Consider the following 57,671-nt stretch of genomic DNA (forward strand, 5'->3'; position numbering starts at 1 on the left):
AAAAATAAATAAGACAAGCCTTAGCAAGCTTGCTGAGAGGAGAAGAAAGTTGAAGCTGCAGGCGAAGGAAATGGATGTGTATTTACAATCCAAAAGTTATGTTGATACCGTATTGGTTCCACTCATTCCCATTGATTTCGGAGAAGATTTAAAGCTTACTGCATCTATGAGTGAATATACGACTGCTCTTACTGAAGAGTTAGAGAGACAATTTAAAGGAAGAGTGATTTTAACACCTAGTTTTACATACTTAAAAAAAGATGGAGTAGCTGCTGTTTATGAAACATTACTTCGCTGGAATGAGCATATAAATGACAATGAAGTCAATCATCTTTTTGTGCTTACTAGCGACCGAGATTGGCTGCAGTATGAAAAAGAAATAGGGGCTCACTGCATTTGGATACCTGCTTTACCGCTTGAGCATATAGACGACTCGCATAAGTATACGCTCATACATGAACAAGTCCAACAGCTCCTGCCGATTTTTGTAGAGAAATGGAGTGTTTAAAAAGGCTGTAGAATAAGCAATGGAAGCGCAAACAAAATAATGACGAAAAATTTAGAAAAATAAAGATTATTTCCATGTTTTAGGTTTTTATTGTATTGACCTTCCAGAAATATTAATATATCATGATTATGTCCTAGTTTAATAGAATGGTCCATCATGTGTCCAAAATTCTCTGGACTGAACTTTTTTAAAGGGGGGAAAAGCATGGGTGATCGGGTATCAAGACGACAGTTTTTAAACTATACGCTCACTGGTGTAGGGGGATTTATGGCTGCTGGAATGTTAATGCCAATGGTGCGCTTTGCAGTAGATCCAATTTTGGAAAAAGAAGCGGGTCAGGATTTAGTAGCTGTAGCGCAGGTTAAAGACATTACAAAAGAGCCGAAACGTGTCGATTTTAAAATCAAGCAAGTGGATGCGTGGCATAAATCAGAAGAACCAAGATCGGCTTGGGTGTACAAAACTGATAAAGGTGAAATCGTCGCGCTGTCACCAATTTGTAAGCATTTAGGCTGTACGGTTAACTGGGCTGGTGACAAAAACTATCCACATCGTTTCTACTGCCCTTGTCATGGGGGAATGTATGAAAAAAGCGGTAAAAATGTACCGGGGACACCACCGATGGGACCGTTAGATGTATACGTTCAAAAGGTAAAAGGCGGTACGTTATATCTAGGAAAAGCCAAACCACAAGGAGGGGCATAGAAAATGTTGAATAAAATCTATGACTGGGTGGATGAACGGCTAGATATTACTCCTTTATGGCGAGATGTGGCCGATCATGAAGTGCCAGAACACGTAAATCCTGCACATCACTTTTCAGCATTTGTGTATTGTTTTGGTGGATTGACGTTTTTTGTTACCGTTATTCAAATTTTATCAGGCATGTTTTTGACCATGTATTATGTACCAGATATAAAAAATGCATGGGAATCCGTTTATTATCTGCAAAATGAAGTCGCTTTCGGACAAATTGTTCGAGGTATGCATCACTGGGGAGCAAGTTTGGTTATCGTCATGATGTTTTTACATACACTTCGTGTTTTCTTCCAAGGAGCATACAAAAAACCCCGCGAGTTAAACTGGATTGTGGGTGTGTTAATTTTCTTTGTTATGTTAGGTTTAGGTTTTACAGGTTATTTGTTGCCGTGGGATATGAAAGCGCTATTTGCAACGAAAGTAGGTTTGCAAATTGCTGAATCCACACCAATTATAGGCCAGCAAGTGAAGACATTACTCTCAGGACATCCAGACATCGTTGGTGCTCAAACGCTAACTCGCTTTTTCGCCATTCACGTATTCTTTTTACCCGGAGCCCTGCTTGGCTTAATGGGTGCCCACTTCTTAATGATTCGTAAACAAGGAATTTCAGGACCACTATAAAAGTTTATACGCTTTATTCAATTAGTCAATCACACTAGTCATCATATGCATCAAGCACATACTCCGTTGTTAGTACTTTCACTAGAACAGTGAGAAAAAGGAGGGAGAACATGCATCGTGGTAAAGGGATGAAGTTTGTTGGAGATTCACGTGTTCCTGCAGAACGAAAACCCAATATTCCAAAAGATTACTCTGAATTTCCAGGGAAAACAGAAGCATTCTGGCCAAACTTTTTACTAAAAGAATGGATGGTAGGAGCAGTTTTTTTAATTGGTTATTTATGTTTAACCATCGCTCATCCATCTCCGCTTGAACGTATTGCCGATCCGACTGATACGGGGTACTTGCCTCTTCCCGACTGGTATTTTTTGTTCCTATATCAATTGCTTAAATATTCATTTGCTTCTGGTCCATATAATATTATAGGTGCATTTATTATTCCTGGGATTGCATTTGGCGCATTAATGCTTGCTCCTTTCATTGATCGCGGACCGGAAAGAAGACCGGCTAAGAGGCCGTTTGCGACAGGATTCATGCTTCTGGCTATAGCAGCAGTCTTTTTCCTAACGTGGCAGTCAGCGACACAGGTAGATTGGAAAGCACGTGAAGAGCAAGGGAAAATTAGAGAAGAAGTAGCGATTGACAAAAATTCAGAAGGCTACAAAATTATGCAAAAGCAAACGTGCTTGACCTGTCATGGTGATAATTTACAGGGAGGCCCTGCGGCTCCGGCTTTAACAGGAATTGATTTATCTCCTGAAGAAATCGCCAATATCGCAAAAAATGGTAAAGGCAATATGCCAAAAGGTGTTTTCAAAGGTTCAGATAAAGAATTGAAAACGCTCTCGGAATTTGTCGGAAACTTAGGAAAAGAATAATGAAAACCAGCCAAAAGGCTGGTTTTTTTTGAATTTATTTAATGTTGTGGTTTATATCAATGAGATAGGTGCTTGCTATTGTCCAAAAACTGTACATAATAAAGAAGAGATTAAATGTAAAGGAGACTTTCTGAATGGCTTGGTTATGGTATACCTTAAAAGATAAGCGTTTTTTAACGCTTTTGCTGATTGTAAATATACTAGGAACAATCTACGGATATATTTGGTATGGGAGTCAATTAGCGGAAACACCTAAGAAGTTTTTATTATTTGTACCTGATAGTCCAACGGCAAGCTTGTTTTTTGTTATCGTACTTATCGGTCTTTTACTTGGAAAACATTTTTCACTATTTGAAGCTTTAGCCATGGTCACGCTGTTTAAATACGGGATTTGGGCCGTTATAATGAATGTATTGGTCTATGTGTTAACAGGATACATTGATTGGATGATGCTTATGTTAATGGCTTCTCATGCAGCAATGGCTTTTCAAGGGCTTTTATATGTACCGTTTTACCGGATTAAGTTATGGCATGTAGCGGTTGCCGCTGTATGGGCCGTACATAATGATATCATTGATTACGTTTTTTCTATGATGCCAAGATACAGCATGCTCAATGCGTATATGTCTGAAATTGGTTATTTTACATTTTGGCTAAGCATTTTATCTATTTTCATTACATACTGGTTCACAGTTCGTGCTTCTTCAAAAAAACAGCTATAAAAAATTTTTGAAATAGGCGCACGAAACGAGCTCTCTTTTTCTAAGATATAGTAGGCTATATTTAAGTATGAGGTGAGTGACTGTGAAGGAAACCAAACGAGAGCTTCATCCGTCCGTTGTGGAATTTAAACAATTTGTAAAATCACATCCCAAATTAGTAGAACAGGTTCGAAAGCAGCAAAAAACGTGGAAAGAGCTTTATGAAGATTGGTATTTATTCGGTGCAGAAGACCCAATGTGGGAGGCATATCGTTCAGAAGAAAGTGAAAAGGCTGAACCAGCTGCTGCCACAGAGGAGAAAAAAGATATTATGGGTACAATCGTATCCTCGCTGAAAAACATGGACTTGAATCAAATGCAAAATCATATCACAAATGTAAATTCCGCTATTTCGAATATTCAACAAGTACTGCAGCAATTTCAGCCATCTAAGCCATCCGGTGGAGGAGCAGCTTCCGGGCCAGGGAATCCATTTGGCTTTAGGAAAGATTAAACGCAATGAGAAAAGATATATACGAGTATATGCAGTCTCGTCCTAAACTCAACGACTTCGTTCGTGAACAGCCAATGTGGTACCGGCGTTTATCTAGGAATCCTGAAGAACTGGAGAAATTTGAATTAGAATCCAAACACTACTACAAGCAAACCATTCCTCATAAAGTTGAAAAGTTTTCGAATTCGATTCAAATGGCAAACATGATGTTTCATATGTTTCAATCCATGAAAAATCAATGATCTCTGCATACATAGCGATGCAGAGATTTTTGCACGTCATGAGTAAAAATAAAGAGTTTGTAAACACTATGGAGAAACGAATGATAAAGGAATGGTATTATGCGCTTACTATTAACGACGGCCTTATGTGTAGTTTCTCTGCTAGGATGCAACCATGATAAACCAAAACCTGAGACTAAAATTTCCTCTCAACCGCGGGCAGCTGAAACGTTTGGTGCAATGAATACAAAACCTTCACTGATGGTACACCAGCATGTGAAAGGACAGAACGTATACGTCGAATGTATTCTAAGCGGGTTTTCATTTTCAACAGAGAGTGGATTCCTTCAAATCACAGTAGATGGAAAACCATTTAAAGAAATGAAACAAGCAGCCTTTGTTTTAAGTGATCTTCCAAAAGGATCTCATACTGTTACGATTGAACTGATGAAATCTAAAGAAGAAAGTTATCAAGTGAGGAATACCTTTACGGTTGAAATTATATAGTTAAAAAGTAGAACTTGTAGTAAATCAGTGTAAGCTGTTTTAGCAAGTTCTTTTTCTTTAGATCCAAAACGTGATAAGATAAAAACGGAGGTGCACAGCCATGCTGACAACAATGAGAACTGTTGAATTACTCGACGAGTCTGATCACGTAGCGAACATGGTGTTACAATCAGACGTAGCCGAGAACTATCGTCAATGTTTATATAGATTAAATAAAGATTCACATGCACAGGCATTAATTGCTCAATTTGTGAAAATAAAGGAACAGTATGAGGATGTTCAGCGATTTGGAAAATATCATCCTGACTATAAAACCATTACGAGACAAGTACGTGATGTAAAGCGTCAAGTTGATTTACATGCGACAATCGCTGCGTTCAAAAAAGCAGAAAATGAATTGCAAAAACTGCTTGATGAAATTAGCGTTATCCTTGGTCAAGCTGTTTCAGAGCATGTTAAAGTACCGACGGGAAACCCGTTTTTTGATACGGGAAGCAGCTGCGGCGGTGGCTGCGGATCTGGTGGAAGCTGCGGGTGCAGCGCATAAGCCGTTCACTGTATAAATCGAACGCAATCAGCACAGGAATTTCCGCAGCAGGCCATTTTACGCTGTGGAACGTAAAACCTGTGCTGATAGACATAAGTAAGATGCTGACTTCTGACAAAACTTGAGCGCCACGTAGCATTTGTATTGGATGTAGCAAAAATAGATGAAGCTTCTAGAAGCTCATCTATTTTTCTACGCTCAATTGATGTGTTTATATACAAAAAGGGTATATTTGTGATTTTTTTGAAAATGACTTGTTCAATAGCTCTGTGCTCGTTAAAATGAGTAAGAAAGAGCATCCAGATATCATCTAAATTCATACATAAAGCACCTACTTCATATAAAAGAATTTATGATAAAGAAAACCAATATAACGTATGCAAAAGGGGAACTAAATATGTTTGTTGAACGTCAAGGAATTGTGGCGTATGTGCATTCTGTTAAGCAAGCAAAAGCATTGCGAAAGTACGGAAATGTACATTACGTATCTAAAGAATTAAAGTATGTTGTCTTATATTGCAACCAAGATGGCATTGAAAAAACAATCCATAAACTTCAGTCTCTACCTTTTGTGAAGAAAGTAGATCCTTCTTATCGGCCGTTTTTAAAAACAGAATTCGAAAATTCAAAGCCGGATAAAGCGAAGGAATATGACTATAAGATAGGAATTTAAACAAAAAAGGAATGTAATGTACATTCCTTTTTTTATTTTACTTGGCCTTAGCAAACGAATAGGCAGGGATGAGGTTATTGCATTGGCGGAATAAAGCGGTTCATTCGCAAAATGCCAATAAGGTGCTGATAGTATAGTGCTGTTTCTGGAAAGGTAGTAGATGGTTTGACATCGAGTACCACAATTTCTTTTCCCGCTTCCTCAGCTGCTCGTTTAAATAACTCAACGCGCTTGCTGTCGTTTTGTTTTAAAACAATTCCTTCTCGGCAAACGTAAAGCGGTTGGAAATTCCCTTCAGCTGTTGGATGCAAGACAGCGACAAAAGAAGCTACTTGTCGATCTTCTTTTACTGTTCGCAGCATAATAAGATGGGCAAGACGATGTTTGTTGCTTTTGACAATCTCTAACAGCTCATAAATATCTGAATACCCTTCTCCGAGCTCAATAAAACGCTGAATCATATGTATTTCCCCCTCTATGTATTAAAAAAGCAAACTCACGTAGTTTAATGTATCACTGAATATTTTAGGAGTAAATAAAAAAATCCCTACAACTACTCATTGTAGGGCCCTTCAATAAAGGGGTGTAATCACCTCTGCGATTACAAGCACCTTGATGAAGGCAAAGGGAGAGGAGAAACCGGAGGAAGAACTTATGGGGAAACGTAAGTCTTCTCCGCGGTTGGCAACAACATCGGTTAGATGATGTTGTTACTAGTCAGTATGTCCGTTTTAAACGTTCATATACCTGTCTCGTGAAATTCACTTTTTAAAATATAAAAGACTGATAACATGACAGAGAAAAGGGTAAATTTACGTTTATGATGACATATTAAAGTAAAGGAAATCTTTTATGAACGAAATGCCGAATGATCTGCATAGGTGTATCTAAGGAGACGGTCGTAAAAGTCCAGCATAAAAGCAAGCTGCTGGGTTATTGCACAGAATGCATACAGCATTGAATAAATTGAGGATTTTTGCTAGTCTTTGTAATTCAAAATATGTTAGGATAATGAAGAATAAGGAAGTAAAAGTAAGGTAGTGATAAGGATGAGAGTAGTAGCAGGTTTATATAAAGGCCATGCGTTAAAGGCGGTTCCAGGATACTCAACCCGCCCTACAACAGATAAGGTGAAAGAAGCTATTTTTAATATGATTGGACCGTTTTTTGAAGGTGGAACAGCTCTTGATTTGTTCGGTGGAAGCGGTGGCTTGGGAATTGAAGCTCTAAGTCGAGGAATAGATAAAGTCATTTTTGTGGATCGGGATGGCAAAGCGATTCAGACGATTAAAGCAAACTTAGCATCCTGTCGGTTAGAAGACCGCGCTGAAGTGTATCGAAATGATGCAGAGCGTGCACTGAAAGCGATAAAGAAAAGGGAGCTGACTGTCGATTTACTTTTGCTTGATCCACCGTATAAAGCACAAAAGTTGAAAGCGCTTATCGAAACGGTAAGTGAAGAAAATCTTCTGGCAAAAACAGGAATTATTGTAGCGGAGCATTCTCATGATGTACATTTAGATAATGAGATTGGTTTATTTGAAAAAATAAAAAGCGAAACGTACGGTATCATTGGTGTTTCTATTTATACATACAAGAAAGAAGAATCAGTTGAATAAATCAATGAGCTGTTAGATGTAGAAAGGGGATACGTATGGGCAGTATAGCTGTTTGTCCAGGAAGCTTTGATCCAGTTACGAATGGACATTTTGATATTATTAAACGAGGCGCAAATGTATTTGATACGATTTATGTGGTTGTTTTAAATAACTCCTCAAAAAGTCCTCTATTTACAGGGGAAGAGCGAGTAGCTTTGCTGAAAGAAGTAACAAAATCACTTCCTAATGTGGTAGTAGAGTCGTACAGCGGATTATTAATGGAGTATGCAAAAGAAAAGCAGGCAAAGACTATTTTAAGAGGTTTGCGTGCAGTATCAGATTTTGAGTACGAAATGCAAATCACATCTGTAAATCGCGTATTAGATAAAGAAATCGAAACGTTATTTATGATGACAAATAATCAATACTCGTTTTTAAGTTCTAGTATTGTAAAAGAGGTAGCTAAATATGGCGGGAATATTTCTGAATTAGTTCCTCCCCCTGTTAGAGAAGCGCTTGCAGAAAAATTTGAACAGCTGTCTCAAAAATAAGATAAAAAAGAACGTGACGTTTTCTTTGCCGATAAGAAAACGTCACGTTCTTTTTTTACTAGGAACGATGAAGAAACGCTCGTTTTGAATATAGATAAATATAGCAGCACAGCGTAAAAATCGTTAGGAGCGGGCCGTACACGTTTAGCCACTGCGATAGAATCGTAACGGACTCCAAGTGAGAAAAAACCGGCAGTGCTCCTTCAGATGCTTGAAAAGTAGTAATGGATTCCCGAAGAGGACCCCATAGAAAGATAGTGAATACTACCGCAAAACAGCCGTGAAAAATTCGGGCAATAAAAAATGGGAAAAATCGAATATCTGTTTCGGCGAGTATGCTAGCTACTTGTGCTTGAACAGAGAAACCGCTAAAGCCTAATACAAAGCTAACGATGATAATTTGATGAAACAGCAGCGTGTCCGGTGCTTCGCTTGCTAGGCGGCTTCCTAATGTAATTTCAAAAAGCCCCGAAATAAAGGGAAGGCTCAGCTCAGTCCCTATATGACAAAGGGAAAATAAATAAGCTAGACCGCTACTTAAAACGGCCGTGATATGAGTCACATATAAAAGTTTGTTTAATACAGAAAATAAAATGATAAAACCGCCAATCATTAAGAGAGATTGAACTGCAGAAGTAACCGCATCTCCTAAAAGCTTCCCGATAGGACGCTTATCTTTTAATCGCGTTTTATGCATTTCGTGAAAAGCTAACGATAAAGAAGGTTTTTGAATTACTTGTCCTTTAGGTTTTGCTGATCCATAAAACCGCATCACCAGTCCTACACAAATATTCCCTATGTAATGAGAGAGAGCTAATATGATACCGACAGCTGGATTGTGAAAAAAGCCAACTGCCACAGCTCCAAAAATAAAAATAGGGTTAGATGAGTTAGTAAATGATACGAGCCTTTCAGCTTCAATAGCTGTTAGCTGTTTTTCTTGGCGCAGCCGGGAAGTGATTTTTGCACCTGAAGGAAACCCAGAAGCCATGCCCATTGCTAAAGCAAAACCCCCTACTCCAGGTACTCGGAATAAAGGCCTCATAAACGGCTCTAATAAGATCCCAATGAACTTCACTACGCCAAACCCAATAAGCATTTCTGAAACAATAAAAAAGGGCAGCAGAGAAGGAAAGACGACCTTCCACCATGTGTTGAGACCTCTTACTGAACCTTCTAGCGCTTCTTTTGGATATACAATAAGCGCAATAGCGAGAAGTGTTACGCTCGTCCCGAGCAGAAGTGTTTTCACCATCGATTTATTCAACGAACGATTCATCTCCTTTTCTAAGCTCACGTCATTTTGATAGGAATGAAATGAGGAGTTTTAGGCAAATGTACAAGTTCTTCTATATATCAATATACGAAGCTATGCATCGACTTTATGCCTATGTGTAAGGAGAAAATAAATTCATACTGAATAAAAAGGCGTCTTGTCACATTTGGAAATACAATTCATATACATAAATCAATGCACTTCTAGAATAGTCAAGGAGTAAAAAAACGTATACGCAGCAAGAGAAGAGTAAGAATTTCTTAAAACAACCTTCAGTATAGTATAATGCTTAATAACCACCGTTGATTGAGCAAAACATATCTTTAGCTTCATACAAAATGAACAAATAGAAAATGAAGAATAGTCCTATTGAAGACAGGGCAACAATGATAGAGAAGCTCATCAAAAGTTTTTACATTTTTACATTTTTACATTTTTAGAAGTCTATAAGGTAAAACGAGGGGGCAGGTAAAGTGGAAAGCCCAAAAATAGGAGTTGCGTTAGGCTCAGGTGGAGCTAGAGGTTTTGCACATTTAGGAGTAATCAAAGCGCTAACAGAAAATAACATTCCTATTGATTTTCTAGCTGGCAGCAGCATGGGAGCTTTAGTTGGTGCACTATATGCGTCAGGTATTGAACTGGCAACTCTTTATAAAATGGCGCTAACGTTCAAACGAAAGTATTATTTGGATTTTACCGTGCCAAAAATGGGATTTATTACGGGCAACAGAGTAAAGTCGTTGGTTCGCACTTTTACGCAAAATAGAAACATTGAACAGTTATCTATACCGTTTGCCATTGTAGCGACAGATTTGAAAACAGGAGAGAAAGTGGTGTTTAAAAAAGGACCTATCGCTGAAGCGGTGAGAGCAAGTATTTCAATTCCAGGAATCTTTGCTCCCGAAGTAATTGATGGGCGATTGCTTGTAGACGGCGGGGTAGTGGACCGTATTCCTGTATCGGTTGTAAAAGAGATGGGATCTGATATTGTCATTGGAGTCGATGTATCAAAAGCGAAAGTGAATGCAGAAATCAGCTCCATTTTTGATGTCATTATGCAAAGTTTAGATATTTTGCAAGATGAGCTAGTAGCTCACCGAACTATTGCTTCAGACGTTATGATTCGTCCTAATCTCGATACTTTTAGTTCCAGAGCATTTACAAACATTCAAGAAATGATGTCAATTGGTGAACAAGCAGCACATGAGCAGTTGCCTTCTATTCTACAAGCAATTGATCATTGGAAGGAGAACAAAAAAAGTGAAATCTAGAATTAGAATTTTGGTATATTTGGCTGTTATTGCAGTGGTGGCAATGCTTTGTTTTTATCCATTGCCGTACTACATTACAAAGCCTGGAATGGCAGAAGAACTTGCGCCTATTATTAAGGTAGAAGATGGATACCATGAAAAAGGGACGTTTATGCTTACAACTGTAAGAATGGGCAGAGCAACTCCTCTTTCATATGGTCTTGCGAAAATACAGGACTTTCATGAAATTTTCCCTACAAAGCAAATTTTGCAGCAGGGTGAAAGCGATGAAGATTACTCGACAAGGCAATTACATATGATGGATACGTCAAAAAATGCCGCTATTTCAGTAGCATATGAAGCAGCTGGAAAGAGCGTTTCCTACCACAATAAAGGCGTATATGTTACATATGTTGTAGAAAATATGCCTGCACATGGAAAACTTCATGTTGGAGATGTCGTGACAAAAGTAGATGAGAAAAAAATTCAAACTGCTGAGGACTTAATCAACTACGTATCGACTAAAAAAGCAGGAGATTCAGTATCAATTTATGTAAAAAGAGATGGCAAAGAAAGCAAACATACTCTAAAAGTTAAAGCATTTCCTGACGAGCCGAAACGAGTAGGCCTAGGAATTGCCTTAGAAACGAACCAAGAATTAAAAGTCAAGCCCGATATACATATTGATACTGAAAAAATAGGAGGGCCTTCAGCGGGACTGATGTTCTCACTTGAAATCTATAATCAGCTTGTTAAAGAGGACATGACAAAAGGCCACCGCGTTGCAGGTACAGGGACTATCAATGATAAAGGAGAGGTAGGACCAATCGGAGGTATTTCACAAAAGATTGTAGCCGCAGATAAAGAAGGAGCAGAGATTTTCTTTGCACCAAATGAAAAAGGGGCTGCTGGCTCTAACTACCGAGAAGCAGTGAAGACAGCCAAAAAAATAAACAGTGATATGAAAATTGTACCCGTAGATTCATTTTCGGATGCCGTAACCTATTTAGAAAAGCTGAAACCATAAAAAAATCGTCTCTTGCAGACGATTTTTTTATGGCCAAATGATAGGAGGCTGCGTATATTCTTGTTTCATAAACTGAGAGCGCAGAGGCTCCTGAAACGGCGTACTATAAACATGTGTCGCTTTAATATCGGTATCAATTTCTTTTAGTTTACATTGCGATACAGTGGATACAATAGGAAGGGACAGCTTTTTCTTAATTGTTTTTAAATAGGCTTGTCCGGTCTTTGACATTCCCAATAAGCGAATATAAGGATCAGCTTGTTGCATCTCACTTTTTGTTGTATTGGTTAAAAGGTGAACGCACATGCGCTGTAAACGGGTTCTCGTATATCGCTTCGTTTTAACATTTGTTAAAAAATCTTCAAATGAAGTAGATGAAGAAATATAAGATAGCAGTCGATGTTCAATACCTTCTTCTATTTCATAAATACGCTGTAAGTCATAAAGTGGAGTAGTTAATAATTTGTATTTCAAAAATGGGAAATAGTGCTCCCAATGATGAAACTGTCCGTGTGCTTGTTTGTAAGCTGCTAATTCATTTGCTGTACTAACTGGCATATGCCTGCCCAGGTCCCCATGGCTGCTGCTGTCAAAAATAGCTTTACGTATGCTTGTAGCGCTTGAAATAAAAGAGGAAGACAGGGAATCATCGTGATAATGTGATTGAATTCGAGTGATTGTATATGGTTTAATAGATGCATGCTGTTTTTTTATGGCAGCTACATAGCTCATTCCAAGCACATTATTTGGCTGAGATAGATCAATAGGAGCCTCCGTGAAAAGCTGTAAGAAAGCATTGGAAGCTGATTTTGGATAACTGTTTCCTTTTTTCATCTCTTGTTGAATTAAGGCAGATAGTTCTGATTCATGAGCTTCGAGCAAATCAGCGGTGCGGGTAAATGAGTCAATATTGCCATTTTCGCTGCCAAAGCATACAAAGTCAGCGTGAAGGGATTCCAAAATAGAAATAGCGCCGCTTGCGAATGTTTCAGCTTTTTGAGTAGAAAAAGCATAGGGTAATTCAACGACTAAGTCTGCACCAGCGGCTAAAGCCATTCTTGTGCGGGACCATTTCGATACAAGAGCAGGCTCTCCGCGCTGCAAGAAGTGCCCGCTCATCACAGCAATCACACAATCTGCTCCGGTTTGTTGTTTGGCTTGCTGCAAATGATAAGCGTGTCCGTTATGAAAAGGATTATATTCGACAATTATTCCAACTGCTTGCATAATGTCTCCTTTTAATTTATTATTTTTAGTCTAGCTCTTTGTTTTAAAAACGTTTTTTTATGAAAGTAAGAAATTTTTACAAAAAAGCATATTTAAGTATATTATAGTGTAAAGAAAAAATATTGACAAATAATCTTGTGAAAGCTATAATAACCTTTGTTGCCTTGAGGTGATTAACAATGAAATGGACAATACATCAATTGTATCAGTTGCAAAATAAAGGTCTAACATTTGACGAAGTGATTGACGGCAAAGAGTTTATGAATGCTGATCCTCAAATTCGTAGAATGTCAGATGTAAACGTGAAAGGAAGAGCCGACATTAGCTCTTCGAAAGTAACGTTTCACCTTAAAATTTCAGGAGAAATGACGTTGCCTTGTGCTCGTACATTAGTTGACGTTCCGTATCCGTTTGAAATTAACGCAACTGAAACGTTTTTATTGAATGTGAATGCTGATTATGAAGAAGATGCTGAAGTACGCATTGTAGAGGGAGAAACGGTTGATTTACAACCTTTGATTCAAGAGTTAATTATTGTTGAAATTCCTCTGCAGGTATTTAGTGAAAATCAGCAAGCGGCAGGAGCAGCTCCACAGTCAGGAAAAGACTGGGAAGTTGTTACCGAAGAAGAACAGCAGGAAAAAGTAGATCCCCGCTTAGCCGTACTCGAAAATTTCTTTAAAGACAAAAAGAAATAAAAATGCGAAGATCCGGCTTTCGGGCCTTCATATGATTTTAAAATTCTTTTAAGGAGGTGGGAATAATGGCTGTACCTTTTAGAAGAACATCTAAAATGAAGAAAAGAACGCGTCGTACGCACTTTAAATTACAAGTTCCTGGTATGGTAGAGTGCCCAAATTGTGGTGAAATGAAACTATCACACCGCGTATGTAAAGCTTGTGGTACTTACAAAGGAAATGACGTAGTAAGCAAATAATTGCTTATTTAAATAAAAGACCCTCTTAAAGGGTCTTTTATTTTTTTTGCCTTTTTTCCTCCTCTGCCCTTTGGAAGAGAAGGATTTTTCTTATAGAACAAGAACTCTTTTTAAATAAACAATTACTGTTGTAAAAGGATTCATACCTTGTTCATAAGGAGGAAAAAGCATGAAAAAAAGCGAGCTGTTTACTACAAGCCAAGGCATTGCTACATTTGTGATTAATCGCCCTGAAAAGCGTAATGCCATTGATTATGATGTGATGAATGAACTGCAGCAAGCTGTAGATTATGTGAAACATAATCAGTTAGTAAAAGCTTTTGTAATTACAGGTGCTGGTTCAGACGCATTTTGCAGTGGAGGAGATTTAAGCGTATTTCATGAGCTAAAGACTTCGAAAGAGGCGTCTCAAATGTTAACGAAAATGGGGAGAATTCTTTATGAAATTTTAACGCTCCCAAAACCAACAGTTGCCCTTTTGAATGGAACATCGGTTGGGGGGGGGTGTGAGCTTGCGATTGCATGTGACTTCCGTATAAGTGCAACACATAGCGAAATGGGCTTTATTCAAGGGAATTTAGGAATTACAACAGGCTGGGGAGGAGGAACCATTCTTCTTGAAAAGCTGCGGTATCAAGAAGCGATGGAAATGATCTACAGTGCTCAGCTGTATGGAGTAGAACGAGCAAAGCAAATTGGATTTCTTTCCTATGTTACGTCGTTTAAAGAGCTAACTATGAGGTGTGAGGAGTGGTTAGCTCCTATTACTCATAAATCGACCCAAGTATTGCAAGCTTACAAAGAAATCGCTATTGAGAAATGGGAGCAAAGCCGGGTTTGGAATCGAATGGAACAAGAAATTCATCGCTGTTCGATATTGTGGGAATCGCCTGAGCATGAAGAAGCGGTTCAAAAGGTCATCGTTAAAAAAACATAGTTATGAACTGCATTTCCATAGCAATATAGTTAATAAGCAAAAGATGAAAGAATCACGGGTTTCCCATTTTGCTTCAAAGTATATGAAAGATTTTCTTGATTGAGAAGAGGAACAATAGTCTATCTTATCTAGTAGGTGCATATTCATTTAATAAGTACGGATAAGGAGGGATAGAAAAATGACTTCTTCTCGTCAAGATGCATGGACTCATGATGAAGATTTATTACTCGCAGAAATTGTACTGCGTCATATACGTGAAGGTGGCACTCAGCTAGCTGCATTTGAAGAAGTGGGGAAGAAACTTACACGAACATCAGCAGCTTGTGGCTTCCGCTGGAATTCTTTTGTGCGCAAACAATACAAGACTGGTATTGACCTTGCGAAAAAACAGAGAAAAGAATTAAAAGCAAGAACTGTTTCAAAAGACGACGAGCAGCCTGCACGCTTATCATATATGGAAGCAGAGAAACATATTTCGCTTAATGAGGTAATTAAGTATTTAGAAAATGTAGATCAAGGGCAAAAACACTCGTCGGAGCTTCTCGAAGCTAATGAAGAACTTCAGCAAAAGATTGAACGTTTACAAGAGAAAGTAACGATTTTGGAAAAAGAAAAAAAAGCTTTGCAAAACAATTTGTTAATTGTGGAAGATGACTATAAAGCTCTTATTGAAATTATGGAGAGGGCTCGTAAAATGGTTGTATTAAAAGAGGATGAAAAAAGTAGAAAAGTGAAATTTCAAGTGGATAAAAATTTAAATTTAGAAAAAGTTCAAAAGTAAAGCGAAAGCTTGAATGCTCCCTACCTCATGTTAATCATATATACCACATAGATATAAAATAAACAGCTGGAAATCAGCTGTTTATTTTTGTTCGCTTACACCGTTTGGTAGCCAAATAAGAGGGTTTTCTCCCAAATCACGATCGATATCATACGTTACAGGTACGAACCCCATTTTTGACCAAAAATCACTCGATTTTACTCGCGGGCTTGTTTTGATAGGTAATTGAAAGGATTTGGCATATTCAACGAGCGTTTGACCTAATCCTTTGCGCTGAAAATCGCTGAGCACTTCAAGTTTCCACACTTCAATATACGTTTGAGGCGGCTCGAAATATTGATCGTACTGTTTGTTTCGTTTATAGAGACTCATGCGAGCCACTAAGCTATTTCCAAAATAAATGCCGTAAAACGGAGAATTTATTTCATTATCGGAAATCTTGGCATGTAATTCTTCTAGCATTGAAAGTTCTTGAATGCCATATTCTTTGAATTTCTTGAACTCTTCTAGCGTTTTAAAATTAATTTTTAAATGCTTCACTTCGTAATTCATCCCATATCCCCCTTGTTATGTCTCCTTGCTAGATGAACGAACTGGATTGGTTCGTTCATCTAATATTATATAACAAAAATACAAAATATTCTGTTTTCGTGATTGGTGAACGAATATTCAATGCGCACAAAGAAAAATGAATTCTTTCGGTTAAATACGAAGAATACATTACTATAAACATCACTTTTTAGAAAGGAGGCAAAAGGGAAACAGAATTCAAATAGAAAGCGTTTTCAAAAATTGTAGAGGAGTTTTAAAATTATTGTAGAATTATATGGGGGAAAGTAGAAATTTGAGGAAAGGGGAGAGAAAGGTGAAAAAAATACTGATTGCAAATCGAGGAGAAATTGCTCTTCGTATTATTCATACATGCAAACAAATGGGCATTGAAACGGTGGCTGTCTATTCCGATGCAGATGCAGAACTTCCTTATGTTCAAGCGGCTACAAAAGCACGTCGAATTGGAGAGCCTCCTGTGCAAAAGTCATATTTGAATGTGGAAGAGCTGCTTAGAATTAGTCATGAAGAAAAAGTAGACGCCATTCATCCTGGATATGGATTTTTATCGGAAAATAGTGCATTTGCTAAAAGAGCGATTGATGAAGGTTTTTGTTTTATCGGTCCTTCTCCCGAAATCATTTCGATGATGGGCGACAAAATCGCTGCCCGCGCTGCGATGAAAGAAGCGGGTGTACCCGTTGTCCCCGGCAGCGAGGGCGATGTGACGTCAGTTGAAGAGGCTTGTAAAGTAGCGGGGGTAATTGGATATCCCGTTATGTTAAAAGCAAGCGGAGGCGGCGGAGGAATTGGGATGGTGCGCTGCGATAACGAAGAAGCAGTAAAACAAGTATATGCCTCAACAAAAGCAAGAGCAAAAGCATATTTTGGTCATGAAGGAATGTTTATTGAAAAGCTTATCACAAACGCAAAACATATCGAGGTACAGGTGTTTGGAGATCAGCATGGTAATGTCGTTCATCTTTTTGAACGCGATTGTTCCGTACAAAGAAGAAATCAAAAAGTGATTGAAGAAGCCCCTGCGCTTGCTTTAAAAGAAAGTACGCGACAAGCCATGCAAAACCAAGCCGTTCAAGCGGCTAAAGCAATCGGCTATTATAATGCGGGTACGGTGGAGTTTATCGTGGATGAAGACGAAAATTTTTATTTTCTTGAAATGAACACGCGGCTGCAAGTTGAGCATCCGATCACCGAGCAAATTGCAGGGGTCGATTTAGTTAAGTGGCAGATTTTAGCTGCGCGCGGTGAAAAGCTTCCTCGTATGCAAGAGGAAATAGCAGCAAATAACTACGCCATTGAATTTCGAATTTATGCAGAAGATCCGTTTACTTTTTTACCGGCTCCGGGGAAAATTACGGGTTATCACTTGCCGGAGCGAACCTACGCGCGCGTGGATAGCGGCTACAGTGATATGAATGCGGTTACAGCTTTTTATGATCCAATGATTGCAAAGGTTATCATTACTGGTCGTACGCGTTCAAATGCAATTGAACTAGCTAAATCATATTTTACAGAAGCTGTTGTAGAGGGAATCAAAACAAATATTCCTCTATTTAAGCAGTTGTTAAATGAAGAGTTATATGAAAAAGGCGCCTACAACACATCGTTATTATCAACAGTATTAAATAAAGGAGGAGCACCACAATGAGTGAAATCAAAGCGACAATGGCAGGCATGGTATTTAATGTGTTTGTTCAGCAAGGAGCAAGTGTAACTAAAGGAGAAGTTGTTGTTGTATTAGAATCTATGAAAATGGAAATTCCTATTGAAAGCGATCAAGCCGGTATTGCAGAGACGGTCCATATAGCGGTGGGGGATTTTGTTAACGAAGGCGACGTTTTGGTGACTATTTCATAACTCATAAAGGGGAGATATCATGATACATACAGGTGAATCTCAGAAAAAATATGATGAAAACCGTCAAAAAGTAGAGCGGGGCAACGCTGAAAAGTACAAAGAGAAACTTGCAAAACAACAGAAGCTTTTTGTAAGAGATCGTTTAGCCCTTTTATTCGATGACGGGAAATATGAAGAAGACGGTATGTTTGCAAATAATAAAGCCCAAGGGTTGCCGGCAGACGGTGTTGTAACCGCAATTGGAAAAGTAAACGGTGAAACGGTTTGTGTAATGGCTAATGACTCTACTGTAAAAGCAGGGTCTTGGGGGGCCAGAACAGTAGAGAAAATTATTCGGATTCAAGAAGTAGCGGAAAAACTGCATGTGCCTTTGCTGTACCTAGTGGATTCTGCTGGAGCGCGTATTACGGATCAATTAGATATGTTTCCAAACCGCAGAGGAGCTGGACGGATCTTTCACAATCAAGTAAAACTTTCCGGCGTCATTCCTCAAATTTGTTTGCTTTTCGGTCCGTCAGCAGCTGGAGGGGCTTATATCCCTGCATTTTGTGATATTGTTGTGATGGTAGATGGAAACGCTTCTATGTACTTAGGTTCGCCGCGTATGGCCGAAGCCGTTATTGGAGAAAAGGTTACGCTAGAGGAAATGGGAGGAGCACATATGCACTGCAGCGTTAGCGGATGTGGAGATGTACTGGCTTATTCTGAAGAAGAAGCTATTTCGTATGCCAAATCTTATTTAACCTATTTTCCACAAAACTATCAAGAAAAGCCTAAAGTACAAAAAGCTAAAGAGCCTAAGCAGACAAAGGATTTAGTAGAACTAATTCCGGAGAATCAAAATGTTCCATTTGATATCTATGAAGCAATTGATACCCTTATTGACGAGGGGAGCTTTTTTGAAATAAAAAAACTGTTTGCCGCCGAATTGGTAACAGGGCTTGCACGAATAGATGGAAAAGTAGTAGGGATTGTTGCTAATCAGCCAAAAGTTAAAGGGGGAGTGCTGTTTGTAGATTCAGCAGATAAAGGCGCAAAATTTATTCAACTGTGCGATGCATTCCATATTCCTTTGCTGTTTTTAGCTGACGTGCCTGGATTTATGATTGGAACCAAAGTAGAAAGAGCTGGCATCATTAGACATGGAGCCAAATTAATTGCAGCGATGAGTTCAGCTACAGTTCCTAAAATTTCCGTAGTCATGCGTAAAGCTTATGGCGCAGGGCTTTACGCTATGGCTGGTCCGGCTTTTGAACCAGATTGCTGCATTGCATTGCCTACTGCTCAAATTGCCGTAATGGGTCCTGAAGCTGCAGTAAATGCCGTCTATTCTAATAAAATTAATGAAATTGAAGATCCGAAAGAGCGGTTCATGTTTGTTAAACAGAAACAGCAAGAGTATAAAGAACACATCGATATCTATACGCTGGCATCTGAACTTATTATTGACGATATCGTTCCTGCTAACGAACTGCGTCGAACGTTAATTGACCGCTTTCGCTTATATGAAACAAAGAATGTGACCTTTAGCCGTCGTAAACATCCGGTGTATCCCGTATAATAGAAAAAAACGGGATCACTCTAAATAATTTACAATAAGCCCGGTGATTTTTAATCACACGGGCTATATGAATAGGTAAAATTTAAAGAATGCATTTAATTCAAAGCATTTTTTTGCTAAAATGAAACTCAATAATAGAAAGAGGAACAAAAAATACGATGAAAACTATAGGTATTATTGGAGGCGGATCATTAGGTCTGTTGTTTAGCGCGTATTTATCAGATTGTTATGATGTAACCTTGTACACGAAAACACCAACTCAAGCAAAGTGTATTAACGAAAATGGAATTACCTTACATAGACAAGGGGAACATCACACGAAAAAAGTCAGTGCTATCTCTCTGGAAAAAAACATAAAAGAAGCAGATTTAATCATTATTACTGTAAAACAGTATCATTTAAAAGAGATTATTCCTTTTATTAAAACCCTTACTATACATACTCCCCTTTTGTTTATCCAAAACGGTATGAGCCATGTTGAAATTCTCAAAAACCTCCCGCAGCGCACTCTCTATTTGGGTACAGTTGAACATGGGGCAATGCGTACAAATATGGATAGCGTCCATCATACAGGAATAGGAACAACCCGTATTGCTTTGTACAGAGGAGAAATGGAGTCTATCTTACCGATTGTGAATTTTCCTTGGGTAATTGAAAAAGATTGGTATGCGATGCTGGTGAAGAAATTAGTTGTAAATGCGCTCATTAATCCTCTTACGGCGCTGTATCGCGTGAAAAATGGGCAGCTGATTCACAACAGCTACTTTTATAAAACGATGCGTCTATTGTATGAAGAGATTGCAGATGTGTTAAAACTGGATTCAGCTTTTAATTATTGGGAAAATGCGATGGGGGTTTGTTCGCGCACGAGTACAAATCAATCTTCTATGCTAAAAGATATACAGGAGGGGCGGCAAACCGAGATTGATGCTATCTTAGGTTATATCCAAACACAAGCTGCTGAAAAAAGAACGTCGACGCCTATTGTTGACTTTTTATATAGGTCAATAAAAGGAATCGAAGAAGAAAAGGGTGAGTAACATGGGAAGTTTTATTGCTGGCGTTTTTGCGACGTTTGTCACTCTGCCGCTCGTCGGTTTTTTTATTCTATACATGCTTTTACGCAAACTGACGAAAAATAAAAGGAAATCTGTCCACATAGCAACGTACATTACTACGGTTTTTCTTATTTTGTCCGTGCATTATGCAGCTGTGGAAATTTTTGGGCACTCTTTTTTGTGGTTGATTGCGTTAGTCCTTTTAGTTGTGGCAATGATTATGATGTTTGTACATTGGAAAGTCAAACATGACTTAGAAATGAAGCTTATTGCGAAAGGGTTCTTTCGGATGAATTTCGTTTTGTTTCTTATTGCACATATTGTGTTAAATATAGGTGGAATCGCTTTTCGTATTTCCTCTCTGTAAAGCATGTTACTAGACGTGAGCAGTTACATTATGGATAATGAAGCTATATGTAGAGAATATAAGTATTAGGAAAAGAAAGGAAGTTCTTTCATGGAGATTACAGACGTCTCTTTAAAGGCGGGAAACAAACTAACGAACGATTACATAAAAGGTGAAAAGCAAGCACTTTCCTTTTTTCATTATAATATACACGAAAAAGACGTATATGAAAAACGTTTAGCGGACGTTCAAAAGCAGTCTTATCCAAGAGAACAGCTTGCTGAGTATCTGCTTGATTTTAATAAGCGCTACGGAGCATCTTCTGAGACGATTGAAAATATTGAAAAGCTAAAAGATCCTAACAGCGTAGTGGTCGTTGGAGGTCAGCAAGCGGGGCTGCTTACGGGTCCTTTGTACACCATTCATAAAGTGATTTCAATTGTGCTGCTAGCTAAACAACAAGAGGCAGCTCTAAACGTGCCCGTGCTTCCGGTATTTTGGATTGCTGGAGAAGATCATGATTTTGCTGAGATCAACCATGTATACACAGAGCATAAAAACCAGCTTTTAAAGAAAACGTTAAAGCATTCTTTAAAGAAAAAGCAAATGGTTTCTCAAATCGAATTAGATCATGAAGCCTGTAGAAGCTGGGTTCGTGATGTTTTTCAAACGTTTAACGAAACGGCGCATACAAATCAGGTGTTACACTTTGTTTTAGAGGCGTTAGATAAATCACGTACCTATGTCGATTTCTTTGCTCATTTGGTTACCACATTGTTTGCAGAGTCAGGTCTTATTTTAATGGATGCAGCTTCTAAAGAAGTGCGCAGCATTGAATCTTCTTTCTTTGTGACGTTAATTGAACAAAATGACAAATTATCGTCAGCCGTTATGGAACAGCAAACAGAGATTCAAAAACAATACGGACGAATGATTGAAGTGGGAGAAGAAACGGCCCATCTCTTTTATTCACACAACGAAAACAGAGTACTTTTAGAAAGAGACGCAGAGCAAGAGCAGTTTGTTGGAAAGCAAAATGAACTCGCGCTGTCTAAAGAAGAGCTGGTTCAAATTGCTAAACAAACGCCAGAGCTTCTTAGTAATAATGTTGTGACTAGACCCCTTATGCAGGAGTACTTACTTCCTACCCTTGCGTTTATTGCAGGTCCAGGGGAAGTAGCGTATTGGGCAGAGCTTGAAAAAGCATTTTCTTTATTTAGCTTTAAAATGCCTCCCGTGGTTCCGAGGTTATCCTATGCAATCGTAGAAAGACATATCGAGAAGTATATGGATGAACTTCAGTTAGACCTTTCGAATGTCATTAACAAAGGCGTGGATGCAGAGAGGGAGCACTGGCTTAAGACAGAAGTTCACAACCCGTACGAAATGTATTTTGAAAAAGCGAAAGAAGATTTTGAAAAAATTCATAAAACTCTTCGTGAAAATATTCAAAAAGAAGACAAAACATTTGATGAAGTCATGCTTAAAAATCGAGCGATTATTCAAAAGCAGTTTGAAACCATTCAAAAGATTGTCGAATCCAAACAGCTCATTAAGCACGATGTGAAGCATTCAAAATATGCTCAAATTGAACTTGCTCTTCGTCCCTACAATGCTCCACAAGAACGCATGTGGAATATTATGTATTATTTAAACGGCTATGGTATGCAATTTGTGTCAGATTTACTAAGTGCTGAAGTCGAATTAAATCACCAGTTAAAAGTCTGCTATGTCTAATAAAATCCTGCTGAAAAGCAGGATTTTTATTTTGGAAAAGAGAACAAGTTTACAAGGTGAATGTCAGCCAATTGAATCCTTATAAGGTATTTATTTCTAATTACACAAAAAAACCTTATATTCCTTACATTTTATTCTACGAATATGTCCTACTTTTAACAAAATGACACTATTTGTGACAAAAAGACAAAATTCTACTTAATTCTTATATAAATAGCTGAAATAATGTTGAACTTTGATATATAATATAAACGTGTATATATATCAAAGAAAAACACCGTTTTTTGCTTTTTGTATACATAACTAAGTAGTTTAGAAAGAAGTAGGTGTCATAATGTTTAATCACACAACTGTTTTGCTTAAAGAAGCAGCGGAAGGCTTAAATATTAAGCCGGATGGAGTATATGTCGACTGCACGCTTGGCGGAGCAGGTCATAGTGAATATATCGTAAAACAGCTATCAGAAAAAGGGAAATTAATTGCGTTTGATCAAGACGATGTTGCTCTTGAAAATGCAAAAGAAAAATTAGCCCCGTATCTAGACAGAGTTATTCTAATCAAAAGTAATTTTCGCTATTTAAAAGAGCAGCTAATGAAACATGGAATTGAAGAAGTAGATGGAGTATTGTTTGACCTAGGCGTCTCGTCTCCTCAGTTGGATACACCAGAGCGAGGGTTCAGCTTTCATCATGAGGCCCCGCTTGATATGCGCATGGATCAAAACTCAAAGTTTTCTGCGTACAACGTAGTAAATGAATGGCCTTATGAAAAACTTGTAAAAATCTTTTTCCAATACGGAGAAGAAAAGTTTTCGAAACAAATTGCCCGCAAAATTGAGGCATATCGAGAGTCTAAACCAATTGAAACAACGCTAGAGCTGGTTGATCTTATTAAAGATGGTATTCCAGCGCCAGCTAGACGAACGGGTGGACATCCGGCAAAACGGATTTTCCAGGCTATTCGCATTGCTGTAAATGATGAGCTTCAAGTATTTGAAGATGCAATTGAACAGGCCATGGATGTAATCAAAAAAGGTGGACGTGTAAGTGTTATTACCTTCCATTCACTTGAAGACCGAATTTGTAAAGTAGCGTTTAAAAATGCAAGCACGGTTCCGCAGCTTCCTCATGGACTGCCGGTTATTCCAGAAGAATTTAAACCTAAAATGAAAGTCATTACAAGAAAACCTATTTTACCTTCAGAAGAAGAGGTAGAAGAAAATAAGCGCGCGCGTTCGGCAAAGCTTCGAATTGTTGAGAAATTAGTCCAATAAAAGGGTTTAATCAAAGAGGAGGGGACGAGAATGAACAATGCAGCATACAAAGTAAGAGAGCAAGACCAGCAGCAGAAGCAGCAAAAGACGGTACGTCAAGTTGTTCGAAAGACAAAAAGAAAAATCACGGTTGGTGAAAAAATTGTGTATTCTGGGTTTGTCGCACTCATGCTGTTTGGGTCTGTGCAAATCATTTCAAATCAATCTTCGCTTTATAGCATCAGTGAAGAAGTGCAATCACTCGATGGAAAGATTGACAAGCAAGAAGCAAAAAACAATGAGTTAAAATTACAGGTAACAGAGTTAAGTGCATACGATCGTATTTGGACAAAAGCAAAAGAACTTGGACTAAAATTGAATGAAAATAACGTAAAAGTCGTTAACGATTAATTGCGATGACTACGCCAAGAAAAAATAGCAATATTAGTACAGGAGCAGCAATATTAATTTTAATATTTGCATTGCTCTTTTTTGTATTAGCCATCAGGTTCTTTTACATCCAAGCGACGGGCAAAGCAGACGGAGAAGCTTTAGCCGAAATTGCACAAAAACAGCATACGCGAACGTCTAAAATTGAAGGACAGCGCGGTACGATTTACGATCGAAATGGAGAAGCAATCGCCCAAGACACGGGTGCTTATACGGTTGTGGCGATTTTAGATAAAAAACAAACAAAAGATAAAGATCACCCGCAACATGTGGTAGACCCAGAAAAAACGGCTCAAAAATTAGCCCCATTGTTGAAGATGGACGAATCGAAAATTGAAAGCATGTTAACGAGAGGAATTAAACGTGGTACCTTCCAAGTAGAACTTGGCCCAGGCGGACGTGATATTGATAACGTGCTAAAGCAAAAAATTGAGAAGCTAAATCTCCCGGGCATCACGTTTTTACGCGATTCGAAGCGCTTCTATCCAAACGGTGTATTTGCCTCAAGTATTTTAGGATATGCACAAAAAGATGATACGGGTAAAATCGTAGGGAAAATGGGAATTGAAAAAGTATTTGATAAGCAGCTTTCTGAAGAAGATGGATATGTAAAATACGAAGCTGCTAAAAATGGAATTAAGCTTCCGGATCCAAAAGAGTCAATTGTAGCTCCTAAAAACGGAGACAGCGTTACGCTTACGATTGATGAAAAAATTCAAACGTTTTTAGAGGATGCGATGACAGCTGCTGCTAAAGAATATAAACCAGAAGAGCTAATGGCAACGGTAGTGAATCCGAAAACCGGTGAAATTTTGGCGATGTCAAACCGACCTTCATTTGATCCAAATATTCGTGATATCACTTCTTATCGCAATCCGTTTGTTGAAAACAGCTATGAGCTTGGTTCAACGATGAAAATCTTTACGCTAGCAGCCGCGATTGATGCAGGCGTTTATAACGGCGAAGACCGCTATCAGTCGGGATCTTATAAAGTAACGAAAAACAGCGTTCCGATTAACGATCACAACGGCGGAGTCGGCTGGGGAGCTATTACATTTAATGAAGGAATTCAAAGGTCTTCAAATGTAGCGGTTGCCATTTTAGCCAACGAAAAATTAGGTACCGACCGTTTGTATAAATACTTGGACAAGTTTGGCTTTATGGATAAGACGGGAATTGACTTGCCAAATGAAGCTTCTAGCAAGTTAGTGACGAAGTACCCGAGAGACCGCGTAACCACTGCGTTTGGACAGGCGTCTGCTTTTACGCCTATTCAAGAAATTCAAGCGGCTACTGCGATTGCGAATGACGGGAAAATGATGAAGCCTTACGTGATTAAACAAGTAGTCGATGAAACAAATAAGAAAACAATTAAGAAAACAAAACCTACCGTAGTAGGCCAGCCTATTTCTAAAAAAGCAGCGAACGAAACGCTAGGTATTTTAGAAACCGTTGTTTCTTCTGATGATGGAACAGGCAAACCTTACGCGATTGAAGGATACGATGTCGCTGGAAAGACGGGAACAGCTCAAATTCCTGGGCCTACCGGAGGCTACTTGCATGGACACGGAAAAAATTTCATTTCCTTTATGGGCTTTGCACCTGCTAAAGATCCAAAGCTGCTTGTCTATGTAGCTGTTAAAAATCCAACTCTCACGCCTCAAGAGACGGGTACTGCGCCGCTTACAGCCGTATTTAATCCGGTGATGAAAAATAGTCTGCAGTATTTAGGAGTGGAGCCTCAAAAAACGGATGAAGACGGAAAAGAAACGAAAGAAAAGAAAGTGGATTCAGAAATCAAGCTTAAATCTTACGTTAATGAATCAGTTGATAGTACCGTGAAAGACTTAAAACAAAAAGGACTTGTTCCTGTTGTAATAGGTAAAGGAGATACGGTAGAAAGCCAATCACCTACTTCTGATACTATTGTCACTGGTCAACGCGTGTTCATTAAGACAAATGGAAAAGCCACAATGCCTGATTTAACAGGTTTTTCACATCGTGATGTTATTCGCTTTAGTGAATTTGTCAACGTTCGACCTAGCGCACTTGAAAATGGTTATGTTGTAAGTCAAAGTATTAAAGCAGGCGATCCGCTAAAAGCAGGCACGTACCTGAAAGTGGAACTTGAAACGCCTAAAGAATTTTCAAGCACGTTAAATAAGTTAAAAGAAACGGAAAAAAGTGAATCTGATAGTAAAAAAGACGATAAGCAACTTGACTAGAAAATAAGTTCTAGTGAATCCTGTACAAGCATATATTGGAACGAGCCGATTCAGAGGAGGTTCTAATATATGCGGGTATCAGGAGTCACAGTTCGTAAAAGGCTAGCCATTGTTTTGTTTGTCGGTTTTATTGTGTTTTTGATTATTGATACAAGGCTTGGATATGTACAGTTGCTGACTGGGGATACGCTAACTGAAAAAGCCAAAGACTTATGGAGTCGGAATATTCCTTTTGAACCTGAAAGAGGAAAGATACTAGATCGCAATGATGTGGCACTTGCTACAAATAAAAGTGCACCGACCGTTTTAGTTATGCCAAGACAAGTTGAAAATCCAGCTGTTACGGCTGAAAAGTTAGCAAAAGTGCTGGGAGCATCAAAAGAAAAAGTATATGAACAAATAACAAAAGCTTCTTCTAGCGTATATTTGCGTCCTGAAGGAAGAAAAATTTCACATGCGAAAGCAAATGAAGTGCGAAATTTAAATTTAAAAGGCGTATATATAGCTGAGGATTCGAAGCGGTACTATCCGTTTGGAAGTTATTTGTCGCATGTATTAGGCTTTGCGGGAGTAGATAATCAAGGATTAACGGGCCTTGAATTATATTATGATAAAGAGCTAAAAGGACAAAAAGGTTCAGTTAAATTGTATTCTGATGCTAAAGGTAAAAAGATGCCCAATATAGCCGATGACTACACAGCGCCTGTGGACGGGCTCGATTTGAGATTGACCATTGATTCACGTGTGCAAACAATCATGGAGCGTGAGTTGGATAATGCTCAGACAGCTTATAATCCAGATGGTATGATAGCCATTGCCATGAATCCTAAAAACGGTGAAATTTTAGGTATGTCAAGTCGTCCGGGCTTTGATCCGACGGATTTTAAAAATGTGAAGCCTGAGGTGTATAATCGCAATCTTCCAATCTGGAGCGTATATGAGCCCGGATCAACGTTTAAGATTATTACACTGGCAGCTGCTCTTGAAGAAAAGAAAGTGGATTTACTAAAAGATCAATTCTACGATGATGGAGCCGCGGAAGTTGGAGGAGCGAGACTTCGCTGCTGGAAAAAAGGCGGACACGGACAGCAGTCTTTTTTAGAAGTTGTACAGAACTCATGTAACCCTGGTTTTGTGGAGCTTGGGGAACGTTTAGGAAAAGAGAAATTGTTCAAATACATTAAAGAATTTGGCTTTGGTCAAAAAACAGGTATTGATTTACAAGGGGAAGCAAAAGGAATTTTGTTCCCGCTTGAGCGCGTGGGGCCGGTTGAACAAGCTACAACAGCTTTTGGGCAAGGGGTTGCTGTTACTCCTATTCAACAAGTAGCTGCTGTTTCAGCAGCCGTAAACGGTGGAACGCTTTATGAACCTTATATTGCAAAAGAGTGGGTGGATCCAACTACCGGAAAAGTTGTAAGCAGTCATAAACCGGTTGCTAAGCGAAAAGTTATTTCCGAGGAAACGTCTAAGCAAGTGCGTTTTGCTCTTGAAAGTGTAGTCGCACAAGGAAGCGGAAAAGGAGCTTTTGTGGAAGGGTACCGCGTTGGAGGAAAGACGGGTACGGCGCAGAAAGCTCAAAATGGAAAGTATTTAAAAAATAATCACATCGTTTCTTTTATCGGTGTTGCACCAGCAGATAACCCTGAAATTGTCGTGTATGTTGCGGTTGATAATCCAAAGGGCACCATTCAGTTTGGTGGAGTGGTAGCAGCTCCGATTGTAGGTAAAATGATTGAAGACAGTTTGCGTGTGATGGACGTTAAACCGCGTAAAGGACAAATTGAAAAAGAGTTAACGTGGCTGGACACACCAATGATAAAAGTACCAAATGTCGTAGGAATGTCAAAAAAAGAGTTACAAGAACAGCTACTTAATTTAAAATTAGATGTGAGTGGCGAAGGAGATAAAGTGGTCAAGCAGTCTCCTGCAGCCGGAACGAAAGTTAAAGAAGGCGAAACGGTTAGAATTTATATGGGAAAATAAAAATCTCTATAAACTATTATTCTTCCTTGCATGATAATCAGCAGGTTACGCTGCGTGTGAACATGAAATCAACAAATAAGCCTTGGGGGTGTTCCCTCCGGGCTTCTTTTTCTGTAAAATGTAATAGGTTGGGTGCTAGAAAAAGAAGAATAGTTGCCATAGCGTCTTATAACAAACGTTTCACTTTACAAATAGAGAGGACATGGTAGGAATGGATTTACGAGAACTACTAACACATTTACATGATTTTGTTCAGCTTCCTGAACAGAATATTGATATTACGTCAATTGAAATGGATTCAAGAGAAGTTAAGCCCGGAGCATTGTTCATTTGTATAGACGGCTATACGGTTGATGGTCATAGCTTTGCACAGATGGCTGTGGAAAAAGGGGCAGTAGCAATCTTAGCAGAAAAGCCTGTGGATGTAGAAGTGCCCGTTGTACGCGTGAAGAGTACAAAGCGAGCAATGGCAGTGCTGGCGGATGCTTTCTACAATCAGCCCACACAAAAAATGCATTTAATTGGTGTAACAGGCACAAATGGAAAAACAACGATTACACATTTAATTGAGCATATCTTTAAATCACAGCATAAAAAGACGGGTCTAATTGGAACGATTGAAATTCGTATTGGTGATACGTCTTATGATGTGAAAAACACAACGCCTGAATCGCTGACTCTTCAAAAAACATTTAATCAAATGGTGGAAGAGAATGTAGAAGTAGCGATGATGGAAGTATCATCTCACGCGCTTGACTTAGGACGCGTACACGGGTGTGACTTTGACGTGGCGGTATTTAGTAACTTAACGCAAGATCACCTCGACTATCATCATACAATGGAAGATTATCGTCGTGCGAAAGGGTTGCTATTTGCACAGTTAGGAAATGCTTATAACCATACTCGTCCTAAATTTGCTGTTCTTAATGTCGATGATGCGGCAACCGAGGAATATATTAAAAACACGGCTGCTACAGTGATTACGTATGGTATTGACCGTGAAAGTGATATTCGTGCAACGAATATTCAAATTACAAACAGCGGCACAACGTTCGATTTGACAACACCGACAGAAACGGTTTCTGTAGAAATGAAGCTTATTGGGAAATTTAGCGTCTACAACGTATTAGCGGCTACGGCTGCATGTTTAGTATCTGGTCTCCCTCTGTCAGTTATTGTCGAGGAAATAAAAGTGTTAGAAGGTGTGTCTGGGCGTTTTGAAGTGGTTGATGCGCAGCAAGATTTTACGGTTATCGTGGATTATGCCCACACGCCGGACAGCTTAGAGAACGTGTTAAAAACTGTAAAAGAATTCGCAAAACGCAATATATATGTTATTGTTGGTTGTGGCGGAGATCGAGATCGTACAAAACGACCAATCATGGCTCGGATTGCAGCTGAATACAGTACACAAGCTATTTTGACATCTGATAATCCACGAAGTGAAGATCCATTGGCTATTTTAAAAGATATGGAAGAAGGTTTGGATACAGATAACTATGTGACGATTGCTGATCGTGCAGAAGCTATTCGCTATGCAGTGGAAACAGCGCATGCAGATGATGTTATTGTCATTGCTGGAAAAGGGCACGAGACCTATCAAATTATTGGTAAAAAAGTATTCGATTTTGACGATCGAGAAGTAGCACGCAAAATGATTGAGGAGCGAAAGTAGTAATGAAATGGGTAGAGAACAAAATGAGTCGGAATGAGTTGGAAGTTAAGGAGGGGGCATCGTGCTAGAACAATCAATTTTATTGACAATCGGCGTAGCCTTTTTGATTACGGTTGTATTGTCGCCGATTTTTATTCCCTTCTTAAGAAGATTAAAGTTTGGTCAAAGTATTCGTGATGAAGGCCCGAAATCTCACCAAAAAAAATCAGGTACACCTACAATGGGCGGTATCATGATTTTATTATCTATTATTGTGGCAACTCTTATTATGGTCAATCAATATGCAGAACTTACATATAAGACGTTTCTATTATTATTTGTCACAATCGGATTTGGTTTATTAGGATTTTTAGATGATTTTATAAAAGTAGTGTTAAAGCGTAACCTTGGATTAACATCTAAACAAAAGTTTTTAGGTCAGGTTGTCATTTCAATTATTTTTTACTTTATTGCAAGACAGTTTGAGTTTTCAACTGAAGTGACGATTCCAGGAATTAAAGACCCAATCGATTTAGGTTGGTTTTATGTTGTTTTCCTCATCATCTGGCTTGTTGGTTTTTCAAACGCGGTCAACTTAACGGATGGATTAGACGGACTTGTATCTGGTACAAGTGCGATTGCTTTTGGTGCATTTGCAGTTCTCGCCTGGAATGCAGAGCAGTTTGAACTATCTATTTTCTCAGTTGCTGTAGTAGGAGCTGTGTTAGGATTTTTAGTTTTTAACGCCCATCCTGCAAAAGTGTTTATGGGAGATACGGGTTCTTTAGCGCTAGGAGGAGCTATCGCTACGGTGGCTGTCTTAATGAAAATGGAATTCTTGCTTGTTATTATCGGTGGTGTGTTTGTTATTGAAACATTATCTGTTATTATTCAAGTCGCATCTTTCAAAACAACAGGAAAACGTGTGTTTAAAATGAGCCCGCTTCATCACCATTACGAGCTAAGCGGCTGGTCGGAATGGCGCGTAGTTATGACTTTTTGGGCTGTAGGACTATTATTTGCAATGCTTGGAATTTATATCGAGGTGTGGATTTAAATGAAATCAGTCAATACGTATCAAGGTAAACAAGTACTTATTTTAGGATTAGCCAAGAGCGGTTTAGCAGCCGCTCAGTTAGTTAAACAGCTTGGTGCTAAAGTAGTCGTTAATGATCAAAAACCGTACGAAGAGAACGCAGCAGCACAGGAATTAGAAAAAACGGGCATTGAAGTTGTCTGTGGACATCATCCGCTTGAGCTTTTAGACAAAGCGGACGTTATTGTAAAAAACCCTGGGATTCCGTATTCAAATGTTCTATTGCAAGAAGCATTAAAGCGACATATTCCGATTTTAACAGAGGTAGAATTAGCTTATGAAATTAGCGAAGCTCCTTTTATCGGAATTACGGGAAGCAATGGGAAGACAACAACAACAACGCTCATTTATAAAATGTTAGAAGAAGATCAAAAGCAGCCGTTGATTGCTGGAAATATTGGAACAGTAGCTTGTGAAGTAGCGCAAAAAGCAACAAAGGACAATGTAATTGTAACGGAGCTTTCTTCTTTTCAGCTGATGGGAATTGAAAAATTCCGTCCGAAAATCTCTTTATTATTGAATTTGTTTGATGCTCACTTAGACTATCATGGTACAAAAGAGGAATATATTAAAGCGAAAGCAAATCTCTTTAACAATCAAACAAGTGAAGACTTTGCCGTTATTAATGCGGATGATGAGCTAGTGATGAAAGCTAGTGCAAATATTAAAGCGACAAAAGTACCTTTTTCTGTTACAGCTCAAACGACAGAAGGAGCGTATATTAAAAACGAAACGATTTTCTTTAAAGATGAAGAAGTGATGTCGTTAAAAGATGTGGTGCTGCCAGGCAAACATAATCAAGAAAATATTTTAGCAGCTGTATCCGTTGTGAAGCTGTACGGCTGTTCAAATGAAGCTATCTACTCCGTGCTCACAACGTTTGCTGGTGTTAAACACCGCGTTCAATATGTCACGACAATCAACAAACGTAAGTTTTATAATGACTCTAAAGCTACAAATATGCTTGCTACAAAAGTAGCTCTTTCCGCTTTTTCACAGCCGACGATTCTACTTGCAGGCGGACTCGATCGCGGCAATGAGTTTGATGATTTAAAAGAAGAGTTTAAAAATGTGAAAGCTGTTATTACGTTTGGTGAAACGGCTCCTAAAATTGAACGCGTAGCCAAAGAAGAGGGAATACAAATTGTAAAACGTGTCGATAATGTTAAACAAGCAGTTTCAGAAGCATATGCTTGTTCAGATGAAGAAGATGTTATTTTATTATCTCCTGCTTGTGCAAGCTGGGATCAATTTAAAACTTTTGAAGAACGTGGTGACATCTTTATTGAATCTGTGCATAAACTGAAATAAGGGCTTGTCTAAACACCTAGAAAATACACTAGCCCTAATCTATTTTTAGAGGTGTGTGACAGTGTCGACAAAAAGGTCTACCCCAGATTTTTTTCTCATAATCGTTACGCTTTCCTTGCTAACCATCGGCCTTATCATGGTATACAGTGCAAGTGCGGTATGGGCTACATACAAGTTTAATGATTCTTTTTTCTTTGCTAAACGCCAGCTCTTATTTGCAGGGCTTGGAGTATGCGCGATGTTTGTCATCATGAATATTGATTATTGGATGTGGCGTACGTGGGCAAAGCCAATTGTAATCATTTGCTTTGTTATGCTGGTACTTGTATTGATTCCGGGAGTAGGGCTAGTACGGAATGGGTCGCAAAGTTGGATAGGAGTTGGAGCGTTTTCGATTCAGCCTTCAGAATTTATGAAGTTTGCTATGATTATATTTTTAGCGAAATATTTATCAGAAAACCAGAAGAAAATTACATCCTTTAGAAAAGGAATGTTACCGGCGTTATTACTGGTTTTCTTACCGTTTGGCATTATTATGATGCAGCCGGATTTAGGAACTGGAACGGTGCTTGTTGGAACTTGTTTAGTCATGATTTTTGTTTCAGGAGCAAAGGTAAGTCACTTTGCAGGTCTTGGGTTGCTTGGCGTTGCTGGTTTTGTAGGGCTTGTTTTATCAGCTCCTTATCGGATTAAACGCATCACCTCATTTTTAAATCCTTGGGAAGATCCGCTTGGAAGCGGGTTTCAAATCATTCAATCTCTTTATGCAATTGGGCCGGGGGGATTGCTTGGATTAGGGTTAGGGCAAAGTAGACAAAAGTTCTTTTATCTGCCGGAACCTCAAACTGATTTTATTTTTGCTATTCTGGCAGAAGAGCTTGGTTTCATCGGAGGAACACTTGTTCTGCTTTTGTTTAGCTTATTGCTTTGGAGAGGAATTAAAGTAGCGCTGGGAGCACCTGATCTTTACGGAACGTTCTTAGCCTTAGGAATTATTTCAATGGTTGCGATTCAAGTCATGATCAATATAGGCGTGGTAACAGGTCTTATGCCTGTTACGGGAATTACGCTTCCATTTTTAAGTTACGGCGGATCGTCGCTGACGCTCATGCTGGCAGCAGTTGGAGTTTTGTTAAATGTTAGTAGATATTCTCGCTATTAATTGAAAAAAATTGTATAATGTCAAGTAGGCAATGGTCTACTGAAGTAAACCGTCATCTTAAATCCAAGTGCACGCCGGATTTTGTTGGCGGTTTATTTTCGATTTTTTACAGATAGATGATATTTTTGTATGAAATGTTTTTAAAATGTAATGTTGTGATAACCAATTTTGAGTCCAACTATGGTATGATGTGTAAGGTTAAATGTTTTATCTTAGTGAGTAGGTGAACGTATGTGCACTTATGAGCGTAGCGTTTTTTTATGACTGTCAGCATGTGTTTAACTTCTAAATGAAAAACGATAAAAAAACAATCAAAATTACTTTATATAGCAGATGAACGTACATTCTATGGGTGAATGTCATACGATAAATAAAAATGATGAAATTGACAACAGAATAGAGTGCCTTCGTAGAAAAAAGGTATCTTACAAGGTGCTGCTGCTTAGTTATGAATCTGTTCTTATTATTCTTATGCATTAGAAGTAAGGGCGCATTGACATGAAAGTTTTATAACAGCAAAGAGGGTTTTAGGAGGTTCTTATGGAAGCGTTAGTAAAAGAGTTAGTCGAAGCGAATATTGGAAAGGTTCGTGAAAATGAACCGCTAGCAAAACATACAACAATGAAAATTGGTGGTCCAGCAGATGTGCTTGTAGAACCTGATTCTGTTGATCACTTAAAAGTTACAATGGATATGATTAAAAAACACGGCGTGAAATGGAGAGCGATTGGTCGAGGATCTAATCTTCTTGTTTCTGATAAGGGAATTGAAGGTGTGGTCATTAAGCTCGGAGCCGGATTAGATGATTTAACAGTAGATGGAGAGACGGTTACTGTAGGTGGGGGATACCCTAGCATCAAGCTTGCAACAGTTATTACAAAACAAGGTCTGTCTGGATTGGAGTTTTCAAGTGGAATTCCTGGATCTGTGGGAGGCGCTGTTTATATGAATGCAGGTGCCCATGGTTCTGATATGTCTCATGTAGTCGAAAAAGCGCTGATTTTATTTGAAGATGGCACTCTGGAGTGGCTGACAAATGAAGAGCTTCAATTTTCGTATCGTCATTCCATTCTACAAAAAGACCGTCCTGGAGTATGTGTAGAAGCTGTGCTGCGTTTGAAAAAGGGAACGAAAGATGATATTGTGGCGGTCATGCAGAAAAATAAAGACTATCGCCGTGAAACACAGCCTTGGAATTTCCCTTGTGCAGGAAGTATTTTTAGAAATCCGCTTCCAAATTATGCAGGAGACTTAATTGAAAAGTCCAACTTAAAAGGTTTTTCAGTAGGCGGTGCGCAAATTAGTGAACAGCATGCGAACTTCATTGTCAATACAGGAGATGCAACGGCTTCAGACGTGCTGAATTTAATTGCTCATGTTAAGAAAACAATTAAAGAGAAATTCGATATTGATATTCATACAGAAGTTGAGATTATCGGTCGCTAATTACTCAGCCCTTCGCTGTATGGTTATGCGTGAAAAGGTAGCTTTTATGTGTTTATTCTATGCTATAATGGGGATATTCTCATGAAGCAAAGATTGGAAATAAATAGATGGTAAGTCCTCGTTTATTTTCTCAAATGGATAAGGGTGAAAAAAATGGAAAAAGGTAAGTTAATTGTTTTAGAAGATCGTGTACCGAAGCTGCAAGAACAGCGAAAGCAAAAAGCAAATAGACGGCTTATTTTGTATTTATCACTCTTTTTCATCCTTATTTTATTTATTGTATATTCTCAATCTTCTCTGAGTAATGTTTCTAACATTGAAGTACAAGGGAATAAACATGTAAGTGATAAGGATATTGTCAAAGCGAGTGGTCTGTCCAAAAAAACCAGCTACTGGAAAGCTGACGCTGATCAAATTCAAGAAAAAGTCGAAAAAAACCCTGAGGTAAAGGAAGCTGTCATTCATAAAACATTTCCTAATAAGGTTGTAATCGACGTAAAAGAGTACGCAAGAATTGCATATGTAACCTCGGGGAATAAATATTTCCCTGTGAATGAAAATGGAAAAGTTTTAAAAGAAGTAAGTGCTAAGAAAGTGTCATCCGACGCTCCGTTGCTAATTGACTGGAAAGACGGAGACGCTATACAAAGCATGGTTCAAGAATTAGCTAAAACGCCTAAGAGCATAAAAGGGGCTATTTCTGAGATTTACTATGCGCCGACAAAATCAGAACCTCTTCACATCGAGGTGTTTATGAATGATACGCGTGAAGTAAGCGGGAAAATTAGCAACTTCTCTGATAAAATTGTTCATTACCCAGCTATTGCAAGTAAATTGAGTGATGATCAAAAAGGTATTATTGATTTAGAAGAAGGATATGCATTTAAACCTTATAAAAAGAGCAAGCAGTAATTATTTTTTATAAGTGTTAATTAAAGGAAATAGATGAGTTGAGACTGGCAAACTAGCCCTTGTACATTGTATAATCACATGCAAGTATTCTGCATACATATGATTTTCTTCTCCGGTGCTGTGAAATGGAAATGTAATATTTGTTCTAGGTAAGTTTCGCTTTTCTCAGTGTACATCTTAGTGTAGACTTGTAGTTAAATAGCTTTTTTCAGTGAATTTTAGGCTTAAATCTAAAAAAAAGTCAAAACCAGAACGTTTTGTTCTTTGAAAGAGATAAAGTCTGTGAAAAACTTGAAAAAAATTGATTTTACAAAAGGGAAACAGATGTATTTGTTGAATATTTTCATATAATAAAAAATTAATATTGTTGTTCTTCTTAATTTATTAAGATGACATGTGCAGAAAGAAAAAGGAGGTGCCAAAGAATGAACAGCAATGAAATATACGTTAGTTTAGACATCGGTACATCCAGTGTGAAAGTAATCATCGGAGAGATGAGTAACGATTCATTGAATATCATTGGTGTAGGGAATGTTAAATCACACGGACTAAAAAAAGGTTCTATCGTTGATATAGATGCAACAGTTCAATCTATTAGAAAAGCAGTAGAACAAGCTGAACGAATGGTAGGCATTACAATTAAAAAGGTTGTAGTGGGCATAAGCGGAAATCATGTATTTTTACAGGATTGTCACGGAGTAGTAGCCGTGTCAAGCGAAAATCGTGAAATTACAAACGAAGATATTCATCGAGTAATTGATGCTGCTCAAGTCATGTCTATCCCGCCAGATCGTGAAATCATTGATGTTATTCCAAAGCAATTTATTGTAGATGGCTTAGAAGGTATTAACGATCCTAGAGGTATGATTGGGGTACGTTTAGAAATGGAAGGCACAATCATAACGGGATCTAGAACGGTTTTACATAACTTATTACGCTGTGTAGAAAGAGCTGGTTTAGAAATCAGTGATATTTGTTTACAGCCTCTAGCCGCTGGTTCAATTGCATTATCTCGTGATGAAAAAAACTTAGGTGTCGCACTGGTAGATATCGGTGGGGGTTCAACAACGGTTGCGATCTTTGACCAAGGACATTTGAAAGTAACAAATGTACTAGCTGTTGGCGGAGAGCACATTACCAAAGATTTATCGATTGGCCTTCGCACATCGACTGAAGATGCGGAAAATATTAAGATAAAGCATGGACATGCTTTCTACGATCATGCTTCTGAAGAAGAAGTATTTAGTGTACCGATCATTGGAAGCGATCAGCATCAGCAGTTTAATCAGCTCGAAATCTCTGATATTATTGAAGCTAGATTAGAAGAGATTTTAGATATGATTACGCAGGAGGTAAACCGCCTAGGATACAAAGATATTCCAGGAGGATTTGTTCTAACAGGCGGAGTAGTAGCGATGCCTGGTATTCTTGAGCTAGCTCAAGTGATTTTAAAGAATAACGTGCGCATAGCAGTGCCTGATTATATTGGAGTACGTGAGCCGCATTATACAACAGGCGTAGGATTAATAAAATTTGCATACAAAAATGCTAAAATACAAGGCCGGGAAATTGGAGCGCCAGTTGTGGAAGAAGAGCCGATTGAGCAAGAAATGATTAAACCTAGCCCGAAACCACAGCAGCCGCAACAATCAGCTGAGCAGCCGAAAAAGAAAAATGACCAAAATTTAATGAAGAAGTTTTTTGGATACTTCTTTGATTAACGTTACGGATTGGTAATTTCGAAGAATTAGGAGGAACTATCATGTTGGAGTTTGATACAAGTGTAGACCAATTAGCGACGATTAAAGTAATCGGTGTCGGAGGCGGCGGTAACAACGCGGTTAACCGAATGATTGAACATGGCGTCCAAGGTGTAGAATTTATTGCAGTTAATACAGATGCACAGGCATTAAATTTATCAAAAGCTGAAACAAAAATGCAAATCGGCGCTAAATTAACAAGAGGATTAGGTGCAGGTGCTAATCCGGAAGTTGGTAAAAAAGCAGCTGAAGAAAGTAAGGAACAAATCCAAGAAGCACTAAAAGGTGCAGACATGGTTTTCGTAACAGCTGGTATGGGTGGAGGAACTGGAACTGGTGCAGCTCCAGTCATTGCCCAAATTGCTCGTGAGCTAGGAGCACTAACGGTAGGTGTTGTTACTCGTCCGTTTACGTTTGAAGGCCGTAAGCGTTCTACTCAAGCGGCAGGCGGCATTGCGTCAATGAAAGAAGCAGTGGATACGCTGATTGTTATTCCAAATGATCGCTTATTAGAAATCGTTGATAAAAACACGCCAATGCTAGAAGCGTTCCGTGAAGCTGATAACGTATTACGACAAGGTGTGCAAGGTATTTCAGATTTAATCGCAGTTCCTGGATTAATTAACTTAGACTTCGCTGACGTGAAAACAATTATGTCTAACAAAGGATCTGCACTTATGGGTATCGGTATTGCGACTGGTGAAAACCGCGCTGCTGAAGCAGCTAAAAAAGCTATTTCAAGTCCACTTCTTGAAACATCTATCGATGGAGCTCAAGGTGTGTTAATGAATATCACAGGCGGTACAAACCTAAGTCTTTACGAAGTACAAGAAGCTGCAGATATCGTTGCTTCGGCTTCTGACCAAGAAGTGAACATGATCTTTGGATCTGTTATTAACGAAAACCTAAAAGATGAGATTGTTGTTACAGTTATTGCAACTGGCTTTAGTGACCAAGATTTATCACAGCCAAAACCAGGTCGTCCTTCGTTATCGGCGAATCGCATGCAGCAATCGACACAGCAACCGGCTCCACAGCCGAAGCGTGAAATAAAGCGTGAAGAACCTGTACAGCAAGAATATACGCGTCCATCTCAGCCGCAGTCTGAAGATGCGCTAGATATTCCAACATTCTTACGAAACCGTAATCGTAGACGCTAAGAAAATAAAAAGCCAAGACCTCTGTTTTATACAGAGGTCTTTTTTTATGCAATGAATCTAGAAAACTCAAAAAGAGTATAAAAAACATTCGACATGGTCAATATGACGCCTTCAAAGGGTTTGTGTTTTCTTTCTAAAAGTGGTGTGACAAATATCGAATGATTTCCTCAAAAATACTGCTTGTTTCTCGGCATGAACTGACAGACTTTCTAATAGGATGTACTATATACTAATTTTTAACAGAAAAATTCAGAAAGAATGGAGAGGTTATAAACATTGCCAATCTATTTAGATTTAATATGGATGCTGAATTTTGGGTTAGATACGATCTTACTAATGTTATGTGCTGTTGTACTTAAACGGAATTACAAGTGGTGGCGGCTTTTGCTTGGCGGCTTTATCGGTTCATTGATTGTCCTTCTTATGTTTACACCTTTTTCTCATCTTATGGTTCATCCTGCTATTAAAATTTTATTCTCGTTTTTTATGGTATTGATGGCGTTTGGTTATAAACGACTGCGCTTTTTCTTTGAGAATTTATTAACGTTTTATTTTGCAACCTTTGTTGTGGGTGGAGGGTTAATGGGCGTTCACTTTTTATTTCAAGATCAGTTCCTTGTTCTTAATCAAATGGTTGATACGAAATCTCCACAGTTTGGTGATCCTATTAGCTGGATATTTGTTCTTATTGGTTTTCCGCTATTATCTTATTTTTCAAAAGCAAGAGTTGATGATTTGCGAATGAAAAATATTACATTTGATCAGCTGGTAGATGTAGAAGTTATTTTAAACGAACAGACGCTGTCGATGAAAGGACTTATTGATAGTGGGAATCAGCTTGTAGATCCGCTGACGAAAACCCCGGTTATGATTGTTACAGCAGATTCTTTAAAAGAAATATTGCCTGAAGGCTTAATGGAATTAAGCAAAAATGTCCAATCCTTTTCACACAGCGAAGATATTGATCAAGAGTGGTATTCAAAAGTCCGCTTTGTCCCTTATCGAAGCGTGGGCCAAGCCAATCAGCTGCTTCTTGCTCTAAAGCCAGATATGGTAAGGCTGGTGCATCAGTCCAATACGATTGAAGTCACTAAAGTATTAGTAGGTATTAGTCATACAACGCTTTCAGTGGAGAAGCAATATGAATGTATTGTTCATCCGAAGCTCATTGTTATTGGAGAAGTAAGTTCCGCATCGTAAAAGGTGTGAACAAATAAAGGAGGATACAGAATGGCTACATATCGAATTCGATTTCAATTATGGTGGTACAAATTATTAATTAAACTTAAGCTAAAAACAGATGAAGTGTACTATATAGGAGGAAGTGAAGCTCTTCCACCGCCGCTGACAAAAGATGAAGAAGAAGTGCTCCTGAAAAAACTCCCATCAGGAGATGAAGCAGCACGTTCACTGTTGATTGAGCGTAATTTGCGACTGGTTGTTTATATTGCCCGCAAGTTTGAAAATACGGGAATCAATATTGAGGATTTAATTAGCATCGGCACCATCGGTTTAATTAAAGCAGTAAACACGTTTAATCCTGAAAAGAAAATTAAGCTAGCGACGTACGCCTCTCGCTGTATTGAAAATGAAATTTTAATGTATTTGCGCCGCAACAATAAAATTCGATCTGAAGTTTCATTTGATGAGCCGTTAAATATTGATTGGGATGGAAACGAACTGTTATTGTCTGACGTGATGGGAACCGAAGAAGATATTATCACAAAAGACCTGGAAGCCAATGTAGATCGAAAACTTTTGTTGAAAGCACTGCACCAATTAAATGATCGGGAAAAGCAAATTATGGAGCTGCGCTTTGGGCTAGCCGGCGGAGAAGAAAAAACGCAAAAAGATGTAGCTGATATGCTAGGCATTTCTCAGTCTTATATTTCAAGGCTCGAAAAACGAATTATTAAACGGCTGCGAAAAGAATTTAATAAAATGGTTTAAGTAAAAAAGCTGATTGTATAAGGGCTGAGAAGCATCTTATACAATCAGCTTTTTTAGCGTGGAATTGTCAAAATTGTAAAAGTGCATATTTTTTCCTTCTGAGGAGATACTGAATTCAGAACATCATCTCCTGTTAGGAGGGAAAGAGTTGACAAGAAATAAAGTAGAAATTTGTGGAGTAGATACTTCGAAACTTCCCGTATTAAAAAATGAAGAAATGCGAAAGTTGTTTAAACAAATGCAGGCTGGAGATGGAACAGCAAGAGAAAAGCTAGTAAGCGGAAATTTACGTCTCGTACTCAGCGTGATCCAACGTTTTAACAATCGTGGAGAATTTGTTGACGACTTATTTCAGGTTGGATGTATTGGATTAATGAAATCCATTGACAATTTTGATTTAAGTCAAAACGTGAAGTTTTCTACATATGCTGTCCCAATGATTATAGGGGAAATTCGCCGCTATTTACGTGACAATAATCCAATCCGTGTTTCTCGTTCCCTTCGTGATATTGCTTATAAAGCTCTTCAAGTTCGTGAAAGGCTTATGAGTGAAACATCCAAGGAACCTACAGCTGAGGAAATTTCAAAAGTCCTAGAAGTACCGCATGAAGAAATTGTGTTTGCTTTAGATGCTATCCAAGATCCGGTTTCTTTATTTGAACCTATTTACAATGATGGCGGAGACCCAATCTATGTGATGGATCAGCTAAGCGATGAACGCAACCGTGATTCAACTTGGATTGAAGAAATTGCTTTGCAAGAAGGTATGAGAAGATTGAACGAGCGAGAAAAACTAATTTTACGAAAGCGCTTCTTCCAAGGTAAAACACAGATGGAAGTGGCTGAAGAAATTGGTATTTCTCAAGCGCAGGTTTCTCGTTTAGAAAAAGCTGCTATTAAACAGATGAATAAAAATATTCAAAGTTAACAAAAGCTCTCTAAACTGGCAGCTGCCCGTGTTCATACAATCAATACCATTCACTTTATTTGATGTTCAACTTAATAAGCATCGTGTCTATAAAAACGGACACGGTGCTTATTTTGTATGTATCAATGAATATATGACCAAAAGATATTCATGTTAGATTTCCTATTGCTATGAGGACTTCTCGCTGCTTGTTGAGAATGTCTCTTGATGAAAAACTGTGTAATTAGTGAACAAAATGCTTATAGAAAGAGAATGGCAGAGAAAAAATAAGCTTTTCCTTCATGAAATGAAAATTTGAAAATATATATAGGCTAAGGAATAAAGTTGGCTATAGGAGGAGAGAGCATGTTAAAGATTTCAGAGTTTCAGCTGAAAGATGTAGTGAATGTAGCTGATGGCAAAAAACTTGGAAATGTAGGGGATATTGATATTGACTTAACAACGGGAAAAATACAGGCCGTCATTATCGGAGGCTCTCGTGTATTGGGCTTCTTTGGAAAAGATGATGAAATTGTGATTCCGTGGAAAAATATTGTGAAAATTGGTTCCGATGTCATTTTAGTACGTTATAAAGACGCATTTCAGCCTGAAGAGAATTAGTTTTTTGTCAACAGCACCTAGCAATCTGTGGTACAATATGTGAGAATAAATGAAACAAGGGATGTGTCACATACATGAATCCTGAGCCATTAAAAAAAAGCCATCACGAGTCGTTTATGTGGCTGAGCCCTTGGGTAGAAAAGAATGATATGCTTGTTGTTGGTTTCACCACAAAAAATGGTGGCGTGAGTAAACCTCCATTTGCTTCTTTTAACCTAGGGCTTCACGTAAACGATAACGTAGAAGATGTTATTACAAATAGAAAAATTTTAGCAGCCGAACTAGACATGTCTTTTGAAAGCTTTGTATGTGCTGAACAAGTACATGAAGCAACTGTTCAAAAAGTAACAAAAGCCGACTGTACAAAAGGACTCTACAAGTATGAAGAGGGCATAAAAGCAGCGGATGGCATTTATACAAATGAATCTGATATTTTGTTAGCTTTATGTTATGCAGATTGTGTTCCGCTGTACTTCTATGCGCCTGATCACCATTTAGTTGGTCTTGCTCATGCTGGGTGGAAGGGAACAGTAAAAGATATTGCAGGAAATATGATTCGGCGGTGGGTAGAGCAAGAAAATGTTCCGGTTGAAGATATTTACGTGGCGATTGGCCCTTCGATTGAAGATTGCTGTTATGTTGTCGATAACCGCGTCATTACACAAGTAAACGAAGTAGTTGGCCAAAATGGATATCAAGAAGTAAGCCCTGGACAATACGCGCTTAATTTAAAAAAAGTCAATAAGCTGCTGATTCAAAACGCAGGCGTATTGCCGGAACGAATTTTAACATCGTCGTATTGTACAAGCTGTGAAGATGACCTGTTCTTCTCACATCGCCGCGACCAAGGGAAAACAGGACGCATGTTTAACTTCATAGGCTTTAAGGAGGAGTAATTACATAGTGACAGCTAGCGTAAGTGAAAATCTAGAAGCAGTTCAACAAACAATTGCTGAAGCATGTAAAAAAGTTAATCGAAATCGAGAAGATGTAGAGCTGATTGCTGTAACAAAATATGTTTCCACAAAACGAGCAGCAGAAGCAGTGGATGCAGGCATTTTACATCTTGGAGAAAACAGGGATGAAGGTCTTCTAGAAAAGTATGAATCAATCGGTGAGAAAGCGACCTGGCATTTTATCGGAAGCTTACAAACAAGAAAAGTAAAACATGTGATTGATAAAGTTGACTATATTCATTCACTAGACCGATTATCTTTAGCAAAAGAAATTGATAAACGTGCAGGACATCGTATAAAATGTTTTGTACAAGTTAATGTTGCCGAAGAACAATCAAAGCATGGCCTTGCTGTAGAAGAGGTAATTCCATTTATTCAATCTCTTGAAACATTTACAAATATCCAAGTAGTTGGATTAATGACCATGGCTCCTCACACAGATGACGAGTCCTTGCTTCGCAGCTGTTTTCAAGGTCTAAAAAAATTGCAGAGTCGTATACAAGAACTAAACTTGCAATATGCACCGTGTACGGAGCTATCAATGGGAATGTCAAACGATTATGCAATTGCAATTGAAGAAGGAGCAACATTCATTCGACTAGGAACCACGTTAGTTGGGAATGAACGTTAAGGAGGTGTAATTCAAGATGAGTATGAAAAATCGCTTTAGAAGTTTCTTTGCTCTTGATGACGATACTGAATATGTAGAAGAACATTACGAACAAGAAGAGTCGGTAGAAGAGCCTGTACAGCAGTCGAGACCAGCAGTGAAAGCTAGTCAGCAGCCGAATCAGCAGCAAAACGTGATTAGCTTACAAAGCGTTCAAAAATCATCAAAAATGATGCTTTGCGAACCTCGCGTCTATGCCGAAGCACAAGAAATTACGGATCATTTAAAAAATCGTAAAGTCGTAGTTGTTAATTTACAGCGCATTCAACGAGATCAAGCAGTGAGAATTGTCGACTTTTTAAGTGGTACAGTTTATGCTTTAGGCGGGGACATTCAAAAAATTGGAACCGACATCTTTTTATGTACACCTGATAATGTAGACGTAAGCGGAAGCATTTCAGATATGATGGGAGAACACGATACAACAAACGTAAAGAGGTGGTAGTTTTTGGACATCGTTTTTGGGATTCTCGCAAAATTGATTGGGCTTTACTCATGGGCACTGATTATTTACATTTTGATGTCTTGGGTACCCGATGTAAGGGCCTCTAAGTTTGGTCAGCTGCTTGGCAGTATTTGCGAGCCTTACTTAGAGCCTTTTCGTAAAATCATTCCGCCTATTGGCATGATTGATATTTCACCTCTTGTTGCAATCTTTTTACTACGATTTGCGGAAAGAGGCGTGTATTCACTTAATAATGTGATGGGGTTTATTTAAAAAAGGAATCGCTGGATTCCTTTTTTACATACCAATAGTAGGAGTAATAATATGTCTATTTATGAACATTTTAGGCAAGAAGAACATGGGTTTATTGATCAAGTTCTTCAGTGGAAAGAAGATGTCCTACATCAATACAGCCCAAAATTAACGGACTTTTTAGATCCAAGAGAGCAGCAGATTGTGACGGCTATTGTTGGGACTGAAGGAGAGGTTCAAGTTTCATTTGATGGTGGACAACCGTTTGCTGAACGCAAGCGTGCGCTGCTATATCCGGATTACTATGTGCCTGAAAGCGAAGATTTTCAGTTGCATATGTACGAATTGAATTATCCTAAAAAGTTTGTGACGATTGAACATCCTCAAGTTCTTGGTTCGGCGATGTCCTTAGGACTGCGCCGTTCAAAATTTGGCGATATTTTGGTCGCGGGAGACGATATTCAGCTTGTAGCTGCAGAGGAAATTTCTTCTTATATTGAGATGAATTTAACATCAATTGGAAAAGCCAAAGTTTCACTTTCTTCTATTCAAAGAGAGCAGCTGCATGTGGTAAAAGAAGAGCTGATTGAACACGTTTATACAGTTTCTTCAATGAGGCTTGATGTTTTGCTGTCGACCATTCACAATCTATCAAGACAAAAAGTCCAGCCGTTTATTGCAAATGGAGCGGTAAAAGTAAATTTTAAAGTCATTGAACAGCCTTCTTTTGAATGTCATGAAGGTGATATTTTGTCGCTTCGTGGCCACGGCAGAAGTCGTATCGTTTCACTTGAAGGCAAAACCAAAAAAGAAAAATGGCGAATTGTTGTAGGGAAGCAGAAATAAAGAAATCTACTAGCAGGAAATTTTAAAAATATGTCGAATAAACCATTACTAATGATGTAATGAGACAACACGGAGGTGGCCTAGATGCCTTTAACCCCTTTGGATATTCATAACAAAGAGTTTAATCGCGGGTTTCGCGGATATGATGAAGATGAAGTAAATGAGTTTCTTGACCAAGTAATTAAAGACTATGAGCTGGTAATGCGTGATAAAAAGGAGTTAGAAGGAAGAGTATCTGAATTAACAGATCGTCTTGGACATTTTACTAACATCGAAGAAACGTTAAATAAATCAATTTTAATTGCTCAAGAAGCAGCGGAAGATGTAAAGCGAAACGCTGAAAAAGAAGCGAAGCTCATTATAAAAGAAGCAGAAAAAAATGCGGACCGTATTATTAATGAAGCACTGTCTAAGTCTCGTAAAATTGCGATGGACATTGAGGAGACGAAAAAGCAGTCTAAAGTATTTAGAACTCGTTTCAAAATGTTAATTGAAGCACAGCTTGAAATGTTAAACAGCGATGACTGGGATCAGTTGATGGATTATGAGATGCCAGCGCTAGAAGAAAAAATTGACTAGTCAAGACATCATCTTGACTTCTCACGTTTTGTTGTCATATAATTTGGTAACAGATGAAATTTCATATCAAACAGTACGGAGACAGGGACAGTAGCTTTTTTAGTTTGTCAAAGCGAATCGAGGATGGTGCGAGCTCGATAACAAACAAAAAAGTGAAAATCACCCTAGAGTACCATTGCTGAAATGATGATAGTAAGCAGTGGCGGTTTATTCACGTTACGAATGCAAAGAGGATTTGCGTGCAGCAAATCTACTAGGGTGGTACCGCGGGAGGCCTTCTCGTCCCTTTTTGGGATGAGGAGGTCTTTTTGTTATGGTGCAAAAAGATATGAAATTTACGTTTTTTTTGGAGGGTAAAACATGGAATATAAAGATACATTATTGATGCCAAAAACTGAATTTCCTATGCGTGGAAATTTACCGAACCGCGAGCCTAAAATGCAAGAACAGTGGGCTGAAATGAATATTTATGAAAAAGTACAAAAACGTACGGAAGGCCGTCCGCTATTCGTCCTGCATGATGGACCTCCATATGCCAATGGCGATATTCACATGGGACATGCCTTAAATAAAATTTTAAAAGATTTTATCGTTCGCTATAAGTCGATGTCAGGCTTCTGCGCACCTTATGTGCCAGGCTGGGATACACACGGCTTGCCAATTGAAACGGCTTTAACAAAAAATAAAAAAGTAAACCGCAAAGAAATGACAGTAGCTGAATTCCGTAAGCTTTGCGAACAGTATGCTTGGGAACAAGTAAACGGCCAGCGTGAGCAGTTCAAGCGTTTAGGCGTACGCGGAGATTGGGATAATCCATATGTAACGCTTCAGCCACAGTACGAAGCGCAGCAAATCAAAGTATTTGGCGATATGGCGAAAAAAGGCTATATCTACAAAGGATTAAAACCTGTATACTGGTCCCCTTCAAGTGAATCTGCTTTAGCAGAAGCGGAAATTGAATACTATGACAAGCGTTCAGCTTCTATTTACGTAGCGTTTAATGTGAAAGATGGTAAAGGCGTGCTTGAACAAGATGAAAAATTCATCATTTGGACGACAACACCATGGACAATGCCAGCTAACCAAGGGATTGCTGTCAATCCCGAGCTTCAGTACAGCGTAGTTGAAGCAGATGGAGCAAAATATGTAGTAGCAACTGAACGTATTGAAACAGTTGCTAAAGAAATTGAATGGGCTGACTATAAGACACTTCGTACAGTAAAAGGTTCAGAACTTGAACGCGTGGTAGCTGAACATCCAATCTACAAGCGCGATTCTTTAGTTGTTCTTGGCGATCACGTAACGACTGATGCTGGTACTGGCTGTGTTCATACAGCACCGGGACACGGGGAAGACGACTTTATCGTTGGTCAAAAATATGGTTTGGAAGTTCTTTGTCCAGTTGATAGTAAGGGTCATATGACGAATGAAGCACCAGGATTTGAAGGATTATTCTATGATAAAGCGAATAAGCCGATTACCGACAAACTAGAAGAAGAAGGCGCGCTGTTAAAATTAAGTTTCATTACCCACTCATATCCACATGACTGGCGTACGAAGAAACCAACAATTTTCCGTGCAACAGCACAGTGGTTTGCGTCTATTAAAGATTTCCGTGAAGATTTATTAAAAGCAGTAGAAAAAACAGAATGGGTGCCTACTTGGGGTGAAACGCGACTTTATAACATGGTGCGTGACCGCGGAGACTGGTGTATTTCTCGTCAACGTGCATGGGGCGTTCCGATTCCAGTATTTTATGCTGAAAATGATGAGCCAATCATTACGGACGAGACAATTGAGCACGTATCAAATCTATTTAGAGAACATGGATCAAACGTATGGTTTGAGCGTGAAGCAAAAGACTTGCTTCCAGAAGGCTTTACTCATGAAGGAAGCCCAAATGGCCGTTTCACAAAAGAAACAGACATCATGGACGTATGGTTTGACTCTGGTTCTTCACATCAAGCTGTTCTTGAAGAGCGTGAAGACTTACAGCGTCCGGCTGATTTGTATTTAGAAGGTTCTGACCAATACCGCGGCTGGTTTAATTCAAGTCTTTCTACAAGTGTAGCTGTAACAGGTGAAGCACCTTATAAAGGCGTACTTAGCCACGGATTTGCTTTAGACGGTGAAGGTCGCAAAATGAGTAAGTCATTAGGGAATGTTGTAATTCCAGAAAAAGTAATGAAACAACTAGGTGCGGATATTTTACGTCTATGGGTAGCTTCTGTAGATTACCAAGCGGATGTTCGTGTATCTGATAACATTTTAAAACAAGTAGCAGAAGTATACCGTAAAATCCGCAACACGTTCCGTTTCTTACTAGGAAACCTAGCGGATTTTAATCCAACAACTGACGCTGTAGCCGTTGAAGACCTTCGTGAAGTAGATCGCTACATGCTTGTGAAGCTGAACAAATTAATTGATAAAGTGAAAAAATCTTATGATTCATATGAATTCTCAAGCATTTATCACGCAGTGCATAATTTCTGTACAATTGATATGAGTTCATTCTACTTAGACTTTGCAAAAGATGTATTGTACATTGAAGCAGAAAAGAATGTAGAGCGTCGCAGCATTCAAACGGTTCTTTATGAAACGTTATTATCGTTAACGAAATTAGTGTCTCCAATTCTTTCTCATACAGCAGACGAAGTATGGGTTCACATTCCGAACGTAACGGAAGAAAGCGCGCAGCTAGTTGATATGCCAGAGGTTCAAGAAATTGAAGGAGCAGATCAATTAGTAGAGAAATGGGATGCGTTCATGGAGCTTCGCGATGAAGTCTTAAAAGCGCTAGAACAAGCTCGTAATGAAAAAGTAATCGGTAAGTCTTTAGAAGCAAAATTAACGCTGTATCCAACAGCAGATACGAAAGAGCTGTTAGCCTCTATTTCTGAAAATGTAGGTCAACTCTTCATCGTTTCAGATCTTGAAGTAGCAGAAGGTGAAGCGCCTGCTGAAGCACAAAAATTCAGCTATGCTTCAATTGTTGTAAGTAAAGCAGAAGGTGAGAAGTGTGAGCGCTGCTGGGTAGTATCACCAACAGTTGGCGAAGATCAAGATCACCCAACTTTATGTACACGCTGTGCGGATGTTGTGAAAAATCACTACGTTCAGCAGTAATGAACAAAAGCACGTCCTTTTTGGGCGTGTTTTTTGCTGTACGAAATTCCCAAATACAATGGTATAAAGCATTCAAAGCCTTAGGAAAAACTTGTGTTGTAGATTCGATGGAAAACTCGGTAAACCTAACATCATTAATACTTCATCTTATCAGCACAGGAGGCGTTTGCATGTATGAAAATTATCTTTCCATTGGACAGGAATTAGCTCTTATCAAAGAAGAATTACAAGATCGCCTATTGAGATATGCTACAGAACAATCTGGTTATATAGATGAAAAGGAACGTTACGTAATAGAAATGATTAAAGCCGATTTAAAAGATGTAGAACACGCGCTAGCAAAGCTTGACGTTGGTGCGTTTGGAATTGATGAACTAACTGGCGAAGTGATGTCTATTCATAAATTAAAAGTAATGCCGACGGCCCGCACAAACGAAGATTTATTTGTTTTCTGGTGAGAAGCGAGAAAAAAAATGAATTATGTGCTAAAATGCTTTAGTATGGATTCGTTTGATTTTATTGCGGGAGGAAAACGTTTGTGTTTTATTATCTTATCGCTTTAGCTGTTATACTTATTGATCAGGTAACAAAATGGATGATTGTAAAAGAAATGTATTATGGACAAAGCATTACCGTAATTGAAAACTTTCTTTACATTACCTCTCATCGTAACAGAGGAGCCGCGTGGGGTATTCTACAAGGACAGATGTGGTTCTTTTATCTCATTACGGTGGTTGTGGTAGTCGGTTTAATAATTTATATTCAAAAGCTCAAAAAACAAGATAAATGGTTCGGTATTGCGCTAGCATTAATGTTAGGCGGCGCCATTGGAAACTTTATTGATCGAGTGGTCCGTAAAGAAGTAGTTGATTTCGTAAATACATACATCTTTACGTATGATTTTCCGATTTTTAACGTAGCTGATTCGGCACTTGTCGTCGGAGTAATCATCATGTTTATTATGACGCTGTTTGAAGGGAAAATGAAGAAGGAGCACAAAGAATGAATGTAATTGAAACAGTTATAAATGAAGAACAAGCGGGAGAACGTATTGATAAAGTACTTTCGACTGTAAATGCAGAATGGTCACGTTCACAAGTGCAGCAGTGGATCAAAGAAGGTCATGCAAAAGTGAATGATAAAACCGTTAAAGGAAACTATAAATGTAAAACAGGAGACGCTATTATTATTGAAGTGCCGGAACTAGAGGAGCTTGATGTGGTAGCGGAAGAAATGGATTTAGATATTTATTATGAAGATCAAGATGTGCTTGTTGTAAATAAACCTCGCGGCATGGTTGTACATCCAGCTCCAGGTCATCATAGCGGCACGCTTGTAAACGGCTTAATGGCTCACTGTAAAGATTTATCCGGTATTAACGGCGTTATGCGCCCTGGTATCGTTCATCGAATTGATAAAGATACGTCCGGTTTACTTATGGTTGCAAAAAATGATTTAGCTCATGAATCACTAGTTAGTCAGCTTGTAGCTAAAACAGTGACGCGCCGCTATAAAGCTATCGTTCACGGAGTAATTGCGCACGATCACGGTACAATTGATGCGCCAATCGGCCGAGATAAGCAAGATCGTCAAAGCATGACGGTCACTGATGAAAACAGTCGTGATGCAGTGACGCACTTTACTGTATTGCAGCGTTTTAAAGATTTTTCACTTGTCGAATGTAAGCTAGAAACGGGGCGAACACACCAAATTCGCGTTCACATGAAGTATATTGGCTTTCCGCTTGCCGGGGATCCGAAGTACGGACCGAAAAAAACGCTTCCGATTGACGGACAAGCGCTTCATGCAGGTGTATTAGGCTTTATTCACCCTCGTACAAATGAATATATGGAATTTGAAGCACCGGCTCCAAAAGAGTTTAATGAGATGCTAGAGCTTATTGAAAAAAGAAGTTGACAACTGTCATAAGTGATGGCATACTTGTATTAACTTAATAAGAACCTTTAAGAACAGTCCAGAGAGGCTGAGAAGGAAACGGTGCAGAAAAGGCATACTTATAGCCTTTTTGAAGAAATATATCTAAAACCAAATCCTCTTGCCTCAAGGCAAGAGGATTTTTTTATGTCAACAACTTGAGGTGAAAAACAGTGAACGTAAAAGCTACCGTACTTGACGAACAGGCTATTCGCCGCGCTTTAACTCGAATTGCACATGAGATTATTGAAAAGAATAAAGGAATCGAAAATTGTGTGCTAGTGGGGATTAAAACGCGAGGTATTTATATCGCAAAACGTTTAGCAGAACGAATTGCACAAATTGAAGGAAATACATTGCCAGTCGGAGAACTAGACATCACGCTTTACCGAGATGATTTATCGAAAGTGACAAGCAATGATGAGCCTCTCGTAAAAGGATCAGATATTCCGACAGATATTGCAAATAAGAACGTCATCTTAGTAGACGATGTGTTATATACGGGCCGTACGGTTCGAGCAGCACTTGATGCACTAATTGATATCGGTCGACCGGAACTCATTCAGCTGGCTGTTTTAGTGGATAGAGGACACCGCGAGCTGCCGATTCGAGCAGACTATGTTGGTAAAAACGTACCGACAGCTAAAAGTGAAAAAATTGCGGTGCATTTGATGGAAGTAGACGAAAAAGACCACGTGTCTATTTACGAAAAATAAATTATATACCCTTTTAAATAGTAGTCCCGTGAGGCTGCAAAAGGGGGGTCACTATACAAGGAAAACTGTACTGCGGTATAGCGTCTTCCTTGTATGCTGAAAACCTCTTTGCCTCTGCGTAAAGAGGTTTTTTTATAGTGATAGGAGGAAAAACATATGAGTCAACAACAAGATTTTGTACTTGATATACATGATAAACCAAAAGCAGTAAATTGGTTAACATTGAGTCTGCAGCATTTGTTTGCAATGTTTGGATCGACGGTGCTAGTGCCGTTCCTAGTCGGATTCAGCCCGGCAATCGCTTTGATTTCAAGCGGGATAGGAACGCTTGCTTTCCTGCTCATTACAAGAGGTCAAATTCCTTCTTATCTTGGTTCATCGTTCGCGTTCATCACGCCAATCATTTTCGCAAAAGCTTCGTTTGGACCTGAAGAAACGATGGTTGGCTGTTTCTTAGCCGGACTTGTGTATGGAATCGTTGCTTTGATTATAAAAGGAACAGGAATCAATTGGATTATGAAGCTGCTTCCTCCGGTTGTAGTAGGACCAGTTATTATGGTTATAGGCTTAGGATTAGCTAATACAGCAGTAGGCATGGCGATGAACGATGCAAAAGGAAATTACAGCTTAACTTACCTGATGGTTGCGCTTGTGACACTAGCGATAACAGTTGCTTGCTCAATCTTCTTTAAAAACATTATCAGCCTGATTCCGGTACTGATGGGAATTATCGGCGGATACATCTTCGCTTATACACAAGGATTGGTAGACTTTTCAAAGGTAATGAAAGCAGAGTGGATTGAAATACCTCACTTCTACGTGCCGTTCGTCACATACACGCCGTCCATTTCATTAGGGATTGTGCTTATCATGGTACCTGTAGCAGTCGTAACACTTTCAGAACATATTGGACACATTCTTGTTTTAAATAAGATTGTGGATCGAAACTATATTGAAAAGCCAGGGCTGCACAGATCGATTTTAGGAGACGGAGTAGCCACTATGCTTGCTGCGCTGATCGGCGGACCTCCAAACACAACATATGGTGAGAACATCGGAGTGTTAGCCATCACAAAGGTGCTTAGCGTATTTGTAATAGCAGGAGCAGCAGTCTTCGCGATTTTGTTCGGGTTTGTCGGCAAAATCAACGCTCTTATTTCAAGTATACCAACGCCGGTCATGGGCGGGATTTCAATTCTCTTATTCGGAATCATTGCTTCATCAGGCTTGCGCATGATGGTGGATGCAAAGGTAGATCTTGGATCAAAACGAAACTTAATGATTGCTTCGATTATCTTAGTGTTAGGAATCGGAGGAGCACACTTAGATATCTCAGAACATGTAAAGATTGATAGCATGGCACTGTCTGCTATCATGGGAGTTCTGCTGAATCTAGTTCTGCCGAAAGAGAAGATAAAAGAAGCAGAAAACGTTCAACAAACGTCAGCACGAAAAATTTCATAGAACGCCTTTTAATTGAAATCCAGAGAGGTTTCTAAGGGTGTGTGAAAAGCGCGTTATAGACGAAGCTTGTTTTCTTACACCCTTTCTAAGTTAGAAAGGGTGTTTTTTATAAAGAAATGCGAGGAAAGCAAAAATGGAGGGAATCGATATGAAACATTTAGTGACAGTCTCAACACTAGAAACAAATGAAATTCTAGAGATTTTAGACAGCGCTGAAAACTATCGAACGAATAAACAAGGATGGAAACCGGAAGAGAAAATGTTTGTTGCCAACTTATTTTTTGAAGCGAGCACGCGTACTCGATGCAGCTTTGAAATGGCAGAACAGCAGCTAGGATTAACAACAATTCCGTTTGAAGTAACAACTTCAAGCGTCCAAAAAGGAGAAACGCTTTATGACACGATTGAAACATTAGCTTCAATCGGTGTTCAGTCAGTTGTTATTCGCCACCCGCAAGATCGTTATTATGAAGCACTGCAGGAAAAAGTATCGATTCCCATCATTAATGCAGGAGACGGATGCGGTCAGCATCCAACTCAGTGTCTGCTTGATCTACTGACAATTCGCCAAGAGTTCGGCTCGTTTAAAGGATTAAAAGTCGCAATAGTCGGAGATTTGCGACATAGCCGCGTAGCGAGATCGAATGCAGAAATGCTGACAAAACTAGGGGCGACCGTATATTTTGCGGGACCTGAAGAATGGAAAGATGAAGAGAACAGACACGGTACATATCTTGATATCGATGAAGCAATCGAAACGGTCGATGTTGTGATGCTACTGCGTATTCAATTTGAAAGGCATGAAGAGAACACTTCAGAGCTTGCAAAGAACTACCATAGCCGCTTCGGATTAACCGTTGAACGAGAGCGGAAAATGAAATCACATAGCATTATTCTTCATCCAGCTCCGGTGAACAGAGGAGTCGAAATTGCAGATGAGCTCGTTGAATGTGAACGCTCAAGAATTTTTAAACAAATGCAAAATGGCGTATACATTCGCATGGCAGTATTAGCAAGAGCGCTACAACCAATTGAAAGGGGACTTAATAATGACAACAATTATCAAAAATGCTACATGGTTAAATGAAGGAAAAATTGAAAAAGTCGAACTGAAAATTGAAAATGGTGTAATTGCTGAAATAGCTTCACACATTGACGTAGAGAATGAAGAAGTCATTGATGCAGGCGGGAACTTCTTATCACCGGGTTTAATCGATGTTCATGTTCACTTGCGTGAGCCAGGGGGAGAAAAGAAAGAAACAATTGAAACAGGTACTCTAGCAGCTGCAAAGGGCGGTTTTACAGCAATTGCTGCAATGCCGAACACGCGTCCAGTGCCTGATACTGTTGAACAAATGGAGTGGGTAAACAAGCGCATTGAACAAACAGCACATGTGCGCGTATTACCGTACGCATCGATTACTACTCGTCAATTGGGAAAAGAATTAACGGACTTTGAAGGCTTAAAAGAAGCGGGAGCATTTGCTTTTACAGATGATGGAGTAGGGGTTCAGTCAACAGGAATGATGCTAGAAGCGATGAAAAAAGCCGCTTCATTAAACAAAGCAATCGTTGCACACTGTGAAGATAATGATTTAATTAACAAAGGCTGCGTACACGACGGGAAATTTGCAAAAGAACATGGACTAAACGGTATCCCATCTATCTGCGAAGCCGTTCAAATTGCACGAGATGTCCTGCTTGCTGAAGCAGCAAACTGTCACTACCATGTGTGTCACGTAAGTACAAAAGAATCCATTCGCGCCATTCGTGATGCGAAAAAAGCAGGCATTCGCGTAACTGCAGAAGTAACGCCTCATCATCTGTTACTAAATGAAGAAGATATCCCGGGACTTGATTCGAATTTCAAAATGAATCCGCCGCTTCGAGGAAAAGATGATCAACAGGCATTAATTGAAGCTTTATTAGACGGAACGCTTGATTTTATCGCCACTGATCACGCACCGCACACAGCGGACGAAAAAGCAGAAGGAATGGAGCTTGCGCCGTTTGGAATTGTGGGACTTGAAACAGCTTTCCCGCTTCTTTATACAAACTTGGTATTAAAAGAAGTAATGACGCTAGAGCAGCTAGTATCGTATTTAACAAACAAGCCGGCTGAAACATTCAATCTTCCTTATGGCACGATTGAAGTGGGAAAAACAGCGGATTTAACCATCATTGATCTTGAAACAGAAAAAGCAATTAATCCAGAAGAATTTGTATCCAAAGGTAAAAACACGCCGTTTGCTAACTGGGTATGCAAAGGTTGGCCGGTAATGACATTAGTAGAAGGTAAACGAGTATGGGAGGATGTTAAAGCATGCAACGTCAACTAATTTTAGAAGATGGAACAGTATTTATCGGAAAAGGATTCGGCAGCGACAAAGAAATGACAGGAGAAGTTGTTTTCAACACGGGAATGACAGGATATCAAGAAATTCTATCTGATCCATCATACTGTGCACAAATTGTGACATTAACATATCCTTTAATCGGAAACTACGGTATTAACCGCGATGACTTTGAGTCGATTGAACCAGCTGTACACGGTTTGATTGTAAAAGAAATTTGTGATGCTCCTTCAAACTTCAGAAGCGAACTATCAGTAGATGAATTTTTAAAACAAAAAGATATTCCAGGATTAGCTGGAATCGACACGCGAAAATTAACGCGAAAAATTCGTCAGCACGGTGCGCTTCGCGGACGCGTATGCAGCATGGAAGTCAATGTAGAAGAAGTGGTAGCACAGCTTCAAAATCATGAACTTCCAACTGATTCAGTTAAAAAAGTATCAACGGTGAAGCCTTACCCAAGCCCAGGCAGAGGTAAAAAAGTGGTACTCGTTGACTTTGGAATGAAACACGGAATTTTACGTGAATTAACAGCTCGTCAATGCGACGTGATTGTGGTTCCTTATAACGTAACTGCGCAAGAAATTCTTCAATTAAATCCAGATGGCATCATGTTAAGCAACGGACCTGGAGACCCAAAAGACGTACCGGAAGCAATCGAGATGATTCAAGGGGTTTTAGGGAAGGTTCCGCTTTTCGGAATTTGTTTAGGACATCAGCTGTTTGCCCTAGCATGCGGAGCAGATACAGAAAAAATGAAATTTGGTCATCGTGGATCCAACCATCCTGTAAAGGATCTAAAAACCAATAAAGTAGCTCTTACATCTCAAAACCACGGCTATACAGTGTGTGAGCCATCTCTTGTCAACACGCCATTAGAAGTGACGCACGTTGCGCTTAACGATGGAACAGTTGAAGGAGTAAAGCATAAAGAATATCCGGCATTTACGGTTCAGTATCACCCTGAAGCATCACCGGGACCTGAAGATGCAAACGGATTGTTCAACGAATTTATGGATCTTATGAAAAACAATCAGAAAGTAGGTAATTGCTAATGCCAAAACGTCAAGATATTAACACAATTCTCGTAATCGGATCAGGACCAATCGTCATTGGACAGGCGGCAGAGTTTGACTATGCAGGAGCGCAAGCATGTATTGCGTTAAAAGAAGAAGGATACAAAGTTATTCTTGTGAACTCCAATCCTGCAACAATCATGACAGATTCAGAAATGGCAGACAAAGTATATATTGAACCTCTAACGGTTGAATTTGTAAGCTCAATTATTCGTAAAGAACGCCCGGATGCACTGCTTCCAACGCTTGGCGGTCAAACGGGACTGAACTTAGCGGTAGAATTACACGAAACGGGCATTTTAGAAGAATTTAACGTAGAAATTCTCGGGACAAAATTATCAGCGATTGAACAAGCTGAAGACCGTGAGCAGTTCCGTTCATTAATGAATGAACTAAATCAGCCTGTCCCAGCAAGTGAAATCATTCATTCACTAGACGAAGCGTATGCGTTTGTTGAACAAGTAAACTATCCGGTAATCGTGCGTCCTGCTTATACGCTTGGCGGTACAGGAGGCGGAATTTGTAACAACGAGCAAGAGCTGATTGAAATTGTAACAAGTGGGTTAAAACACAGTCCTGTAACACAGTGCTTACTTGAGAAAAGCATTGCAGGCTTTAAAGAAATTGAATATGAAGTAATGCGCGATGCAAACGATAATGCGATTGTAGTATGTAATATGGAAAACTTTGACCCGGTCGGTATTCATACGGGAGA

The 57,671-nt window shown here is 39.0% G+C and carries 61 protein-coding genes and 1 other annotated feature (1 of these 62 cut by a window edge); of the genes, 56 read left to right on the forward strand and 5 right to left on the reverse strand.

The features are described from left to right. The first annotated feature begins 49 nt into the window (after window positions 1-49). The 9 genes from ACNHOZ_RS03055 (at window position 50) to ACNHOZ_RS03095 (ending at window position 5,259) form a co-directional block, all read left to right on the forward strand. On the forward strand, window positions 50-508 hold the full coding sequence (locus tag ACNHOZ_RS03055) for a YpiF family protein (protein WP_033579754.1): 459 nt from the start codon (window positions 50-52) through the stop codon (window positions 506-508). A gap of 204 nt (window positions 509-712) precedes the next feature. Continuing rightward, window positions 713-1,213, forward strand: coding sequence for a QcrA and Rieske domain-containing protein (locus ACNHOZ_RS03060; protein WP_013058993.1), 501 nt, complete (start codon window positions 713-715; stop codon window positions 1,211-1,213). A gap of 3 nt (window positions 1,214-1,216) precedes the next feature. Then, window positions 1,217-1,891 (forward strand): menaquinol-cytochrome c reductase cytochrome b subunit, encoded by a 675-nt coding sequence (gene qcrB / locus ACNHOZ_RS03065; RefSeq protein ID WP_013058992.1) that lies wholly within the window; start codon window positions 1,217-1,219, stop codon window positions 1,889-1,891. A 110-nt stretch (window positions 1,892-2,001) separates the two neighbouring features. After that, a complete protein-coding gene (locus ACNHOZ_RS03070) occupies window positions 2,002-2,769 on the forward strand; it encodes a menaquinol-cytochrome c reductase cytochrome b/c subunit (protein WP_028411493.1) in 768 nt (255 codons plus the stop codon). A gap of 134 nt (window positions 2,770-2,903) precedes the next feature. Next, window positions 2,904-3,491 carry a DUF1405 domain-containing protein gene (locus ACNHOZ_RS03075; protein ID WP_028411492.1) on the forward strand — a complete coding sequence of 196 codons (588 nt, stop codon included), beginning with the start codon at window positions 2,904-2,906 and terminating at the stop codon, window positions 3,489-3,491. Window positions 3,492-3,573: 82 nt separating this feature from the next. After that, complete coding sequence (gene ylbD, locus ACNHOZ_RS03080; protein WP_033579755.1) at window positions 3,574-3,984, forward strand: YlbD family protein; 411 nt, start codon at window positions 3,574-3,576, stop codon at window positions 3,982-3,984. A 5-nt stretch (window positions 3,985-3,989) separates the two neighbouring features. Continuing rightward, on the forward strand, window positions 3,990-4,226 hold the full coding sequence (locus ACNHOZ_RS03085; RefSeq protein WP_013058988.1) for a YlbE-like family protein: 237 nt from the start codon (window positions 3,990-3,992) through the stop codon (window positions 4,224-4,226). A 99-nt stretch (window positions 4,227-4,325) separates the two neighbouring features. Continuing rightward, window positions 4,326-4,712: a hypothetical protein gene (locus ACNHOZ_RS03090; RefSeq protein ID WP_048019818.1), complete on the forward strand. Its 387-nt coding sequence runs from the start codon at window positions 4,326-4,328 to the stop codon at window positions 4,710-4,712. 100 nt (window positions 4,713-4,812) lie between these two features. Further along, window positions 4,813-5,259, forward strand: a complete 447-nt coding sequence (locus tag ACNHOZ_RS03095; protein ID WP_028411490.1) for a YlbF family regulator — start codon at window positions 4,813-4,815, stop codon at window positions 5,257-5,259. A gap of 5 nt (window positions 5,260-5,264) precedes the next feature. On the opposite strand, the gene ACNHOZ_RS03100 is transcribed toward ACNHOZ_RS03095, so the two are convergent. Continuing rightward, the gene (locus ACNHOZ_RS03100) at window positions 5,265-5,579 is read right to left on the reverse strand and encodes a hypothetical protein (protein WP_033579757.1); all 315 of its coding nucleotides are present in this window, start codon (window positions 5,577-5,579) and stop codon (window positions 5,265-5,267) included. A gap of 77 nt (window positions 5,580-5,656) precedes the next feature. Here ACNHOZ_RS03100 and ACNHOZ_RS03105 point away from each other — a divergent pair, with 77 nt between their 5' ends. Beyond that, entirely contained in the window at window positions 5,657-5,932 is a 276-nt protein-coding gene (locus tag ACNHOZ_RS03105; RefSeq protein ID WP_013058985.1) for a YlbG family protein, read from the forward strand. A gap of 74 nt (window positions 5,933-6,006) precedes the next feature. On the opposite strand, the gene ACNHOZ_RS03110 is transcribed toward ACNHOZ_RS03105, so the two are convergent. Continuing rightward, complete coding sequence (locus ACNHOZ_RS03110; RefSeq protein ID WP_013084871.1) at window positions 6,007-6,393, reverse strand: DUF7147 family protein; 387 nt, start codon at window positions 6,391-6,393, stop codon at window positions 6,007-6,009. Window positions 6,394-6,981: 588 nt separating this feature from the next. Here ACNHOZ_RS03110 and rsmD point away from each other — a divergent pair. Next, complete coding sequence (gene rsmD, locus ACNHOZ_RS03115; protein WP_013084870.1) at window positions 6,982-7,551, forward strand: 16S rRNA (guanine(966)-N(2))-methyltransferase RsmD; 570 nt, start codon at window positions 6,982-6,984, stop codon at window positions 7,549-7,551. A 35-nt stretch (window positions 7,552-7,586) separates the two neighbouring features. Next, window positions 7,587-8,081, forward strand: a complete 495-nt coding sequence (coaD, locus tag ACNHOZ_RS03120) for a pantetheine-phosphate adenylyltransferase (RefSeq protein ID WP_013058982.1) — start codon at window positions 7,587-7,589, stop codon at window positions 8,079-8,081. A gap of 58 nt (window positions 8,082-8,139) precedes the next feature. Here coaD and ylbJ read toward each other — a convergent pair whose 3' ends face one another. Continuing rightward, the gene (gene ylbJ, locus ACNHOZ_RS03125; RefSeq protein WP_033579758.1) at window positions 8,140-9,348 is read right to left on the reverse strand and encodes a sporulation integral membrane protein YlbJ; all 1,209 of its coding nucleotides are present in this window, start codon (window positions 9,346-9,348) and stop codon (window positions 8,140-8,142) included. A 482-nt stretch (window positions 9,349-9,830) separates the two neighbouring features. Here ylbJ and ACNHOZ_RS03130 point away from each other — a divergent pair, with 482 nt between their 5' ends. Continuing rightward, complete coding sequence (locus ACNHOZ_RS03130; RefSeq protein ID WP_028411486.1) at window positions 9,831-10,628, forward strand: patatin-like phospholipase family protein; 798 nt, start codon at window positions 9,831-9,833, stop codon at window positions 10,626-10,628. Then, on the forward strand, window positions 10,618-11,634 hold the full coding sequence (locus ACNHOZ_RS03135) for a SepM family pheromone-processing serine protease (protein ID WP_028411485.1): 1,017 nt from the start codon (window positions 10,618-10,620) through the stop codon (window positions 11,632-11,634). Before ACNHOZ_RS03130 ends, ACNHOZ_RS03135 begins: the two co-directional genes overlap by 11 nt. Before the next feature lie 27 nt (window positions 11,635-11,661). Here ACNHOZ_RS03135 and ACNHOZ_RS03140 read toward each other — a convergent pair whose 3' ends face one another. Then, entirely contained in the window at window positions 11,662-12,861 is a 1,200-nt protein-coding gene (locus ACNHOZ_RS03140; RefSeq protein WP_048019819.1) for a nucleotidyltransferase, read from the reverse strand. A 179-nt stretch (window positions 12,862-13,040) separates the two neighbouring features. On the opposite strand from ACNHOZ_RS03140, the gene ACNHOZ_RS03145 reads away from it, so the two are divergent. The 4 genes from ACNHOZ_RS03145 (at window position 13,041) to ACNHOZ_RS03160 (ending at window position 15,516) form a co-directional block, all read left to right on the forward strand. Next, the gene (locus ACNHOZ_RS03145) at window positions 13,041-13,559 is read left to right on the forward strand and encodes a YceD family protein (protein WP_014458367.1); all 519 of its coding nucleotides are present in this window, start codon (window positions 13,041-13,043) and stop codon (window positions 13,557-13,559) included. Window positions 13,560-13,624: 65 nt separating this feature from the next. Continuing rightward, window positions 13,625-13,798, forward strand: a complete 174-nt coding sequence (gene rpmF, locus ACNHOZ_RS03150; RefSeq protein WP_013058976.1) for a 50S ribosomal protein L32 — start codon at window positions 13,625-13,627, stop codon at window positions 13,796-13,798. A gap of 169 nt (window positions 13,799-13,967) precedes the next feature. Beyond that, window positions 13,968-14,735, forward strand: a complete 768-nt coding sequence (locus ACNHOZ_RS03155) for an enoyl-CoA hydratase/isomerase family protein (protein ID WP_028411483.1) — start codon at window positions 13,968-13,970, stop codon at window positions 14,733-14,735. Between the two features lie 178 nt (window positions 14,736-14,913). Next, window positions 14,914-15,516: an RsfA family transcriptional regulator gene (locus ACNHOZ_RS03160; protein WP_028411482.1), complete on the forward strand. Its 603-nt coding sequence runs from the start codon at window positions 14,914-14,916 to the stop codon at window positions 15,514-15,516. An 81-nt stretch (window positions 15,517-15,597) separates the two neighbouring features. Here ACNHOZ_RS03160 and ACNHOZ_RS03165 read toward each other — a convergent pair whose 3' ends face one another. Next, window positions 15,598-16,068, reverse strand: a complete 471-nt coding sequence (locus ACNHOZ_RS03165) for an N-acetyltransferase (protein WP_013058973.1) — start codon at window positions 16,066-16,068, stop codon at window positions 15,598-15,600. A gap of 313 nt (window positions 16,069-16,381) precedes the next feature. Between ACNHOZ_RS03165 and ACNHOZ_RS03170 the strand changes: the two genes are divergently transcribed. The 38 genes from ACNHOZ_RS03170 to carB all read left to right on the forward strand — a co-directional run. Then, window positions 16,382-17,734, forward strand: coding sequence for an acetyl-CoA carboxylase biotin carboxylase subunit (locus ACNHOZ_RS03170; protein ID WP_048019820.1), 1,353 nt, complete (start codon window positions 16,382-16,384; stop codon window positions 17,732-17,734). Next, entirely contained in the window at window positions 17,731-17,943 is a 213-nt protein-coding gene (locus ACNHOZ_RS03175; protein WP_033579761.1) for a biotin/lipoyl-containing protein, read from the forward strand. The genes ACNHOZ_RS03170 and ACNHOZ_RS03175 overlap by 4 nt, the downstream gene beginning before the upstream one ends. Before the next feature lie 19 nt (window positions 17,944-17,962). Beyond that, the gene (locus ACNHOZ_RS03180) at window positions 17,963-19,504 is read left to right on the forward strand and encodes an acyl-CoA carboxylase subunit beta (RefSeq protein ID WP_048019821.1); all 1,542 of its coding nucleotides are present in this window, start codon (window positions 17,963-17,965) and stop codon (window positions 19,502-19,504) included. Between the two features lie 158 nt (window positions 19,505-19,662). After that, the gene (locus tag ACNHOZ_RS03185; protein WP_048019822.1) at window positions 19,663-20,544 is read left to right on the forward strand and encodes a 2-dehydropantoate 2-reductase; all 882 of its coding nucleotides are present in this window, start codon (window positions 19,663-19,665) and stop codon (window positions 20,542-20,544) included. A gap of 1 nt (window position 20,545) precedes the next feature. Further along, window positions 20,546-20,929 (forward strand): DUF3397 domain-containing protein, encoded by a 384-nt coding sequence (locus ACNHOZ_RS03190; protein WP_013058968.1) that lies wholly within the window; start codon window positions 20,546-20,548, stop codon window positions 20,927-20,929. 90 nt (window positions 20,930-21,019) lie between these two features. After that, complete coding sequence (gene bshC / locus ACNHOZ_RS03195; protein ID WP_048019823.1) at window positions 21,020-22,645, forward strand: bacillithiol biosynthesis cysteine-adding enzyme BshC; 1,626 nt, start codon at window positions 21,020-21,022, stop codon at window positions 22,643-22,645. Window positions 22,646-22,979: 334 nt separating this feature from the next. Beyond that, window positions 22,980-23,918, forward strand: a complete 939-nt coding sequence (gene rsmH, locus ACNHOZ_RS03200) for a 16S rRNA (cytosine(1402)-N(4))-methyltransferase RsmH (RefSeq protein WP_048019824.1) — start codon at window positions 22,980-22,982, stop codon at window positions 23,916-23,918. A 30-nt stretch (window positions 23,919-23,948) separates the two neighbouring features. Continuing rightward, window positions 23,949-24,308, forward strand: coding sequence for a cell division protein FtsL (gene ftsL, locus ACNHOZ_RS03205; protein ID WP_028410764.1), 360 nt, complete (start codon window positions 23,949-23,951; stop codon window positions 24,306-24,308). 5 nt (window positions 24,309-24,313) lie between these two features. Then, window positions 24,314-26,572 carry a penicillin-binding protein gene (locus ACNHOZ_RS03210; RefSeq protein WP_028411476.1) on the forward strand — a complete coding sequence of 753 codons (2,259 nt, stop codon included), beginning with the start codon at window positions 24,314-24,316 and terminating at the stop codon, window positions 26,570-26,572. Between the two features lie 69 nt (window positions 26,573-26,641). Then, window positions 26,642-28,558, forward strand: coding sequence for a stage V sporulation protein D (locus tag ACNHOZ_RS03215; RefSeq protein ID WP_013084856.1), 1,917 nt, complete (start codon window positions 26,642-26,644; stop codon window positions 28,556-28,558). A gap of 211 nt (window positions 28,559-28,769) precedes the next feature. Next, window positions 28,770-30,233, forward strand: a complete 1,464-nt coding sequence (locus ACNHOZ_RS03220) for a UDP-N-acetylmuramoyl-L-alanyl-D-glutamate--2,6-diaminopimelate ligase (protein ID WP_028411475.1) — start codon at window positions 28,770-28,772, stop codon at window positions 30,231-30,233. A gap of 61 nt (window positions 30,234-30,294) precedes the next feature. Then, window positions 30,295-31,269 carry a phospho-N-acetylmuramoyl-pentapeptide-transferase gene (gene mraY, locus ACNHOZ_RS03225; protein ID WP_013058961.1) on the forward strand — a complete coding sequence of 325 codons (975 nt, stop codon included), beginning with the start codon at window positions 30,295-30,297 and terminating at the stop codon, window positions 31,267-31,269. Continuing rightward, window positions 31,270-32,619, forward strand: coding sequence for a UDP-N-acetylmuramoyl-L-alanine--D-glutamate ligase (gene murD / locus ACNHOZ_RS03230; protein WP_028411474.1), 1,350 nt, complete (start codon window positions 31,270-31,272; stop codon window positions 32,617-32,619). 61 nt (window positions 32,620-32,680) lie between these two features. After that, window positions 32,681-33,781: a stage V sporulation protein E gene (gene spoVE / locus ACNHOZ_RS03235; protein ID WP_013058959.1), complete on the forward strand. Its 1,101-nt coding sequence runs from the start codon at window positions 32,681-32,683 to the stop codon at window positions 33,779-33,781. Between the two features lie 540 nt (window positions 33,782-34,321). Next, entirely contained in the window at window positions 34,322-35,227 is a 906-nt protein-coding gene (gene murB / locus ACNHOZ_RS03240) for a UDP-N-acetylmuramate dehydrogenase (RefSeq protein ID WP_028411473.1), read from the forward strand. Window positions 35,228-35,380: 153 nt separating this feature from the next. Then, entirely contained in the window at window positions 35,381-36,139 is a 759-nt protein-coding gene (locus ACNHOZ_RS03245; protein WP_016765445.1) for a cell division protein FtsQ/DivIB, read from the forward strand. Window positions 36,140-36,564: 425 nt separating this feature from the next. Beyond that, window positions 36,565-37,860, forward strand: coding sequence for a cell division protein FtsA (ftsA, locus tag ACNHOZ_RS03250; RefSeq protein ID WP_013058956.1), 1,296 nt, complete (start codon window positions 36,565-36,567; stop codon window positions 37,858-37,860). Between the two features lie 41 nt (window positions 37,861-37,901). Next, window positions 37,902-39,059: a cell division protein FtsZ gene (gene ftsZ, locus ACNHOZ_RS03255; RefSeq protein ID WP_048019825.1), complete on the forward strand. Its 1,158-nt coding sequence runs from the start codon at window positions 37,902-37,904 to the stop codon at window positions 39,057-39,059. A 276-nt stretch (window positions 39,060-39,335) separates the two neighbouring features. Continuing rightward, a complete protein-coding gene (gene spoIIGA / locus ACNHOZ_RS03260; protein WP_014458377.1) occupies window positions 39,336-40,259 on the forward strand; it encodes a sigma-E processing peptidase SpoIIGA in 924 nt (307 codons plus the stop codon). Between the two features lie 30 nt (window positions 40,260-40,289). Beyond that, the gene (gene sigE / locus ACNHOZ_RS03265) at window positions 40,290-41,009 is read left to right on the forward strand and encodes an RNA polymerase sporulation sigma factor SigE (RefSeq protein ID WP_013058953.1); all 720 of its coding nucleotides are present in this window, start codon (window positions 40,290-40,292) and stop codon (window positions 41,007-41,009) included. A gap of 148 nt (window positions 41,010-41,157) precedes the next feature. Next, window positions 41,158-41,937, forward strand: coding sequence for an RNA polymerase sporulation sigma factor SigG (gene sigG, locus ACNHOZ_RS03270; RefSeq protein ID WP_013058952.1), 780 nt, complete (start codon window positions 41,158-41,160; stop codon window positions 41,935-41,937). Between the two features lie 345 nt (window positions 41,938-42,282). Next, the gene (locus tag ACNHOZ_RS03275; protein WP_013058951.1) at window positions 42,283-42,537 is read left to right on the forward strand and encodes a YlmC/YmxH family sporulation protein; all 255 of its coding nucleotides are present in this window, start codon (window positions 42,283-42,285) and stop codon (window positions 42,535-42,537) included. Between the two features lie 74 nt (window positions 42,538-42,611). Then, a complete protein-coding gene (gene pgeF / locus ACNHOZ_RS03280; protein WP_048019826.1) occupies window positions 42,612-43,433 on the forward strand; it encodes a peptidoglycan editing factor PgeF in 822 nt (273 codons plus the stop codon). Between the two features lie 7 nt (window positions 43,434-43,440). Next, window positions 43,441-44,124 carry a YggS family pyridoxal phosphate-dependent enzyme gene (locus tag ACNHOZ_RS03285; protein ID WP_048019827.1) on the forward strand — a complete coding sequence of 228 codons (684 nt, stop codon included), beginning with the start codon at window positions 43,441-43,443 and terminating at the stop codon, window positions 44,122-44,124. A gap of 16 nt (window positions 44,125-44,140) precedes the next feature. Continuing rightward, entirely contained in the window at window positions 44,141-44,608 is a 468-nt protein-coding gene (locus ACNHOZ_RS03290) for a cell division protein SepF (RefSeq protein WP_014458381.1), read from the forward strand. Between the two features lie 3 nt (window positions 44,609-44,611). Continuing rightward, window positions 44,612-44,881, forward strand: a complete 270-nt coding sequence (locus ACNHOZ_RS03295; protein WP_028411469.1) for a YggT family protein — start codon at window positions 44,612-44,614, stop codon at window positions 44,879-44,881. Between the two features lie 51 nt (window positions 44,882-44,932). Next, window positions 44,933-45,706, forward strand: a complete 774-nt coding sequence (locus tag ACNHOZ_RS03300) for a YlmH family RNA-binding protein (protein ID WP_013058946.1) — start codon at window positions 44,933-44,935, stop codon at window positions 45,704-45,706. Between the two features lie 84 nt (window positions 45,707-45,790). Next, complete coding sequence (locus tag ACNHOZ_RS03305; RefSeq protein WP_013058945.1) at window positions 45,791-46,285, forward strand: DivIVA domain-containing protein; 495 nt, start codon at window positions 45,791-45,793, stop codon at window positions 46,283-46,285. Between the two features lie 69 nt (window positions 46,286-46,354). After that, window positions 46,355-46,575: a binding site (T-box leader), on the forward strand. Window positions 46,576-46,645: 70 nt separating this feature from the next. Continuing rightward, on the forward strand, window positions 46,646-49,411 hold the full coding sequence (gene ileS, locus ACNHOZ_RS03310) for an isoleucine--tRNA ligase (RefSeq protein ID WP_447697045.1): 2,766 nt from the start codon (window positions 46,646-46,648) through the stop codon (window positions 49,409-49,411). 170 nt (window positions 49,412-49,581) lie between these two features. Next, entirely contained in the window at window positions 49,582-49,869 is a 288-nt protein-coding gene (locus ACNHOZ_RS03315) for a conjugal transfer protein TraR (RefSeq protein ID WP_028411468.1), read from the forward strand. Window positions 49,870-49,949: 80 nt separating this feature from the next. Further along, window positions 49,950-50,417: a signal peptidase II gene (lspA, locus tag ACNHOZ_RS03320; RefSeq protein WP_013084844.1), complete on the forward strand. Its 468-nt coding sequence runs from the start codon at window positions 49,950-49,952 to the stop codon at window positions 50,415-50,417. After that, complete coding sequence (locus ACNHOZ_RS03325; protein WP_013058941.1) at window positions 50,414-51,328, forward strand: RluA family pseudouridine synthase; 915 nt, start codon at window positions 50,414-50,416, stop codon at window positions 51,326-51,328. The genes lspA and ACNHOZ_RS03325 overlap by 4 nt, the downstream gene beginning before the upstream one ends. A 191-nt stretch (window positions 51,329-51,519) precedes the next feature. Then, window positions 51,520-52,062: a bifunctional pyr operon transcriptional regulator/uracil phosphoribosyltransferase PyrR gene (pyrR, locus tag ACNHOZ_RS03330; protein WP_013058940.1), complete on the forward strand. Its 543-nt coding sequence runs from the start codon at window positions 51,520-51,522 to the stop codon at window positions 52,060-52,062. A 156-nt stretch (window positions 52,063-52,218) separates the two neighbouring features. Next, window positions 52,219-53,526: a uracil-xanthine permease family protein gene (locus ACNHOZ_RS03335; RefSeq protein WP_048019829.1), complete on the forward strand. Its 1,308-nt coding sequence runs from the start codon at window positions 52,219-52,221 to the stop codon at window positions 53,524-53,526. Between the two features lie 148 nt (window positions 53,527-53,674). Beyond that, complete coding sequence (locus ACNHOZ_RS03340) at window positions 53,675-54,613, forward strand: aspartate carbamoyltransferase catalytic subunit (RefSeq protein WP_028411466.1); 939 nt, start codon at window positions 53,675-53,677, stop codon at window positions 54,611-54,613. Beyond that, window positions 54,576-55,865: a dihydroorotase gene (locus tag ACNHOZ_RS03345; protein ID WP_028411465.1), complete on the forward strand. Its 1,290-nt coding sequence runs from the start codon at window positions 54,576-54,578 to the stop codon at window positions 55,863-55,865. The genes ACNHOZ_RS03340 and ACNHOZ_RS03345 overlap by 38 nt, the downstream gene beginning before the upstream one ends. After that, window positions 55,850-56,935: a carbamoyl phosphate synthase small subunit gene (locus tag ACNHOZ_RS03350; RefSeq protein WP_028411464.1), complete on the forward strand. Its 1,086-nt coding sequence runs from the start codon at window positions 55,850-55,852 to the stop codon at window positions 56,933-56,935. Before ACNHOZ_RS03345 ends, ACNHOZ_RS03350 begins: the two co-directional genes overlap by 16 nt. Beyond that, window positions 56,935-57,671 carry the 5' portion of a carbamoyl-phosphate synthase large subunit gene (gene carB / locus ACNHOZ_RS03355; RefSeq protein ID WP_014458390.1) on the forward strand. Its footprint extends 2,476 nt past the window's final position, so the window shows 737 of its 3,213 coding nt (coding positions 1-737); its start codon is at window positions 56,935-56,937; its stop codon lies off the right edge, out of view. Before ACNHOZ_RS03350 ends, carB begins: the two co-directional genes overlap by 1 nt.

It is taken from the genome of Priestia sp. D51, assembly GCF_053345675.1.

Excerpts from the sequence above, each read along its gene's own strand:
- ACNHOZ_RS03060 (WP_013058993.1), top strand. The coding sequence starts at position 713 with ATGGGTGATCGGGTATCAAGACGACAGTTTTTAAACTATACGCTCACT.
- qcrB (WP_013058992.1), top strand. The coding sequence starts at position 1,217 with ATGTTGAATAAAATCTATGACTGGGTGGATGAACGGCTAGATATTACT.
- ACNHOZ_RS03070 (WP_028411493.1), top strand. The coding sequence starts at position 2,002 with ATGCATCGTGGTAAAGGGATGAAGTTTGTTGGAGATTCACGTGTTCCT.
- ACNHOZ_RS03075 (WP_028411492.1), top strand. The coding sequence starts at position 2,904 with ATGGCTTGGTTATGGTATACCTTAAAAGATAAGCGTTTTTTAACGCTT.
- ACNHOZ_RS03085 (WP_013058988.1), top strand. The coding sequence starts at position 3,990 with ATGAGAAAAGATATATACGAGTATATGCAGTCTCGTCCTAAACTCAAC.
- ACNHOZ_RS03090 (WP_048019818.1), top strand. The coding sequence starts at position 4,326 with ATGCGCTTACTATTAACGACGGCCTTATGTGTAGTTTCTCTGCTAGGA.
- ACNHOZ_RS03095 (WP_028411490.1), top strand. The coding sequence starts at position 4,813 with ATGCTGACAACAATGAGAACTGTTGAATTACTCGACGAGTCTGATCAC.
- ACNHOZ_RS03100 (WP_033579757.1), bottom strand. The coding sequence starts at position 5,579 with ATGAATTTAGATGATATCTGGATGCTCTTTCTTACTCATTTTAACGAG.
- ACNHOZ_RS03105 (WP_013058985.1), top strand. The coding sequence starts at position 5,657 with ATGTTTGTTGAACGTCAAGGAATTGTGGCGTATGTGCATTCTGTTAAG.
- ACNHOZ_RS03110 (WP_013084871.1), bottom strand. The coding sequence starts at position 6,393 with ATGATTCAGCGTTTTATTGAGCTCGGAGAAGGGTATTCAGATATTTAT.
- rsmD (WP_013084870.1), top strand. The coding sequence starts at position 6,982 with ATGAGAGTAGTAGCAGGTTTATATAAAGGCCATGCGTTAAAGGCGGTT.
- coaD (WP_013058982.1), top strand. The coding sequence starts at position 7,587 with ATGGGCAGTATAGCTGTTTGTCCAGGAAGCTTTGATCCAGTTACGAAT.
- ACNHOZ_RS03140 (WP_048019819.1), bottom strand. The coding sequence starts at position 12,861 with ATGCAAGCAGTTGGAATAATTGTCGAATATAATCCTTTTCATAACGGA.
- ACNHOZ_RS03145 (WP_014458367.1), top strand. The coding sequence starts at position 13,041 with ATGAAATGGACAATACATCAATTGTATCAGTTGCAAAATAAAGGTCTA.
- rpmF (WP_013058976.1), top strand. The coding sequence starts at position 13,625 with ATGGCTGTACCTTTTAGAAGAACATCTAAAATGAAGAAAAGAACGCGT.
- ACNHOZ_RS03155 (WP_028411483.1), top strand. The coding sequence starts at position 13,968 with ATGAAAAAAAGCGAGCTGTTTACTACAAGCCAAGGCATTGCTACATTT.
- ACNHOZ_RS03160 (WP_028411482.1), top strand. The coding sequence starts at position 14,914 with ATGACTTCTTCTCGTCAAGATGCATGGACTCATGATGAAGATTTATTA.
- ACNHOZ_RS03165 (WP_013058973.1), bottom strand. The coding sequence starts at position 16,068 with ATGAATTACGAAGTGAAGCATTTAAAAATTAATTTTAAAACGCTAGAA.
- ACNHOZ_RS03175 (WP_033579761.1), top strand. The coding sequence starts at position 17,731 with ATGAGTGAAATCAAAGCGACAATGGCAGGCATGGTATTTAATGTGTTT.
- ACNHOZ_RS03180 (WP_048019821.1), top strand. The coding sequence starts at position 17,963 with ATGATACATACAGGTGAATCTCAGAAAAAATATGATGAAAACCGTCAA.
- ACNHOZ_RS03185 (WP_048019822.1), top strand. The coding sequence starts at position 19,663 with ATGAAAACTATAGGTATTATTGGAGGCGGATCATTAGGTCTGTTGTTT.
- ACNHOZ_RS03190 (WP_013058968.1), top strand. The coding sequence starts at position 20,546 with ATGGGAAGTTTTATTGCTGGCGTTTTTGCGACGTTTGTCACTCTGCCG.
- bshC (WP_048019823.1), top strand. The coding sequence starts at position 21,020 with ATGGAGATTACAGACGTCTCTTTAAAGGCGGGAAACAAACTAACGAAC.
- rsmH (WP_048019824.1), top strand. The coding sequence starts at position 22,980 with ATGTTTAATCACACAACTGTTTTGCTTAAAGAAGCAGCGGAAGGCTTA.
- ftsL (WP_028410764.1), top strand. The coding sequence starts at position 23,949 with ATGAACAATGCAGCATACAAAGTAAGAGAGCAAGACCAGCAGCAGAAG.
- ACNHOZ_RS03210 (WP_028411476.1), top strand. The coding sequence starts at position 24,314 with ATGACTACGCCAAGAAAAAATAGCAATATTAGTACAGGAGCAGCAATA.
- ACNHOZ_RS03215 (WP_013084856.1), top strand. The coding sequence starts at position 26,642 with ATGCGGGTATCAGGAGTCACAGTTCGTAAAAGGCTAGCCATTGTTTTG.
- ACNHOZ_RS03220 (WP_028411475.1), top strand. The coding sequence starts at position 28,770 with ATGGATTTACGAGAACTACTAACACATTTACATGATTTTGTTCAGCTT.
- murD (WP_028411474.1), top strand. The coding sequence starts at position 31,270 with ATGAAATCAGTCAATACGTATCAAGGTAAACAAGTACTTATTTTAGGA.
- murB (WP_028411473.1), top strand. The coding sequence starts at position 34,322 with ATGGAAGCGTTAGTAAAAGAGTTAGTCGAAGCGAATATTGGAAAGGTT.
- ACNHOZ_RS03245 (WP_016765445.1), top strand. The coding sequence starts at position 35,381 with ATGGAAAAAGGTAAGTTAATTGTTTTAGAAGATCGTGTACCGAAGCTG.
- ftsA (WP_013058956.1), top strand. The coding sequence starts at position 36,565 with ATGAACAGCAATGAAATATACGTTAGTTTAGACATCGGTACATCCAGT.
- ftsZ (WP_048019825.1), top strand. The coding sequence starts at position 37,902 with ATGTTGGAGTTTGATACAAGTGTAGACCAATTAGCGACGATTAAAGTA.
- sigE (WP_013058953.1), top strand. The coding sequence starts at position 40,290 with ATGGCTACATATCGAATTCGATTTCAATTATGGTGGTACAAATTATTA.
- ACNHOZ_RS03275 (WP_013058951.1), top strand. The coding sequence starts at position 42,283 with ATGTTAAAGATTTCAGAGTTTCAGCTGAAAGATGTAGTGAATGTAGCT.
- pgeF (WP_048019826.1), top strand. The coding sequence starts at position 42,612 with ATGAATCCTGAGCCATTAAAAAAAAGCCATCACGAGTCGTTTATGTGG.
- ACNHOZ_RS03290 (WP_014458381.1), top strand. The coding sequence starts at position 44,141 with ATGAGTATGAAAAATCGCTTTAGAAGTTTCTTTGCTCTTGATGACGAT.
- ACNHOZ_RS03300 (WP_013058946.1), top strand. The coding sequence starts at position 44,933 with ATGTCTATTTATGAACATTTTAGGCAAGAAGAACATGGGTTTATTGAT.
- ACNHOZ_RS03305 (WP_013058945.1), top strand. The coding sequence starts at position 45,791 with ATGCCTTTAACCCCTTTGGATATTCATAACAAAGAGTTTAATCGCGGG.
- ileS (WP_447697045.1), top strand. The coding sequence starts at position 46,646 with ATGGAATATAAAGATACATTATTGATGCCAAAAACTGAATTTCCTATG.
- ACNHOZ_RS03315 (WP_028411468.1), top strand. The coding sequence starts at position 49,582 with ATGTATGAAAATTATCTTTCCATTGGACAGGAATTAGCTCTTATCAAA.
- ACNHOZ_RS03325 (WP_013058941.1), top strand. The coding sequence starts at position 50,414 with ATGAATGTAATTGAAACAGTTATAAATGAAGAACAAGCGGGAGAACGT.
- ACNHOZ_RS03335 (WP_048019829.1), top strand. The coding sequence starts at position 52,219 with ATGAGTCAACAACAAGATTTTGTACTTGATATACATGATAAACCAAAA.
- ACNHOZ_RS03340 (WP_028411466.1), top strand. The coding sequence starts at position 53,675 with ATGAAACATTTAGTGACAGTCTCAACACTAGAAACAAATGAAATTCTA.
- ACNHOZ_RS03345 (WP_028411465.1), top strand. The coding sequence starts at position 54,576 with ATGACAACAATTATCAAAAATGCTACATGGTTAAATGAAGGAAAAATT.
- ACNHOZ_RS03350 (WP_028411464.1), top strand. The coding sequence starts at position 55,850 with ATGCAACGTCAACTAATTTTAGAAGATGGAACAGTATTTATCGGAAAA.